General features: G+C 64.2%; 58 protein-coding genes and 1 riboswitch (1 of these 59 cut by a window edge). Of the genes, 26 read left to right on the plus strand and 32 right to left on the minus strand.

Annotation, left to right across the window (positions count from 1 at the left end; translation table 11 throughout):
• Positions 1 to 151 precede the first annotated feature (151 nt).
• Both MAFF_RS14765 and MAFF_RS14770 read right to left on the minus strand, forming a co-directional pair.
• A complete protein-coding gene (locus MAFF_RS14765; protein WP_010911715.1) occupies positions 152 to 790 on the minus strand; it encodes an NrsF family protein in 639 nt (212 codons plus the stop codon).
• 1 nt (position 791) lies between these two features.
• On the minus strand, positions 792 to 1343 hold the full coding sequence (locus MAFF_RS14770) for a sigma-70 family RNA polymerase sigma factor (RefSeq protein ID WP_010911716.1): 552 nt from the start codon (positions 1341 to 1343) through the stop codon (positions 792 to 794).
• Between the two features lie 318 nt (positions 1344 to 1661).
• Between MAFF_RS14770 and MAFF_RS14775 the strand changes: the two genes are divergently transcribed.
• From MAFF_RS14775 to MAFF_RS14785, 3 genes are all read left to right on the plus strand, one after another.
• Positions 1662 to 2669 carry an iron ABC transporter substrate-binding protein gene (locus MAFF_RS14775; protein ID WP_010911717.1) on the plus strand — a complete coding sequence of 336 codons (1008 nt, stop codon included), beginning with the start codon at positions 1662 to 1664 and terminating at the stop codon, positions 2667 to 2669.
• Positions 2670 to 2844: 175 nt separating this feature from the next.
• A complete protein-coding gene (locus MAFF_RS14780; RefSeq protein WP_044550942.1) occupies positions 2845 to 4425 on the plus strand; it encodes an ABC transporter permease in 1581 nt (526 codons plus the stop codon).
• A complete protein-coding gene (locus tag MAFF_RS14785) occupies positions 4422 to 5504 on the plus strand; it encodes an ABC transporter ATP-binding protein (protein ID WP_010911719.1) in 1083 nt (360 codons plus the stop codon). The genes MAFF_RS14780 and MAFF_RS14785 overlap by 4 nt, the downstream gene beginning before the upstream one ends.
• 105 nt (positions 5505 to 5609) lie before the next feature.
• On the opposite strand, the gene MAFF_RS14790 is transcribed toward MAFF_RS14785, so the two are convergent.
• From MAFF_RS14790 to MAFF_RS14805, 4 genes are all read right to left on the minus strand, one after another.
• Entirely contained in the window at positions 5610 to 6710 is a 1101-nt protein-coding gene (locus MAFF_RS14790; RefSeq protein WP_010911720.1) for a sn-glycerol-3-phosphate import ATP-binding protein UgpC, read from the minus strand.
• Between the two features lie 10 nt (positions 6711 to 6720).
• A complete protein-coding gene (locus tag MAFF_RS14795) occupies positions 6721 to 7635 on the minus strand; it encodes an ABC transporter permease subunit (RefSeq protein WP_010911721.1) in 915 nt (304 codons plus the stop codon).
• 7 nt (positions 7636 to 7642) lie between these two features.
• The gene (locus MAFF_RS14800) at positions 7643 to 8527 is read right to left on the minus strand and encodes a carbohydrate ABC transporter permease (protein WP_010911722.1); all 885 of its coding nucleotides are present in this window, start codon (positions 8525 to 8527) and stop codon (positions 7643 to 7645) included.
• 105 nt (positions 8528 to 8632) lie between these two features.
• A complete protein-coding gene (locus MAFF_RS14805) occupies positions 8633 to 9985 on the minus strand; it encodes an extracellular solute-binding protein (protein WP_010911723.1) in 1353 nt (450 codons plus the stop codon).
• A gap of 371 nt (positions 9986 to 10356) precedes the next feature.
• On the opposite strand from MAFF_RS14805, the gene MAFF_RS14810 reads away from it, so the two are divergent.
• Entirely contained in the window at positions 10357 to 12807 is a 2451-nt protein-coding gene (locus MAFF_RS14810; RefSeq protein WP_044548348.1) for a sensor domain-containing diguanylate cyclase, read from the plus strand.
• A gap of 4 nt (positions 12808 to 12811) precedes the next feature.
• On the opposite strand, the gene tlpA is transcribed toward MAFF_RS14810, so the two are convergent.
• A complete protein-coding gene (tlpA, locus tag MAFF_RS14815) occupies positions 12812 to 13492 on the minus strand; it encodes a thiol:disulfide interchange protein TlpA (RefSeq protein ID WP_044548349.1) in 681 nt (226 codons plus the stop codon).
• Positions 13493 to 13528: 36 nt separating this feature from the next.
• Here tlpA and argH point away from each other — a divergent pair, with 36 nt between their 5' ends.
• The 3 genes from argH to lysA all read left to right on the plus strand — a co-directional run bounded on the left by argH (position 13529) and on the right by lysA (position 16543).
• A complete protein-coding gene (gene argH / locus MAFF_RS14820; protein WP_010911726.1) occupies positions 13529 to 14929 on the plus strand; it encodes an argininosuccinate lyase in 1401 nt (466 codons plus the stop codon).
• Between the two features lie 71 nt (positions 14930 to 15000).
• Positions 15001 to 15207 (plus strand): hypothetical protein, encoded by a 207-nt coding sequence (locus tag MAFF_RS14825; protein WP_010911727.1) that lies wholly within the window; start codon positions 15001 to 15003, stop codon positions 15205 to 15207.
• Between the two features lie 67 nt (positions 15208 to 15274).
• Positions 15275 to 16543, plus strand: coding sequence for a diaminopimelate decarboxylase (gene lysA / locus MAFF_RS14830; protein ID WP_010911728.1), 1269 nt, complete (start codon positions 15275 to 15277; stop codon positions 16541 to 16543).
• A gap of 18 nt (positions 16544 to 16561) precedes the next feature.
• On the opposite strand, the gene MAFF_RS14835 is transcribed toward lysA, so the two are convergent.
• Entirely contained in the window at positions 16562 to 16864 is a 303-nt protein-coding gene (locus MAFF_RS14835; RefSeq protein WP_010911729.1) for an ArsR/SmtB family transcription factor, read from the minus strand.
• Positions 16865 to 16914: 50 nt separating this feature from the next.
• Here MAFF_RS14835 and MAFF_RS14840 point away from each other — a divergent pair, with 50 nt between their 5' ends.
• From MAFF_RS14840 to MAFF_RS14850, 3 genes are all read left to right on the plus strand, one after another.
• On the plus strand, positions 16915 to 17856 hold the full coding sequence (locus tag MAFF_RS14840; RefSeq protein WP_010911730.1) for a threonine/serine dehydratase: 942 nt from the start codon (positions 16915 to 16917) through the stop codon (positions 17854 to 17856).
• A 115-nt stretch (positions 17857 to 17971) separates the two neighbouring features.
• Positions 17972 to 20578 (plus strand): TIGR02302 family protein, encoded by a 2607-nt coding sequence (locus MAFF_RS14845; protein ID WP_010911731.1) that lies wholly within the window; start codon positions 17972 to 17974, stop codon positions 20576 to 20578.
• A 40-nt stretch (positions 20579 to 20618) separates the two neighbouring features.
• Entirely contained in the window at positions 20619 to 20990 is a 372-nt protein-coding gene (locus tag MAFF_RS14850) for a glyoxalase superfamily protein (protein WP_044548350.1), read from the plus strand.
• On the opposite strand, the gene MAFF_RS14855 is transcribed toward MAFF_RS14850, so the two are convergent.
• Positions 20987 to 21850 carry a LysR family transcriptional regulator gene (locus tag MAFF_RS14855; RefSeq protein ID WP_044550945.1) on the minus strand — a complete coding sequence of 288 codons (864 nt, stop codon included), beginning with the start codon at positions 21848 to 21850 and terminating at the stop codon, positions 20987 to 20989. The two genes, MAFF_RS14850 and MAFF_RS14855, sit on opposite strands and share 4 nt — an antisense overlap.
• A 224-nt stretch (positions 21851 to 22074) precedes the next feature.
• Between MAFF_RS14855 and MAFF_RS14860 the strand changes: the two genes are divergently transcribed.
• Entirely contained in the window at positions 22075 to 23022 is a 948-nt protein-coding gene (locus MAFF_RS14860) for a DMT family transporter (protein ID WP_010911734.1), read from the plus strand.
• Here MAFF_RS14860 and MAFF_RS14865 read toward each other — a convergent pair whose 3' ends face one another.
• The 3 genes from MAFF_RS14865 to MAFF_RS14875 form a co-directional block, all read right to left on the minus strand.
• A complete protein-coding gene (locus MAFF_RS14865; protein WP_010911735.1) occupies positions 23023 to 23394 on the minus strand; it encodes a response regulator in 372 nt (123 codons plus the stop codon). It abuts the gene before it with no gap.
• Positions 23395 to 23512: 118 nt separating this feature from the next.
• Positions 23513 to 24055, minus strand: a complete 543-nt coding sequence (hpt, locus tag MAFF_RS14870) for a hypoxanthine phosphoribosyltransferase (protein WP_010911737.1) — start codon at positions 24053 to 24055, stop codon at positions 23513 to 23515.
• A 186-nt stretch (positions 24056 to 24241) separates the two neighbouring features.
• Positions 24242 to 24886, minus strand: a complete 645-nt coding sequence (locus MAFF_RS14875; RefSeq protein WP_010911738.1) for a hypothetical protein — start codon at positions 24884 to 24886, stop codon at positions 24242 to 24244.
• Positions 24887 to 25075: 189 nt separating this feature from the next.
• On the opposite strand from MAFF_RS14875, the gene ftsE reads away from it, so the two are divergent.
• From ftsE to MAFF_RS14890, 3 genes are all read left to right on the plus strand, one after another.
• Positions 25076 to 25735 (plus strand): cell division ATP-binding protein FtsE, encoded by a 660-nt coding sequence (ftsE, locus tag MAFF_RS14880; RefSeq protein WP_010911739.1) that lies wholly within the window; start codon positions 25076 to 25078, stop codon positions 25733 to 25735.
• The gene (locus MAFF_RS14885) at positions 25728 to 26720 is read left to right on the plus strand and encodes a cell division protein FtsX (protein ID WP_010911740.1); all 993 of its coding nucleotides are present in this window, start codon (positions 25728 to 25730) and stop codon (positions 26718 to 26720) included. The genes ftsE and MAFF_RS14885 overlap by 8 nt, the downstream gene beginning before the upstream one ends.
• Positions 26721 to 26821: 101 nt before the next feature.
• Positions 26822 to 27547, plus strand: a complete 726-nt coding sequence (locus MAFF_RS14890) for a YdcF family protein (protein ID WP_010911741.1) — start codon at positions 26822 to 26824, stop codon at positions 27545 to 27547.
• Between the two features lie 15 nt (positions 27548 to 27562).
• Here MAFF_RS14890 and MAFF_RS14895 read toward each other — a convergent pair whose 3' ends face one another.
• Positions 27563 to 28195 (minus strand): pyridoxamine 5'-phosphate oxidase family protein, encoded by a 633-nt coding sequence (locus MAFF_RS14895; protein ID WP_010911742.1) that lies wholly within the window; start codon positions 28193 to 28195, stop codon positions 27563 to 27565.
• A gap of 86 nt (positions 28196 to 28281) precedes the next feature.
• Positions 28282 to 28752, minus strand: coding sequence for a DUF1348 family protein (locus MAFF_RS14900; protein WP_010911743.1), 471 nt, complete (start codon positions 28750 to 28752; stop codon positions 28282 to 28284).
• A 134-nt stretch (positions 28753 to 28886) separates the two neighbouring features.
• Here MAFF_RS14900 and MAFF_RS14905 point away from each other — a divergent pair, with 134 nt between their 5' ends.
• Positions 28887 to 29789 (plus strand): LysR family transcriptional regulator, encoded by a 903-nt coding sequence (locus tag MAFF_RS14905; RefSeq protein WP_010911744.1) that lies wholly within the window; start codon positions 28887 to 28889, stop codon positions 29787 to 29789.
• Between the two features lie 114 nt (positions 29790 to 29903).
• Positions 29904 to 30692, plus strand: coding sequence for a lysophospholipid acyltransferase family protein (locus MAFF_RS14910; protein WP_010911745.1), 789 nt, complete (start codon positions 29904 to 29906; stop codon positions 30690 to 30692).
• A gap of 18 nt (positions 30693 to 30710) precedes the next feature.
• Here the strand turns inward: MAFF_RS14910 and MAFF_RS14915 are convergent, their stop codons facing one another.
• The 3 genes from MAFF_RS14915 to MAFF_RS14925 form a co-directional block, all read right to left on the minus strand.
• Positions 30711 to 31337, minus strand: a complete 627-nt coding sequence (locus tag MAFF_RS14915; protein ID WP_010911746.1) for a LysE family translocator — start codon at positions 31335 to 31337, stop codon at positions 30711 to 30713.
• Positions 31338 to 31423: 86 nt separating this feature from the next.
• Entirely contained in the window at positions 31424 to 32371 is a 948-nt protein-coding gene (locus MAFF_RS14920) for an aldo/keto reductase (protein WP_010911747.1), read from the minus strand.
• A gap of 123 nt (positions 32372 to 32494) precedes the next feature.
• The gene (locus tag MAFF_RS14925) at positions 32495 to 33016 is read right to left on the minus strand and encodes a gamma-glutamylcyclotransferase (protein WP_080511863.1); all 522 of its coding nucleotides are present in this window, start codon (positions 33014 to 33016) and stop codon (positions 32495 to 32497) included.
• A 152-nt stretch (positions 33017 to 33168) separates the two neighbouring features.
• Here MAFF_RS14925 and MAFF_RS14930 point away from each other — a divergent pair, with 152 nt between their 5' ends.
• Complete coding sequence (locus MAFF_RS14930; RefSeq protein ID WP_044548351.1) at positions 33169 to 34167, plus strand: DUF2125 domain-containing protein; 999 nt, start codon at positions 33169 to 33171, stop codon at positions 34165 to 34167.
• A gap of 7 nt (positions 34168 to 34174) precedes the next feature.
• Positions 34175 to 35104: a sugar kinase gene (locus tag MAFF_RS14935; RefSeq protein WP_010911750.1), complete on the plus strand. Its 930-nt coding sequence runs from the start codon at positions 34175 to 34177 to the stop codon at positions 35102 to 35104.
• Here the strand turns inward: MAFF_RS14935 and MAFF_RS14940 are convergent.
• Positions 35101 to 36036 carry a prephenate/arogenate dehydrogenase family protein gene (locus MAFF_RS14940; RefSeq protein WP_010911751.1) on the minus strand — a complete coding sequence of 312 codons (936 nt, stop codon included), beginning with the start codon at positions 36034 to 36036 and terminating at the stop codon, positions 35101 to 35103. The two genes, MAFF_RS14935 and MAFF_RS14940, sit on opposite strands and share 4 nt — an antisense overlap.
• A 23-nt stretch (positions 36037 to 36059) precedes the next feature.
• Entirely contained in the window at positions 36060 to 37169 is a 1110-nt protein-coding gene (gene hisC, locus MAFF_RS14945) for a histidinol-phosphate transaminase (protein ID WP_010911752.1), read from the minus strand.
• A gap of 149 nt (positions 37170 to 37318) precedes the next feature.
• Positions 37319 to 37396: riboswitch (SAM riboswitch) on the plus strand.
• A 105-nt stretch (positions 37397 to 37501) separates the two neighbouring features.
• Here hisC and metX point away from each other — a divergent pair.
• Positions 37502 to 38671, plus strand: coding sequence for a homoserine O-acetyltransferase MetX (gene metX, locus MAFF_RS14950; RefSeq protein ID WP_010911753.1), 1170 nt, complete (start codon positions 37502 to 37504; stop codon positions 38669 to 38671).
• A gap of 58 nt (positions 38672 to 38729) precedes the next feature.
• Positions 38730 to 39347 carry a methionine biosynthesis protein MetW gene (metW, locus tag MAFF_RS14955; protein ID WP_010911754.1) on the plus strand — a complete coding sequence of 206 codons (618 nt, stop codon included), beginning with the start codon at positions 38730 to 38732 and terminating at the stop codon, positions 39345 to 39347.
• Between the two features lie 2 nt (positions 39348 to 39349).
• Here the strand turns inward: metW and MAFF_RS14960 are convergent, their stop codons facing one another.
• The 5 genes from MAFF_RS14960 to MAFF_RS14980 form a co-directional block, all read right to left on the minus strand.
• Positions 39350 to 39817 (minus strand): macro domain-containing protein, encoded by a 468-nt coding sequence (locus MAFF_RS14960; protein ID WP_010911755.1) that lies wholly within the window; start codon positions 39815 to 39817, stop codon positions 39350 to 39352.
• Positions 39817 to 40137 (minus strand): DUF1330 domain-containing protein, encoded by a 321-nt coding sequence (locus MAFF_RS14965; protein WP_044548352.1) that lies wholly within the window; start codon positions 40135 to 40137, stop codon positions 39817 to 39819. The genes MAFF_RS14960 and MAFF_RS14965 overlap by 1 nt, the downstream gene beginning before the upstream one ends.
• A gap of 139 nt (positions 40138 to 40276) precedes the next feature.
• Positions 40277 to 41080: a DUF1194 domain-containing protein gene (locus tag MAFF_RS14970; protein WP_044548353.1), complete on the minus strand. Its 804-nt coding sequence runs from the start codon at positions 41078 to 41080 to the stop codon at positions 40277 to 40279.
• Between the two features lie 87 nt (positions 41081 to 41167).
• Complete coding sequence (locus tag MAFF_RS14975; RefSeq protein ID WP_044548354.1) at positions 41168 to 42988, minus strand: ABC transporter ATP-binding protein/permease; 1821 nt, start codon at positions 42986 to 42988, stop codon at positions 41168 to 41170.
• A 128-nt stretch (positions 42989 to 43116) separates the two neighbouring features.
• Positions 43117 to 43905: a class I SAM-dependent methyltransferase gene (locus MAFF_RS14980; RefSeq protein WP_010911759.1), complete on the minus strand. Its 789-nt coding sequence runs from the start codon at positions 43903 to 43905 to the stop codon at positions 43117 to 43119.
• A 163-nt stretch (positions 43906 to 44068) separates the two neighbouring features.
• Here MAFF_RS14980 and gloB point away from each other — a divergent pair, with 163 nt between their 5' ends.
• A complete protein-coding gene (gloB, locus tag MAFF_RS14985; protein ID WP_010911760.1) occupies positions 44069 to 44836 on the plus strand; it encodes a hydroxyacylglutathione hydrolase in 768 nt (255 codons plus the stop codon).
• Between the two features lie 13 nt (positions 44837 to 44849).
• Complete coding sequence (locus tag MAFF_RS14990; RefSeq protein ID WP_010911761.1) at positions 44850 to 45302, plus strand: cupin domain-containing protein; 453 nt, start codon at positions 44850 to 44852, stop codon at positions 45300 to 45302.
• Here MAFF_RS14990 and MAFF_RS14995 read toward each other — a convergent pair.
• From MAFF_RS14995 to MAFF_RS15005, 3 genes are read right to left on the minus strand one after another with little or no spacing between them, the layout of a single operon-like run.
• Positions 45277 to 45951: a lysoplasmalogenase gene (locus MAFF_RS14995; protein ID WP_010911762.1), complete on the minus strand. Its 675-nt coding sequence runs from the start codon at positions 45949 to 45951 to the stop codon at positions 45277 to 45279. The genes MAFF_RS14990 and MAFF_RS14995 overlap by 26 nt on opposite strands.
• A complete protein-coding gene (locus MAFF_RS15000; RefSeq protein WP_010911763.1) occupies positions 45948 to 46862 on the minus strand; it encodes an aromatic amino acid exporter YddG in 915 nt (304 codons plus the stop codon). Before MAFF_RS15000 ends, MAFF_RS14995 begins: the two co-directional genes overlap by 4 nt.
• A gap of 42 nt (positions 46863 to 46904) precedes the next feature.
• Complete coding sequence (locus tag MAFF_RS15005) at positions 46905 to 47693, minus strand: DUF3108 domain-containing protein (protein WP_010911764.1); 789 nt, start codon at positions 47691 to 47693, stop codon at positions 46905 to 46907.
• A 258-nt stretch (positions 47694 to 47951) separates the two neighbouring features.
• Here MAFF_RS15005 and rpmB point away from each other — a divergent pair, with 258 nt between their 5' ends.
• From rpmB to MAFF_RS15020, 3 genes are all read left to right on the plus strand, one after another.
• Positions 47952 to 48248, plus strand: coding sequence for a 50S ribosomal protein L28 (rpmB, locus tag MAFF_RS15010; protein WP_010911765.1), 297 nt, complete (start codon positions 47952 to 47954; stop codon positions 48246 to 48248).
• Between the two features lie 157 nt (positions 48249 to 48405).
• Positions 48406 to 49086 carry a queuosine precursor transporter gene (locus MAFF_RS15015; RefSeq protein WP_010911766.1) on the plus strand — a complete coding sequence of 227 codons (681 nt, stop codon included), beginning with the start codon at positions 48406 to 48408 and terminating at the stop codon, positions 49084 to 49086.
• 4 nt (positions 49087 to 49090) lie between these two features.
• Complete coding sequence (locus tag MAFF_RS15020; protein ID WP_010911767.1) at positions 49091 to 49771, plus strand: spermidine synthase; 681 nt, start codon at positions 49091 to 49093, stop codon at positions 49769 to 49771.
• Between the two features lie 10 nt (positions 49772 to 49781).
• On the opposite strand, the gene MAFF_RS15025 is transcribed toward MAFF_RS15020, so the two are convergent.
• Positions 49782 to 50573 carry a dienelactone hydrolase family protein gene (locus MAFF_RS15025; protein WP_044548355.1) on the minus strand — a complete coding sequence of 264 codons (792 nt, stop codon included), beginning with the start codon at positions 50571 to 50573 and terminating at the stop codon, positions 49782 to 49784.
• A gap of 72 nt (positions 50574 to 50645) precedes the next feature.
• On the opposite strand from MAFF_RS15025, the gene MAFF_RS15030 reads away from it, so the two are divergent.
• Positions 50646 to 51581, plus strand: coding sequence for a LysR family transcriptional regulator (locus tag MAFF_RS15030; RefSeq protein WP_010911769.1), 936 nt, complete (start codon positions 50646 to 50648; stop codon positions 51579 to 51581).
• A 118-nt stretch (positions 51582 to 51699) separates the two neighbouring features.
• Here MAFF_RS15030 and MAFF_RS15035 read toward each other — a convergent pair whose 3' ends face one another.
• From MAFF_RS15035 to cobT, 4 genes are all read right to left on the minus strand, one after another.
• Positions 51700 to 52185: an SRPBCC family protein gene (locus MAFF_RS15035; protein WP_010911770.1), complete on the minus strand. Its 486-nt coding sequence runs from the start codon at positions 52183 to 52185 to the stop codon at positions 51700 to 51702.
• Positions 52182 to 52550, minus strand: a complete 369-nt coding sequence (locus tag MAFF_RS15040; protein WP_010911771.1) for an ArsR/SmtB family transcription factor — start codon at positions 52548 to 52550, stop codon at positions 52182 to 52184. The genes MAFF_RS15035 and MAFF_RS15040 overlap by 4 nt, the downstream gene beginning before the upstream one ends.
• A gap of 237 nt (positions 52551 to 52787) precedes the next feature.
• Positions 52788 to 53816, minus strand: a complete 1029-nt coding sequence (locus MAFF_RS15045; RefSeq protein ID WP_010911772.1) for an esterase-like activity of phytase family protein — start codon at positions 53814 to 53816, stop codon at positions 52788 to 52790.
• A protein-coding gene (gene cobT, locus MAFF_RS15050) for a cobaltochelatase subunit CobT (RefSeq protein WP_010911773.1) crosses the window boundary here: on the minus strand, positions 53813 to 53993 show its 3' portion. It continues 1718 nt past the right edge of the window; the window shows 181 of its 1899 coding nt (coding positions 1719–1899); the start codon falls outside the window, past its right edge — the gene reads right to left on this strand; its stop codon occupies positions 53813 to 53815. Before cobT ends, MAFF_RS15045 begins: the two co-directional genes overlap by 4 nt.

Genomic DNA, 53993 nt, shown 5'->3' on the forward strand with positions numbered 1-53993 from the left:
CCCCCGTGGGCAATCGCTTTTTCCCGTTAAAACCCTGAAGGATCGATTTTAAGGAAAGGTTGCGTGGGGGTGCTGCGATATGGTCAACCGGCAAACAATTGCCGGCATGATTAAGGATCGGTGTGCACGGGGTCTATTCGCAGGCCCCGCATTACCAGCGCACGAAAAACCGCCCGCCGAGCGCGCCGAGCACGGCGAGAACCGCGATCGCGATCGTGTACCAGGTGGCGACGAAAAGCGGCGAATCGTCGAAACAGTGTGCGGCATAGAAGGTTGCCGCCAGCCCGCCGGCGAGCAGCCCCGCCACCGCGCCGGCAAGCACCGGCCGCGTCGGCGCGCCATAGCGCAGCATCCACAGGAAGAGGGCCAGCGGGCCAATGCCGATCAGCGGGATGAAGCCCATGCAGATCATCATGTTGGAGCCAATCATCCTGGTGCCCCACAACGCCTCCGGCACCATGAAGAGCTCCAGAACCACCGCCACGACCACCAGCAGAGGGGCCGCGGCCATCCAGGCCACGGCTCTGGCCGTTGAGGCGCCAGGTGTCGACAGCGCCCGGATCAGGCCGAAGGCGGTGACGGCAAGCACGATGGTGAAAACGAATTTGGACAGGAAGCGCATCGTGTGCGCGGCCACCATGAAGTCGGGGCGCGGGCCGATCGTCAGCAGGAAAACGATTGCCGCGATGACAATGGCCCCGCCAGCCGCCAGCCACCAGGCCGAGCGCAGCGGCATCGCCTTGCTGCTTGCATCGGCGTCGAGCGCCTTGATGAGATCCTCGGTCCTCATGTCATTCCCGCCCAGCTCGCCCCTGTCCGAATCGCTTGGCTATGGCGGCTAGCCCGCGATGCAGCGACACACGCACCGCCGTCTCGCTGATACCGAACTTCGCCGCCGTCTCGCCGATCGAGCGGCCTTCCACGGATACCGCCGAAACCACCGAACGCTGCGCCGGCGGCAGCCCGTCCAGGGCCCTGTTGATGTCGCGCTCGCTGACGGTTTCGGTTTCCGGTTCGGCGAAGGTCTCGGCGATATCGTCGACATCGATTTCGATGCGCCGACCGCGCCGCCGGAACGCATCGATCAGCTTGAAGCGGGCAATCGCATAGATCCACGGCAGCACCGGCGCGTCCTGGCGCCAGGTATGCCGTTTCACATGAATGGCCAGCAAGGTTTCCTGCACGACATCCTCGGGATCGACTCCGCCCTGCACGATCTTGCGCCGGACAAAGCCACGCACCAGCGCGGCAATCCGGTGCAGAAAGTCGGCATAGGCCTTTTCATCTCCGGCGATCGCGGCCCGCAACAGCCGGGAAAGCTCGGCCTCGTCCTTGCCGCTCACAAGAGTTCACTCCCCCGATTTTCGTGCCTCGGCACTGATTTGTTACGTGGCCGGCGAAATAATGTCCAAGCCAAACTACGGGCAAATCACGAAAGTTTGCGGGTCTTGAAGGCGCAGCCCCGGACCGGACGACCTCCCCGGCCCTGCGAGTACGTCTCGTGGGAAACCGTTTGTCCGGGATGTCATCACATGGAATTGTCCCCTCACGCCGTTCTTTGTGCCTCAGCGACCGATTGAAGCAGGCAAATAATGTTGACTATTCGTGTCATGTATCGATAGGTGCTGCGCGCCAAGACCAACCAAAGCGAGGATGACGCCATGAAATACACCCTCTCCGCCCTTGTCGGCGCCACCGCACTTGCAATCGGCCTGGCCGTCGGTCCGGCAACGGCCGGGGATGCCGGCATCATCGTCTACAACGCCCAGCACGAAAGCCTGGCCAAGGAATGGGCCGAAGGGTTCACCAAGGAGACCGGCATCAAGGTCACGCTGCGCAACGGCGGCGACAGCGACTTTTCCAACCAGATTGTCGCCGAAGGAGCCGCCTCGCCCGCCGACGTGTTCCTCACCGAGAATTCACCGGCCATGGTGCTGGTCGAGAATGCCGGCCTGTTCGCGCCCGTCGATGCCGACACGCTGGCGCAGGTGCCGCAGGACTATCAGGCGACCAGCGGCAAATGGGTGGGCGTGGCCGCGCGCAGCACCGTCTTTGCCTACAACACGACCAAGCTCAAGGCCGACCAGTTGCCGAAGTCGCTGCTCGACCTCGCCGATCCGAGCTGGAAGGGCCGTTGGGCGGCCTCGCCCTCGGGCGCCGATTTCCAGGCCATCGTCAGCGCGTTGCTGCAGCTCAAGGGCGAGGCCGCCACGGCGGACTGGCTGAAGGCGATGAAGCAGAACTTTACCGCCTACAAGGGCAACAGCACGGTGATGAAGGCGGTCAACGCCGGCGAGATCGAAGGCGGCGTGATCTACCACTATTACTACTTCGGCGATCAGGCCAAGACCGGCGAGAACAGCAAGAACGTCGCGCTGCACTATTTCAAGAACCAGGATCCGGGAGCTTTCGTCTCGGTCTCGGGTGGCGGCGTGCTCGCCTCGAGCAAGCATCAGAAGGAAGCCCAGGCCTTCCTGAAATGGGTGACCGGCAAGGGCGGCCAGGCTGTTCTGAAGAACGGAAACTCCTTCGAATACGCGGTCGGCAAGGGTGCCGAGTCCAACCCGAAGCTGGTTCCGCTGGCCGACCTGCAGGCGCCGAAAGTCGACGCCACGACGCTGAACTCAAAGAAGGTCACCGACCTGATGACGGCAGCCGGCTTGCTTTAGTTGCCGTTCGTCCTAATAAGGACAAACCGACCGTGCTCCCGCGGGAATTCACCTTCCGCGGGAGCGTTTTGTTTTCGAGATGGCATTCGTCGATGACGACACGCTGCGTTCCTGACCTCCGACCGTGGTCCCTCGATTGCCGGCACCCTGCCGCAACCGTGGGGCGTCCGAGCTGATGCAGCCCGCCGTCAATCTCGCGCGCGCCGGCTTGCCGTCGAGGATGCGCCGAATGCCTCAGCGGCGGGCGGCACCCTGGCTTGTCACCGCCGCCGTCTTCGTCGCGCTGCTCGCTCTTTTGCCGCTCGCCTTCATCATCTGGATCGCGGTGCAGACCGGCTGGGAGACCGTGTCGGCGCTGGTCTTCCGGCCGCGTGTCGGGGAACTGCTGGTCAACACCACGCTGCTGGTGTTGCTCACCGTGCCGATCGGCATCGTGCTGTCGGTGGCGCTGGCCTGGCTAACCGAGCGCAGCGACCTGCCCGGCGCCAGGCTGTGGGCCTGGCTATGCGTGGCGCCGCTCGCCATCCCCGCTTTTGTGCACTCCTATGCCTGGGTCACCATGGTGCCCGGCCTGCACGGCCTGTGGGCCGGCGTGCTGGTGTCGGTGATCGCCTATTTCCCCTTCCTCTATCTGCCCATATCGGCGGCCCTGCGTCGCCTCGATCCTGCTCTCGAGGACGCAGCCGCCGCTCTTGGCCTTGGACCATGGCGCGTCTTCTGGCGTGTCGTGCTGCCGCAGCTCAGGCTCGCCATTTGCGGCGGCTCGCTGCTGGTCGGACTACATCTGCTGGCCGAATACGGCCTCTACGTCTTCATCCGCTTCGACACCTTCACCACCGCCATCGTCGATCAGTTCCAGTCGACCTTCAACGGACCGGCCGCCAACATGCTGGCCGGCGTGCTGGTGACCTGCTGCTTCGTGCTTCTGGGCCTCGAAGTGCTGATGCGCGGCGAGGAGCGTTATGCCCGTGTCGGCTCCGGCGCGGCGCGCTACCAGCAGCGCACAAACCTCGGCCGCGCCACCATGCCGAGCCTGGCCTTGCTGGTCGTCACCACGCTGCTGGCGCTTGGCGTGCCGTTCGTCACCATTGGCCGCTGGCTCATCGCCGGCGGCGCCGAGGTCTGGCGTCTCGACGAGATTGGCCTGGCGCTCGGCCAGACGCTGTTCCTGTCGCTTGCCGGGGCACTGCTTGCCACTGTCGCCGCCATGCCGATGGCCTGGATCTCGATCCGCGCGCCGGGGCCGCTGCAGCGCCTGCTGGAGGGTTGCAACTACATCGTCGGCTCGCTACCGGGTGTCGTCATCGCGCTGGCGCTGGTCACCATCACCGTGCGCATCGCGCTTCCGCTCTATCAGACGCTGTTCACCATCCTGGTCGCCTATGCCCTCATGTTCCTGCCGCGCGCCCTGGTCAGCCTGCGCGCCTCGATCGCCCAAGCGCCGGTCGAGCTCGAGCGCGCCGCGTCCAGCCTCGGCAGGCGCCCGCTCAACGCGCTGTGGTCGACGACCATCCGCCTGTCGGCGCCTGGTGCGGCGGCCGGCATGGCGCTGGTGGCGCTCGGCATCATGAACGAACTGACCGCGACCCAGATGCTGGCGCCGAACGGCACCCGCACGCTGGCGATGGCATTCTGGTCCTACAGCGGCGAGATCGACTACGCCTCGGCGGCCCCTTACGCCTTCATCATGGTAGCGATGTCGCTGCCGCTCACTTGGCTGCTCTATGTCCAGTCGAAACGGATGGCAGGACGATGAGCTTTCTCGAAATCAAAGGCCTGCACAAGCATTACGGCCCGGTCGCCGCACTGGCCGGCGTCGACCTCGATGTCGCCAGCGGCAGCCGGACCGCGATCGTCGGACCTTCCGGCTGCGGCAAGACGACCTTGCTGCGGCTGATCGCCGGCTTCGAGGCACCGGACCAGGGCCGCATCGTGCTCGACGGCGAGGTGCTGGCCAATGGCGGCGCCGCTGTCCCGGCGCATCGCCGCGGCATCGGTGTGGTGGCGCAGGACGGCGCCCTGTTCCCGCATCTGACCATCGGCGACAATATCGGTTTCGGCATGGGCCGCGGCGATGACAAACGCGCCGAGCGCATCGTCGAGTTGGCCTACATCGTCGGGCTGGACAAGGCGATCCTCAAGCGCCGCCCGCACGAACTTTCCGGCGGCCAGCAGCAGCGCGTGGCGCTCGCCCGCGCCATGGCGATGAAGCCGCGGCTGATGCTGCTCGACGAGCCGTTCTCGGCACTCGACACCGGCCTGCGCGCCTCGATGCGCAAGGCCGTGGCCGAACTTCTGGAGGCGGCCGGCATCACCACCATCCTGGTGACCCACGACCAGGCCGAAGCACTGTCCTTCGCTGCCCAGGTGGCGGTGATGCGCGACGGCAAATTCTCGCAGGTCGGCACGCCGCGCGATCTCTACCTCAAGCCGAAGGACAGGATGATCGCCGAATTCCTTGGCGACGCCATCATCCTGCCGGCGAGCATTTCGGGCGGCTTCGCCAACTCGCCGCTCGGCCGCATCGCCGTCGACACCAATGACAGCCGCGATGTCGCCCGCATCTTGCTGCGGCCGGAGCAGATCGGGCTGAAGCGCACGTCGCGCGAAGGCATGTCGGGCACCCCCGACATGTTGTTCGGCGAGGTGACGGAATCGGAATTCGCCGGCTCGACATGCACGATCGCGGTGCGGCTGCTGAACAACTTCGATCCACCCGACGCCGCCGCCATCGGCAACACGCCGCTGATCCTGCGCAAATCCGGCATGGACGCGCCGGCAGTCGGCGAGATCGTCCGGCTGACCGTGTCGGGAAAAGCGCATGTCTTCGTCTAGGCGACCTAAGGCCGGCGGCGGCCCCGCCCGGCGCGCAGTTCACGCTGTGATGCGTTCGCCGGTTTCGGCTGAATAGATCGGCCAGCGCTCGATGACGTTTGAAAGTCAGAGCGCCGGCTCGGGCACCGACGCCTTGAAGACATCAAGGCGGCTGCCCGCCTCCGACGAGAAGAAATGCATGTCGTCCGGCGAAATCTTCAGGCCGACCTGGCTGCCGGGCTCGGGATGGACAGCCTCCGACGTCATCACCGAAAACGGCGCGCCGTCGAGATCGACATAGATCACGCGCCCCGCCCCTAGTTCCTCGACCAGGTCGACCGTAGCATTCAACGCGCCGGCGATGCCGGGCGCCACCAGCCGGACGGCCTCGGGCCGGATGCCCATGGCGACCTTGGTGCCGACCGGCAGGCCGGTGCGTGCCATGGCCAGGCGCCGGCTGCCGCCGAGCAGCGAGAGCCCGTCGAGTTCGACCGTGCCTTCGAGAATGTTCATGGCCGGCGCGCCGACGAAGGTGGCGACGAAGCGGCTGGCCGGGCGGGTGTAGATCTCACCCGGCGTGCCGACCTGCTCAACGCGTCCGCCATTCATCACCACCAGCCGATCGGCCAGCGTCATCGCCTCGACCTGGTCGTGGGTGACGAAGACGGAGGTGGCGTTCAGCCGGCGATGCAGCTTGCGGATTTCCGAACGCATCTGCACGCGCAGCTTGGCGTCGAGATTGGACAGCGGCTCGTCGAACAGGAACACCTTTGGCTCGCGGATCATGGCGCGGCCCATGGCGACGCGCTGCCTCTGGCCGCCGGAAAGCGCCATCGGCTTGCGGTCGAGCAGATGTTCGAGCTCCAGCGTGCGGGCGACCGCCTGAATGCGCTGAGTACGCTCGGCCGAGGGAACGCCGGCGACCTTGAGCGAATAGCCGATGTTCTGCGCCACACTCATATGCGGATAGAGCGCATAGTTCTGGAACACCATGGCGCAGCCGCGCTCGCGCGGTTCGAGTTTGTTGACCACCGTGCCGTCGATCGAGATCTCGCCATCGGAAATCTCTTCCAGCCCGGCAATCATCCTAAGCAGCGTGGACTTGCCGCAGCCGGACGGTCCCAGGATGACGACGAATTCGCCCGAGGCGAAGTCGAGGTCGACGCCGTGCACGACCTGCGTCTTGGCGTAGTTCTTCTTGACGCCGCGTATTGTGATGGAGGCCATTTTTGTCTCCTTACTTCTCGGTGGCGATCAGGCCGCGCACGAACCAGCGCTGCATCAGCACCACGACGATCAGCGGCGGCAGCATGACGATCAGCGTGCCGGCCATGGCGATGTGCCATTCCGGAACGCCGCCGACATTGGGGATCAATTGTTTGAGCTCGGTCACCGCCATCGTATGCGACTGGTCCGTGGTGATGAGCAGTGGCCACAGATACTGGTTCCAGGCCCACAGGAACATGATGGTGCCGAGCGCCGCCATGTTGTTGCGCGACAGCGGCAGCAGGATATCGATGAAGAACCGCAGCGCCCCTGCGCCGTCCATGCGGGCGGCCTCGGTCAGTTCGTCCGGCACGGTCAGGAAGAACTGCCGGTAGAGGAACGTGCCGGTCGCGGTGGCGACCAGCGGCAGGATCAGTCCGCTATAGGAATTGAGCAGTCCGAGGCTGAGCTGGACCTGCACGCCCGAGACTTTCTCGATCAGCCAGGAAAGCCCGGTCAGGTCCAGGATCGCCTGATAGGGCTCGAGCACGTTGGCGACCACGGCGTAGGTCGGCACGATACGCACTTCGAGCGGCAGCATCAGCGTGATGAAGATCAGCCAGAAGATCAGCATGCGGCCGGGATAGCGGAAGTAGACGATCGAGAAGGCGGTGAGCGCCGAGATGATCACTTTGCCGGCGGCGACGCCTGTCGCCATGATGAAGCTGTTGAGCAGCTTGGGACCGAGATCGGCGGTCGTCCAGGCGGTCTTGATGTTGACCCAGAAGTCGCTGCCCGGCAGCAGCGACATCGGCACATCGTTGACATCCTTGAGGTTGTGCGACGCCGCGATCGCCACGACCACGAACGGCGCGATGCAAAAGACGAAGCCGATGAACAGGATCAGATGCGTGAAGAAATTGAGGAACGGGGTGCGCTCAACCATATCCATCTTACCTGTAGTGCACGCGCCGCTCGATGAAGCGGAACTGGAAGATGGTGAGCACGACGATGAGCAGCATCAGGATGATGCTCTGCGCGGCGGCGCCTGAATAATCGAGGCCTTTGAAGCCGTCGGAATAGATCTTGTAGACCATCAGATTGGTGGCGTTGGCCGGACCGCCAGCGGTCATGATGTCGACGATGCCGAAGGAGTCCTGAAAACTCTCGGTGATGTTGATGACCAGCAGGAAGAAGATGGTCGGCGTGATCAGCGGGAACTGTATGTCCCAGAAGCGCCTGATGACGCCGGAACCGTCCATGGCCGCCGCCTCGATCAGCGAACGCGGGATGGCCTGGAACGCTGCGAGGAAGAAGATGAAGTTGTAGCCGACATATTTCCACGAAAAGGCAACGATGATCGAAGCCATGGCGTCAGCGCCGTCGAGGCCGGGGTCCCAGAAGCCGGGCCAGACCCGGTTGACCACGGCCATGAAGCCGGCCTCCGGCGCCAGGATGAAGCGGAATGCCATCGCCAGCGCGGGTGCCGCGATGCCGTAGGGCCAGATCAGCACGACGCGGTAGAGCCGTGAGCCGGCGAGCTGCCGGTCGGTCAAGGCCGCGAGCACCAGTGCGATGAACATCGCAAGACCGGTGCTGATGCCTGCAAAGACAAGGCTGGCGGTGATCGAGTTCCAGTAGTCGGCGTTGGACAGGATGGAGCGGAAATTGTCGAGCCCGACCCAGATGTTGCCGCCGCCCCAGGGTTGCTGCAGCGTCAGCGACCAGTACACGGCCTGGCCGGCCGGCCAGTAGAAGAAAGTGAAGATCAGGAGGAGCTGCGGCACCGCGAAAAGGATGCCGATCGTCCATTTGCCGAAAGTGACGCGTTTTTCCATCGATCCGCCGATGCCATTGAACCGTCAGCCCGCTTTCTCAGCGGAAGACTAGATATGAAATGGCCGCCCGTCGAATCTCGGCGGGCGGCCTTGACGTTTCGGCGATCAGGGCAGGGTCTTGCCCGGATAGGTCTGCTGGAAGCGGTCGAGGATGGCATCGCCATTCTTGACCAGCGTGTCGAGGCCTTCCTGGACGCTGACCTTGTTGGCGAAGATCGCCTGCATCTGCGTGCCGAACTCGGCGCGGATCTGGGTGAAGTTGCCCAGCCGGACGCCGCGGGTGATTTCGGTCGGCTCGGACGCGGTCAGGCTGGCGATGGCGACTTCACGACCCTTGTAGGGCGCCTTGTCGTAGAAGCCCTGGCCCTTCATGTAGTCGAAACCCGACTTCGTCACCGGGATGTAGCCGGTGTTGGTCGACCAGAACAGCGCGGTCTTGGGATCGTGGATGAAGTTGAGGAAGGCGGCAGCGCCCTTGTATTCGGCATCCGACTTCCCGGAGAGCACCCACAGCGAGGCGCCGCCGACCAGCGAATTCTTACGCTCCGTGCCGGCATAGACCGGCAGTTCGGCGACATCCCACTTCATGCCTTCCTTCTGGGTCCTGCCGACCGTGCCGTGGTCGCCGACTGAGGTCAGGATGACTTGGCAGGTGCCTGAAGCGAAGGCCTGGACCATGTCCTGGCCGAGATCCTTGGATTTGATCTTGATCAGGCCGGCGTCATACCACTTCTTGAGATCGGTGACGTACTGGACGAACTTGGTCTTGTTGACTTCCAGACGCGCGTCGAGACCGTCATAACCATTGTTCTTGGTGGCGATCGGCTGGTTGTGGAGCGCCGAGAACTGCTCCATCAGCTGCCAGCTTTCGTTGGCAGAGATGTTGATGGCCATCGGGCACTCGTAGCCGGCGTCCTTCAACGCCTTGAGGTCGGCGCCGACATCTTCCCACGTCTTGGGCGCTTCGGTCTTGCCGATCTTGGCGAAGGCGTCCTTGTTCCAGTACATCAGCGGGGTCGAGGAATTGAACGGGAAGGACAGCATCTCGCCCTTCGACGTGGCGTAGTAGCGCGCAATGCCGGGGAAATAGTCGGCGTAGTCGATCTTGTAGCCGTTCTCTTCCATCAGCTTGTCGGCGGGCTTGTAGGCGCCCGACAGCATCATGGTGGCGGTGCCGACGTCATAGACCTGGACGACGGCCGGCTGCTTGCCGGCGCGGAAGGCCGCGATGGTGTTCTGCAGCGTGGCGTCGTAATTGCCCTGGCTGGTGCAGACGACTTCATAGTCCTTCTGCGAGGCGTTGAAGTTCTTGCACAGCGTGTCGACGACACGGGCAAGGTCGCCCGAAAGGCCGAACCAGAAGTCGAATTTTACTGGTTCTGCTGAAGCAGGCATCGCCAGCGCGGTGCTGAGCGCACCAGCGGCAAGGGCAGCAAAGCCCCGCTTGATCATGGTCATGGTTTTCCCTCTTGAGTGGCTGGTGACAAGGGTCTTGCGCAAGTCCTTGCCCGCTCTCTTAGAGAAGGTATGTGACAGTTCTGTTGTGGCTCTCCGGCCTTTACACAGCTGCTCGTTCCTCTCCCTCGGCGGCTTGGCCGGCATCGAACGCACCGGCGCCTCAGGTAGCTAGGGCGACTGTCGCGGACGTAAAGACCATATCGGCCGCCATGATTATCCGGCTAAGGGACGATGGAATGCAGGTGCGGCAGCGGGCGCACATGCGCCGGGAAAGCACGTTCTGGTTGCAGGCGACTTTATCGATCCTTCAACAGCCAAGCCTTAATCAGTCATATTTCGTTTTTTATTTCCAATGGGCTTGGGGATATAAGATGTTGACGGTCTACAATTGCATCGTGAACCAGCACGATCTGAGACTGGTCGCACTCGCCGCGCTGATCTGCGGAATTTCCTGCTTCTCCGCTGTCAGCCTGCTTCACCACATCAGCCGCTCGACGGACCGGAACCGGCTTGCCTGGCTGATGATCGCGGCCACGTCGACCGGCTTCGGCATCTGGGCAACGCATTTCATTGCCATGCTTGCGTTCACGCCCGGCATACCCAGCGCCTACGATCCGTGGCTCTCCGTGCTCTCGCTCGCCGCCTCGGTCGCGCTGACGGCGGCCGGCATGTGGATCGCCACCTTGCGCGACGAGTTCGAGCACCATCTCGTCGGCGGCGCCGTTCTGGGCGGCGGCATCGCGGCCATGCACTACACCGGCATGGCGGCATTCGAGGTGCAGGGCCGCATCGAATGGAACCTGTTGATGGTCGCCGTCTCCCTGCTGGCCGGCGTGACGCTCGGGGCGCTGGCGCTGCATGTGGTGCTGCGTCGCCCTTCCTTGACGGCGACGTCCGTCGGCGCCGTGCTGCTGACACTGGCGATCTGCACCTTGCATTTCATCGGCATGGGCGCCGTCTCGATCTTTCCAGATTCCTCGATCGCCATATCCGAATACACGATCGAGCCGACCTCGCAGGCCTTCGCGGCCGCGGCCGCCACGCTGGTGATCCTGGTGCTGTCGGCGTCGGCGCTGTGGATCGATTTGCGCTTCCGTCGCCAGAAGCTCGAGGTCGATCGTATGCACGGCCTGGCCAATGCCGCCGTGGAGGGCCTGATCGTCTGCGACGGCAACCGCATCGTCAGCGCCAATGACAGCATGGGCAAGCTGACCGGCACGCTTGCCGCGACGCTGAACGGCACGGAACTGCGCGAGCTCTTCGACGAACACACCGCAAACGACGCTGCCAGCCTAGCGGGCCAGCCATGGGAGGCAGAGTTGAGGAACCGCGACGGAACGCGGATTCCCGTCGAGCTGATCGCCCGAAGCATCGATTATTGCGGCAAGCCCCACAACGTCATCGCCGTCCGCGACATCCGCGAACGCAAGAAGGCGGAGGAGGAGATCCTTCGCCTCGCCCACTTCGATCCGCTGACGGGACTGGCCAACCGCCGCTCCTTTTCCAGCCGTCTCGACATGGAAATCGCATCCATGAACCGGATCGCCAATGGCGACACGGGCGTCAAAGGCCGGCACCTTGCCCTTCTGCTGTTCGACCTCGACCGTTTCAAGGAGGTGAACGACCTTTACGGGCATGGCGCCGGCGATGCGATGCTGCAGAAGGTGGCGACCTGCGCAGCCGGCGTTCTGCGTCACGGACAGATGCTCGCGCGCCTCGGCGGCGACGAATTCGCCATCATCGCCCCCAACCTGCCCGACCCGCAGGCGGCGGGCCGCATCGCCGGCTCGCTGCTCGCCGCCATGCGCGAGGAAAACCGGGTCGCGGCCGGCGGCGGCCTGGTCTCTGCAAGCATCGGCATCGCGATTTATCCGCTCGATGCAGAAGACCAGACCGGCCTGATCAGCCATGCCGACACCGCGCTCTACCGCGCCAAGACCGAAGGCAGGGACACGTATCGCTATTTCGAGGCCTCGATGGGCGCCGAGGCCCGCGACAAGCGCATTATGGAGCACGAATTGCGCCAGGCCGTCGTGCGTGGCGAGTTCTACCTCGTCTACCAGCCGCAGAAGGAGATCAGCAGCGGCAGGATGGTTGGCTTCGAAGCCTTGATCCGCTGGCGCCATCCCGAACGCGGCGACGTTTCCCCCGCGACATTCATCCCGGTGGCCGAGGAAAGCGGCGCCATTGGGCAGATCGGCGACTGGGTGCTCGACGCGGCCTGCGAGGAAGCCGCCCGCTGGAAAAATCCGCTGACGGTCGCCGTCAACGTCTCCGCGGTTCAGCTTCATAATCCCAATTTCAGCCGCAAGGTCCACGAGACGTTGCTAAGAACGGGCCTTGCGCCGACAAGGCTGGAACTCGAGATCACCGAAACCGCGCTGGTGAAGGACATGCCGCGCGCGCTGGCAACCCTGCGGCAGGTCAAGTCGCTTGGCGTGCGCGTGGCCATGGACGATTTCGGAACCGGCTATTCCTCGCTCTCCAACCTGCGCGCCTTCCCCTTCGACAAGATCAAGATCGACGCCTCCTTCATCAAGGCGGTCGACACCAACGGCCAGGTCGCGGCGATCGTGCGCGCCGTGCTGGGGCTGGGGCGCGGCCTTGGCCTGCCGGTTCTTGCCGAAGGTGTCGAGACGCTTGGCGAACTGAAGTTCCTGGACGCCGAGGCCTGCGAGATCGGCCAGGGCTACTATCTCGGCAAGCCGGCGCCCATCGAGGCGTTCGACGACCTGACCGGCCACGGCAAGCGCACCCCAGCCCGCGCCGACCATCGAGAGGGCAGCGTCGTATTGCTGAAGCCAAGCGTGCGCTCGGCCTGATCCCTCACGATCCGAGTGCCGTCTCGACCAGCCGCCTGGCGTCGCGCCCCGACCATTCAGCCGGGCCGTTCATATGCGCGATCAGACAGCCTTCGCTGTCGATCAGCATGGTGACGGGAAGGCCGAGCGCAAGGCCACGCGCCTTGAGGTCGTTGAACAGCGCCACCGTCGAATCCCTGAAATAGCCGAGCGCCTCGACGCCTGTCTCCTTGAGAAATTTCTTCGGCTTCACATCGTCGCCGGCGTCGACATTGACGGCGATGACCTGAAAGGCGTCGCTGCCCTTGTCCTTCTGCAGCGCATTGAGCGCCGGCATTTCAGCGCGGCACGGTGCGCACCATGTCGCCCAGAGATTGAGCAGCACCGTCTTGCCGGCATGGTCGGCGATCGTCATCGGCTTGCCGTCCGGGCCATTGAAGGCAAGGCTTTTCATCGACTGCGGCGGATCGGCGGGCAACAGGGCCGCAACCTCGCCGGTGGCGGCAGCCGCGATCTTCTTGGCGCGGCCGCTCTTGGCGGCGCAGGCGACGTCGTCCTTGCTGCCGCCGACCGCCACCCGGGCCGGTGCATTGTTGCCAGACCGGCTCTCGCTGACATATACCGCGACCGCGCCGGCCAGCGCTCCCGCCACCAAAGCGGCGAGGATCAGGCGCGGGGCCGGGAAAAATCTGTTTCCGTCTGCCATTTTCTCAAAACTGCTCCGAAGCACGGGTTTATAGCGATGAGCGACAAGAAGACCAGCAACCAGATGTGGGGCGGACGATTTGCCTCGGGTCCGGCCGCAATCATGGAAGCGATCAACGCGTCGATCTCGTTCGACCGCAAACTCTACGCGCAGGACATACGCGGCTCGATCGCCCATAGCGAGATGCTGGCGCAAACGGGCATTATTTCGACGGCCGATCAAGAAAAAATCGCTCACGGCCTGAACACGATCCTGAAAGAGATCGAGGCGGGCAGCTTCGAGTTTTCGACCAGGCTCGAAGACATCCACATGAATGTCGAGGCCCGCCTCGCCGACCTGATCGGCTCGGCCGCCGGCCGCCTGCACACCGCGCGCTCACGCAACGACCAGGTGGCGGTGGATCTGCGGCTCTGGGTCAAGGATGAGTGCTTCCGCGTCGCCGAGGCGTTGAAGGGCCTGATCACCGCGCTGCTGGCGCGGGCCGAGGAGCACGCGGCGACCGTGATGCCGGGCTTCACCCATATGCAGGCGGCGCAGCCGGTGACCTTCGGCCATCACTGCATGGCCTATGTCGAGATGTTTGCACGCGACCTGTCGCGCGTGCGCGACGCCATCGAGCGCATGGACGAGAGCCCGCTCGGCGCCGCCGCCCTTGCCGGCACCAGCTTCCCGATCGACCGCCACCGGACCGCCAAGGCGCTCGGCTTCCGCGAGCCGATGCGCAATTCGCTGGACAGCGTCTCCGATCGCGATTTCGCGCTGGACTTCCTCGCCATGGCGGCGATCTGCGCCACGCATCTGTCGCGGCTGGCCGAGGAGATCATCATCTGGTCGACGCCGCAATTCGGCTTCATCAGGCTGTCGGATAGTTTTTCCACCGGCTCCTCGATCATGCCGCAGAAGAAGAACCCTGACGCCGCCGAACTGGTGCGCGGCAAGACCGGCCGCGTCAACGGCCATCTGGTCGGCCTGCTGACGGTGATGAAGGGCATGCCTTTGACCTATGGCAAGGACATGCAGGAGGACAAGGAATCGGTGTTCGACGCCGCCGAGACGCTCGACCTGATGCTGGCGGCGATGACCGGCATGGTCTCGGACATGACGGTCAACGCGGCCGCGATGAAGAAGGCCGCCGGCTCCGGCCACGCGACCGCGACCGACCTCGCCGACTGGCTGGTGCGCACGCTCGGCCTGCCCTTCCGCGAGGCGCATCATGTCACCGGCCGCGCGGTGGCGCTGGCCGAGGAGAAGAAGGTGAGCCTGGAAAAGCTTTCGCTGGAGGACCTGCAGTCGATCAATCCCGGCATCACGGCGGACATATTTTCGGTGCTGGCGGTTCAGAACTCGGTCAAGAGCCGCACCAGTTTCGGCGGCACCGCGCCGTCGGAAGTGAGGAAGCAGATCCGCTATTGGAAAAAGCGGCTGGCCAAAGCCTGAGCCAGGGGTGCAATGCGCCGAGAACTCGGCTAAAAGCGGCGGCTGACAAAACGTTTCGGACGGATGGATCGATGACCGGAAGCAGGATTTTGGTGACGCTGGCGCTGCTGGCGGCGATGGCCGCCGTGACCGCCTGCGGCCGCAAGGCCGGTCTCGACACGCCCTATGAGGCGGCCATCCAGGCGCGCAAGGATGCCGAAAAGGCCAAACAGCCGCTGCCGCCGGAGCCGGAAAAACCGGTCAGGGACAAGAAGTTCATCCTCGACCCGCTGATCTAGAACCGATCAGGCCGGGTTTGGCCTCCAAGCCCGATCTCATCGTGCTCCAACTTCCGGAATCACTCTCGTGAACCATTTCGACTACCGCGACGGCGTGCTGCATGCCGAGGACGTGGCAATCCCTGATATCGCCGCTCAGGTCGGCACGCCGTTCTACTGCTATTCGACGGCCACGCTGACCAGGCACTACCGTGTGTTTGCACAGGCCTTTGCCGGCCTCGACGCGCTGGTCTGCTACGCCATGAAGGCCAACTCCAACCAGGCCGTGCTGCGCACCCTGGCCAGGCTCGGCGCCGGCGCCGACGTGGTCTCGGAAGGCGAGTTGCGCCGAGCGCTGGCGGCCGGCATCCCGGCCAGCAAGATCCTGTTTTCCGGCGTCGGCAAGACCGCCCGCGAAATTGACCTCGCGCTCGAAGCGGGCATCCTTTGCTTCAACGTCGAATCCGAGCCGGAGCTTGAACTGTTGTCGGCCCGCGCCGTGGCACTCGGCAAGGTGGCGCCGATCTCGCTACGCATCAATCCCGATGTCGACGCCAAGACCCACAAGAAGATCTCCACGGGCAAGGCCGAGAACAAGTTCGGCATTGCATGGCAGCGCGCGCGGCAGGTCTATGCCCGCGCGGCGACGCTTCCGGGCATCAAGGTCACCGGCATCGACACCCATATCGGCAGCCAGATCACCGAGCTGCAGCCCTTTGACGACGCCTTCGCCCTTTTGGTCGATCTGGTCGGCGCGCTGCGCGCCGATGGCCACGCCATCGAGCATGTCGATCTCGGCGGTGGCCTCGGTATTCCCTACCGCGTCGACAACAACCCGCCGCCCTTGCCCGACGCCTATGCCCAGATCGTCAGGAAGCATGTCACCAAGCTCGGTCTCAAGGTGATGTTCGAGCCAGGACGCCTGATCGTTGGCAATGCCGGCATCCTCGTCTCGGAAGTGATCTTCGTGAAGGAAGGCGACGCCAAGAATTTCCTGGTTGTCGACGCCGCCATGAACGATCTGATCCGGCCGACGCTTTACGACGCCTTCCACGACATCAGGCCCGTCGTGCAGCCGCCGGCCGACACGCCGCGCATGATGGTCGACGTGGTCGGCCAGGTCTGCGAGACCGGTGACTATCTCGGCCTCGACCGCGACCTGCCGAGGCTGAAGGCCGGCGATCTCGTTGCCGTTTCCACAGCCGGTGCCTACGGTGCCGTGCAGGCCGGCACCTACAACACCCGCCTGCTGGTGCCGGAGGTGCTGGTCGACGGCGACCGTTTCCACATCGTGCGCCCGCGCCTGACCTATGACGATCTGATCGGGCTGGATTCGGTGCCCGACTGGCTGGCATAGAAGCCGCCCGCCGGCAGCCTACAGCCGGTTCTGGAGGAGCGTTCTTGTCTCGGCAATCCCGTCTTCGTCGCGGCGGTAGAACGTCCATTGCTTGATGCGCTTGGCCCGCAGCAGGCCGGCCTGGGTGAGCACGCGCATATGCTCGGAGAGCGTCGCCTGCGTGATGCCGAGTTTCTCGGCTATCAGCAGCGCGCAAACGCCGTCCTCGACCAGATCGCCGTCTGCCTGGGCCGGGAAATGCGCGCGCGGATCCTTCAGCCAGTCGAGGATCTGCAGCCTGCGTTCGTTGGCGATCGCCTTGAAGACATCAACCTCTTGCATTTAGCCATTTTGCCAAGTTACTAATTACTGTCAATCCCGAGGAGATCGTCATGGCGCAGGGCAATACCGTCACACGCGAACGCATTGCCGCGATGGAACCGCGCATCCGGCCCTATATCAGGCACACGCCGGTGCTGCACGTCGACATGACCGACTTCGACCGGCCACCGCTGGCTCTCGACCTCAAACTCGAATGCCTGCAGCATTCCGGCTCGTTCAAGGCGCGCGGCGCCTTCACCAATCTTCTGGAAAGGCCGGTTCCCAAGGCCGGCGTTGTCGCCGCATCGGGCGGCAACCATGGCGCCGCCGTAGCCTATGCCGCCATGCGGCTCGGCCACAAGGCGACCATCTTCGTTCCCGAAGTGAGCCCACAGGCCAAGCTGGACCGCATTCGTTCCTATGGCGCCGACCTGGTCGTCGGAGGCGCCCGCTATGCCGAGGCGCTGGGCGCCAGCGAACGTTTCGCGCAGGAAACTGGCGCCTTGCAGATCCATGCCTTCAACCAGGAGGAAACGCTGGTCGGCCAGGGCACGCTCGGGCTCGAAATCGAGAACGACTTGCCTCAGATCGACACGCTGCTGGTCGCCGTCGGCGGTGGCGGCCTGATCGGCGGCATCGCCGCCTGGTATGCCGGCCGCATCCGCATCATCGCCATCGAGCCCGAAGGCGCGCCGACGCTTTATCGCGCCTTCGAGGCCGGCCATCCCGTCGACGCACCGGCGGAAGGCATCGCCGCCGATTCGCTGGCGCCGAAGCGCGTCGGCGAGATGATGTTCCCGATCGCGGAAGCCTTCGTCGAGCGCTCCATCCTGGTCAGTGACGACGACATCATCGCCGCGCAGAAGGCGTTGTGGAACCGGGTGCGCATCATCTCCGAACCGGGCGGGGCTGCGGCCTTCGCCGCGATCCTGTCCGGCCGCTACACGCCGGCACCCGGCGAACGCGTCGCCGTGCTGGTCTGTGGCGCCAACGCAAACCCCGCCAATTTCTGATTGCAACCATTCGGCGGGCTTCACATTTTCTGAGAGCGCCTCGCCTTTGCCGTGTTTGCTGGTATTCTTCGAGTCGTGAGGATCGGGCTATCCCGCCTGATTCCAGGAAGGGCCGATGACGCAACGACCCACCTCTAGCGATCGCGGTCTCGCCGGGCGCCTTGCGCTCAGCCGGCTGGCGACGCGGGTCTCGATGATGGTCGAGCGCGGCTGGCCGCTGCTGCTGCCGCTGATCCTTATCGCCTGCCTGTTCCTGAGCATCTCCTGGTTCGGCATTTTCTCCCGGTTGCCGGATGTCGCGCGCATCGGCCTTGTCGCCGCATTCGGCCTGGCAGGGCTGGCAGCGCTCTATCCGCTGCGTTTCTTCCGCCTGCCTGGTGCCGCCGAGGTCGACCGCCGCATCGAGGCCGCCAACGAACTGCTGCACAGCCCCGTGCTGGTGCAGGCCGACCGGCCAAGCGGCCGTGAAAGCAGTTTCTCGCAGGCGCTGTGGCGCGAACACCAGAAGCGCATGGCCGCCAGGCTCGACAGGCTTGGCGCCGACCTGCCGCGCACCCGGGTGCCGGAGCGCGATCCTTGGGGGCTGCGCGCCGTGGCGGCGCTGCTGCTCGTCACCGCCTTTGCCTTCTCCTTCGGGCCGACAGGCGGCAAGATAGCCGACGGCTTCAGCGCCCACGGCGCGCACGATGCCTTGCCGCCACGCATCGATGCCTGGGTGACGCCGCCCGCCTATACCGGCAAACCGCCGATCTTCCTGACCGCCGACGCCAACCAGGCGACGCCGACGTTTCATGTGCCTGAGGGCAGCGACGTCTCCTTGCGCGTCACCGGAGGCTCGGGCGAGGAAACGCTGGCCTATGCCGACAAGGATGGCAACGCGCGCGTCGTCAACCCTGCCGGACCGCAGGCGGCCAGCGCCAAGCCAGCCGCAAGCCCGGCGGCGCCGGCCCCCGCATCCCCGTCGAAGGTGCGCCAGTTCACCAGCAAACTGACCGGCGACGGCACGCTGACGCTGAAATCGGGCGAGGATCAACTCGGCCGATGGGCCTTCGCCGTGATCGCGGACAAACCGCCGCAGATCCGTTTCGTCGGCGAGCCCAAGCGCGCCGCCAACGGCGCATTCGAGCTCAACTACCAGATCGACGACGATTATGGCGCCGCCACCGCCAAGGCGGTCTTCACGCTGGCCGACCCGCTGGCACCGGGCGCGCATCCGCTCTACGGCCCACCCGAAATGCCGTTGGCGCTGCCGCGCCGCGGCGGCAAGTCCAATGCCGCCAAGACCACCAAGGACCTGACCGAGCATGTCTGGGCCGGCGGCAGCATCAAGCTGACGCTGGTCGCCACCGATGATGCCGGCCACACCGCGTCCAGCGAAACCAAGACGCTCGTGATGCCGGAGCGGCCTTTCGCCAACCCGCTGGCGAGGGCGGTGATCGAACAACGCCGCCTGCTGGCGCTCGACGCCAATGCCAAGCCTCACGTGCTCGACCTGATAGACGCCATCACGCTGCGGCCGGAAGACACGTTCGACAACATGTCCCACTATCTCGCCATCATGAGCGCGCGCAGCCGGCTGAAACTGGCCGGCAACGACGATCAGCTGCGCGGCGAGGTCGCCTATCTCTGGGAAATCGCGCTCGGCATCGAGGAGGGCAACCTGTCGGCCGCCGAAAAGCGGCTGCGCCAGGCGCAGCAGGCGCTGCAGGACGCCATCAAGAACGGCGCCAGCGACCAGGAAATCGAGAAGGCGATGAAGGAACTGCGCGAGGCGATGAACCAGTTCCTGCAGGAATTCGCCGAACGCGCCAAGCAGAACCCGAACGCGCCACAGATGCAGCAGAACGGCCAGGAACTGCGCCAGAGCGACATCGACCGGATGATGGACCAGATCGAGAACCTGGCGAAGTCGGGCGACCGCGACAAGGCGCAGCAATTGCTGTCGCAGCTGCAGGACATGATGAACAATCTCCAGGCCGGCCGCCAACAGCAAGGCGGCGAGCAGGACAGCCAGATGCGCCAGCAGATGGACAAGCTCGGCGAGATCCTGCGGCGCCAGCAGGAGATGATGAACGACACCTTCCGCATGGACCAAATGCAGCGCGGCGAGCGCCAGCGCGGACAGAACCGCGACGAGCAGCTTGGCCAAGGCGGCGGCGAGGACCAGGACAAGCCAGGCGTCGGCGAGGACCGCGATCCGCTCGCCAGGCAAAAGCCGATGACGCCGCAGGAATTCTCCGATGCGCTGAAGCAATTGCAGGAAGGCCAGGGCCAGCTGAAGAGCGATCTCGAGCAGCTGAAGAAGAACCTCGAAGGCATGGGCATGGAGCCCAATGAAGGATTTGGCGAGGCCGGCAAGTCGATGGGCAGCGCCGAGCAGGCGCTTGGCGAGGGCCAGGGCGACGAGGCCGTCGGCCACCAGGGCCGGGCGCTCGAGGCGCTGCGCAAGGGCGCCAAGGACATGATGAAGCAGATGCAAGCCATGCAGGGCGACCAGGGCGGCAGCCAGGAGGGCGGGCGTCAGCAGAATGCCGACCGTGACCCGCTCGGCCGGCCGCGCGCCAGCCAGGGTCCCGATTTCGGCGATTCGGTGAAGGTCCCCGACGAGATCGACGTCCAACGCGCCCGCCAGATCCTGGAGGCGATCCGCAAGCGGCTCGGCAACGCGCTCAGCCCCGATATCGAGCGCAGCTATCTCGAACGGCTGCTCGAGCTGAAGTAGGATCGCCCCCCGCCCACCCCCTCTCGAACGGTTCCAACACATGCCGAGGCTCGGTACTGTCACGCCCGTCCTGCGCATCTTCGATGTTGCCAAGGCGCATGAATTCTACGTCGGTTTTCTCGGTTTCGAAGTGCAGTTCGAACACCGCTTCGAAGACAACGCGCCGCTCTACACAGGCATTTACCGCGACGGCTGCGTCTTGCATCTGAGTGAACATCATGGCGACGGCACGCCGGGCTCTCACATCCGGATCGAGACGACCGACATTGCGGAGCTTCATCACGAGTTGACCGAAAGAAAGTACCGCTTTGCCAGGCCTGGGTTGGAGGAGACGCCTTGGAAGACGAAGGAGGTCACAGTCGACGATCCGTTCGGCAACCGCCTGACCTTCTATGAGGATGTGAGAGACTAACCTTGCCGGTTGACGAACGCCTCGCGGATCGCCTCCTGCATGCCGTCGATCGCCTCGCCTGACGCGTTCGGGTTGCGATGCATCACCACATTGGAGGCATCGATGTCACCGAACCCGTCGGCGGACGTCAGTTCGCGGCAGCCGTCCGGAATGTTGCTGCGCGAGATCGGCGCGATCGCCAGTCCTGAGGTGACCGCGAGCTTCAGACCACCGGTGGTGTCGCTGGTATAGGCGACGCGATAGGCAAGCCCGCGCTGCTCCAGAGACTTGATGGCGAAGTCCTTGCACCAACTGACCCGGTTGTAGAGCGCGATCGGCACCGGCCGTTCCTCGTGCATGTGGTGCAGGGTCGACGTCACCCAGACCGTCGGGTCGTGCATCAGCACTTCGCCGCCGGCCGGATCCTGCCATTCGAACACCACGCACAGATCGAGTTCGCCGGCGGCGAGTGCCGCCAGCTGCGCCTCCGAATGCGCGTAGCGCACGGTGACCTCGACCTTGGTGTGGCGTTTCGAAAACGCGCCGAGCGCGCGCGACAGGATGGCGTGGCCATATTCCTCAGGAATGCCGATGCGCACCGGCCCGCCGAGCGGCGGCGCCGCCATCGACGCCGCCGTTTCGTCGAGCAGCGAGACGATGCGGCGGGCGTTGACGATGAGTTCGCCGCCGCGCCGCGTCAGCGCGACGCCGCGCGAGCCGCGCTCGAACAGGCTGTCGCCGACCAGTTCCTCGAGCTTCTTCATCTGCATCGACACGGCCGACTGGGTGCGGCCGGCCTGCTCGGCCGCCCGGGTGAAATTGCCGGCCTCGGCTATGGCGACGAAGGTGCGCAGGAGATCGCTGTCGAGGGTCGGGCGCATGCTGTCCATCATAAGCAGATTTGATTGCAGGCATCATTCCAATTCGTTTGCAACATGTCAAACGCCGGACGATAGTTGCCTTACCCATTGGATATGCGGCTGCGAAATCGGCCGCGGACCAATCTAAGAGTCCTCACTCGTGCCCGCTGCCCGAAACGGTGGCGGGTTCTTTTTGATCTGGAGGCGGGCTGCTTCGGATCGGACGCGCAGGAGCCTTAACGCAGATGAAGAATAGGATGGTGCGCGGCATCCTGAGCCTGTGCCTGGGCGTGCTGGTGTTCTCGCTGCAGGACCCGCTCGTCAAGGCCGTGTCGAGCGGTTACCCGGTGACCGAGGTGATGGCGATCCGCTCAATCGTCGCCTTGCCGATCCTGATCATCCTCGTCCATGCCGATGTCGGGCTGCGGGCAATCCTGTCGAAGCGGTTCGGCCTGCTGACGATACGCGCCTTCATCCAGTTCACCTCCTACACGGTGTACTATCTGGCGATCGCCGCGCTGCCGCTGGCCGACGCGGTGGCGCTCTATTTCATGGCGCCGCTGTTCATCATGGCGCTGGCCGGACCCTATCTTGGCGAACGCGTCTCCTGGCGCACGCTGGCGACCGTGCTGATCGGACTGTTTGGCGTCATCGTGATGGTGCGCCCCGGCGCCGGCCTGTTCGACTGGGCGGCACTGCTGTCGCTCGGCTCGGCGGCGCTCTACGGCTTCTCGCAATTGATGGCGCGCAAGATCGGCGATACCGAATCGTCCACGGTCATGGCTTTCTATCAGAACGGCGCCTATCTCGTCGGCGCCGCCGTGGTTGCCGGCACGTTCCATCTGGCCGGCATAAATCACGCCGTCCACCCCAGCATCGAATTCCTGGTGCGGCCTTGGATATGGCCGACTCTGCCGGATTTCCTCAAGATGGCCGCCTGCGGTTTTGTCGCCTCCGCCGGCATGATCCTTCTGTCGCAGGGCTACAGGCTGGCGCCAGCCAATCGGGTCGCTACCTTCGAATACACAGGCATTCTATGGTCGCCGCTCTGGGGATTCCTGTTCTTCGCCGAGGTGCCGCGGTCGACGACCGTGATTGGCGCGGCGCTTATCATCGGCGCCGGCCTGCTCGCGCTCAACACAGCACGGCGCAGGAGCGCAGCGCCCGTGCTTGCCGCCGCCGATCCGGTCTGATCAGGCGAAGCAGATCAGCGCCCGTTCGACGCGTGAGCGGATTTCGGCCAGCGTGAACGGCTTCTGCACGACATCGAGGATGATGCCGTTCAACTCCTCGGCACGCTCGCGCTGGTCGGCATAACCGGTCATCAGCATGATCTTCATCGCCGGGAAAAGGGCGGCCGCCGCGATCGCCATCTCGATGCCGTCCATCTCGGGCATGCGGATGTCGGAGACGACGAGATCGTAGCCGCCATGCGCGGCGCGGATCAGCGCCAGGCCCTGGGCGCCATCGGCGGCGATATCGATTGCGTGGCCGGCACGTTCGAGCGCGCGGGCTGCGAGGGTGCGGACGGATTCATCGTCCTCGACGATCAGAAGCTTTGCCATGGCCGGCAATTTGGCCGCGAAAAGTTGACTTTTCCTGAAAGCACCCAGCCCCTGACCGGGCTATTTTTCCGGCGCCGTTAAGGGCTTTTTCAGAACTTGTCGGCGCAAGGCCGTGGCCTCACGCATCGCCTTTCACGACACCCACGAACGGCAATTCGCGGAAGGCGTGCGCGACGTCCATGCCGTAACCGACGACGAAATAATCGGGGCAGTCGAAGCCGACATAGTCGGCGACCAGCGCCGTCTGGCGGCGCATGCGCTTGTCGAGCAGCACGGCGATGGAACAGCTTTTCGCGCCGCGCGACAGCATCAGGTCGCGGGTGAAGGTCAGTGTCTTACCCGACTCCAGAATGTCGTCGATCAGCAGCACGTCACGGCCGGCGACCTCATTGTCGATGTCGCGCAGCACCCTCACCTCGCCGCTGGTGGTGCCGGCGCCATAGCTGGAAATGAAGATGAACTCGACCTCGGGCGACAGGCCGACATCATGCATGGCGCGAATCAGGTCGGCGGCGAAGATGAACGAGCCCTTCAGCACCGAAATCACCAGCAGATCGTGATAGTCGTGCCCGGCGATCTCCTTGGCGAGCTCGAGATTGCGCCGCGCGATTGCCGACGCTGAAAACAGGACTTCGATGTCCTTGTCGCGTACGATTGGCATTTTTTCGCCCCCTCAAGTTTTTTTTACCCAAACGCCTTCACACCGAGCGTGTGTTGAGATTCAGGTCAGGCCGAGCCGAAAACGGTGGTTTCCGAGAACCGGAGCGGAGCGTACTTAAGTACGTGAGCACCCGAAGCGCAGGGAACCGCCGTTTGCAGGCCGGCCTCACCTGAATATCGACACACGCTATTCGGCGAAAGTAACCAAAACGGTCCTTACGCCGTTCTTAGGCACGTCGAGCCGGCTGGCAAAGCCGAATCTTTCGCCCGATGCCAGCGAATGGCCGGATGTCCCCAACGTATAGCGGGTTGTGCGTCCGTCATTGCCGGTCACGCGGATTTCGAGCGGTGGCATCGTCGCCGGCCCCGTCCCGTCATTGGCCGCCTCGCCATCGACGAACAGCACCGGATTGGCGCCCGACGCGTCGACGCGCGAGGTGACGCCCGAGATGGTCAGCGCCGACGCTTGCGCGCCGGACAGGAACGGTGCCTGGCGCACCAGCGCATGGCCGCCGGAGACCCAGAAGGCAGCCAAAGCAGCACCGATGCCGGCGATCCAGAAGATCGGCCCGCCGCGGACAGCCGGCGGCCGTTCCGCCGGCGCTTCAGGCTTGCGCAGCATGTCCATGCCCTCGATGGACGGTGTGACAATCAGGCGCGGCGGCGGTGAAACGCTTTCCACGGTGGGGACAAGGCGCGGCATCACTTCATAGTCGGCATCAACGATATCAGCCGCCGGGCCGCGCACGATCCGCTCCGCCGCGACAATTGCCGGGGGATCGGTCATGATTTCGCCGGAAACCGGGCGCGCGGTTCGTTCGTCAGCCATCATGGCCCCGTTATTGCGCGTGTTCGCTTTTCGTTTCTTTTGCGTAAACAAAAATGGTTAACGCTTCCCCACCGGAGCCCTCGTGACGCGCCGAAACAACCCAGGAATTAACCGCCGGTTAACCATGCCGGCGGATGGTCTTTTCGCAGAACAAGCAGGCTTAGCACTGCCAGAAATTTCAGGTCGTCGAAATTGATTCGCTTCGAAAATGTCGGCCTCCGCTATGGCATGGGTCCGGAAATCCTCCGCGACATCTCCCTGCACATCCCGGAGCGCTCCTTTCAGTTCCTGAGCGGACCTTCGGGCGCCGGCAAGACGACGTTGCTGCGCCTTCTGTTCATGTCGCTGAAGCCGACGCGCGGGCTGATCACCATTTTCGGCAAGGACCGTTCGCGCATTTCGCGCACCGAACTGCCGCATTTGCGGCGCCGCATCGGCGTGGTGTTCCAGGATTTTCGCCTGCTCGACCACATGACCACCTACGAGAATGTCGCGCTGCCACTGCGCGTGCGCGGGCGCGAGGAAGCGAGCTACCGCACCGATGTCACCGAACTGCTGAAATGGGTGGGGCTGGGCGAGCGCATGCATGTGCTGCCGCCGGTGCTATCGGGCGGCGAGAAGCAGCGCGCCGCCATCGCGCGCGCGCTGATCGAGCAGCCCGAGATCCTGCTCGCCGACGAGCCCACCGGCAATGTCGATCCGCCGCTGGCGCGACGGCTGCTGCGGCTCTTCATCGAGCTCAATCGACTCGGCACCGCCGTGGTGATCGCCACCCACGACCTCGGCCTGATGGAACAGGTCGACGCGCGCCGCATGATCCTGGCCGGCGGAAGGCTGGACATCTATGACTGATCTGTCCGCCGAACACCTCGAAGAGCATGAGCAGGAAGCCGAGGCGGCCGAGGCAAGGCCGCGCGCCCAGCGCCGCATGGCGCCGATCGTGCCGGCGCAGAACATCGCCGGCCGGGCGCTCGTCCTGGTCATCGCCATCATGACCTTCCTGTCCTGCTTGACGTTCGGCGCGGTGACGCTGGTGCGCGACACCGCCTCGGTCTGGGAGAACCAGATCTCGCGCGAGGCGACGATCCAGATCAAACCGGCCGACGGCCTCGACATGGAGGCCGCCCTTGCCCAGGCCTCGCAGATCGCCGGCGAATTTCCAGGCGTCAAGTCGACAAGGATCATCGACCGCGATGCGACCGCGAGGCTGCTGGAGCCATGGCTTGGTTCGGGCCTCAACATCGACGAGTTGCCGGTGCCGCGCCTGATCATCGTCACCATCGATGAGAACAGCCCGCCCGACTTCGCCGCCATGCGCGCGGCGATCACGCCGAAACTGCCGAGTGCATCGCTCGACGATCACCGCACCTGGGTCGACCGGCTGGTGGCCATGGCCCGCACCACGGTGACCATCGGCATTGCCGTGCTGGCGCTGATGCTGTCGGCGACGGTGCTGACCGTGGTGTTCGCGACCCGCGGCGCCATGGCCGGCAACGGCCATATCATCGAGGTGCTGCATTTCGTCGGTGCCGAGGCGGCCTTCATCGCGCGCGAATTCCGCCGGCATTTCCTGGTCACCGGCATGAAGGGCGCGGCCGCCGGCGGTGCTGCCGCGGTGCTGGTCTTCATCGTCTTTTCCTGGTGGTCGTCACGCAACATGGCGACGCCGCAGGCCGATCAGGCGACTGCCCTCTTCGGCAATTTCGCCATCGGCTCGGCGGGCTATCTCGGCGTCGTCCTCATGGTGCTGGTGATCGGCGCGCTGACGGCGGCAACCTCGCATGCCACCGTCGTCGCCTATCTCAGCGACATCGATGTTCGCCAACCCGACGCATGAAAGGGAACTGGGGATGGAGGCTGGCTGATCACGGATGAAGAAACGGCGTAACGCAAAGTGCGTCTTTTACCTACCCAAGGCCGCATTTCAGGATTAACCATATGGTTATGGACGTGCGGGATTCGACCGGGACGGTTGGACAGATGCCAGTGGTGGTTGCGCGTCTGCGCGACCATAGCGGGATTAGCCGTTTAAAGACCGCACTGCGAATATCCGCACTCTCCCTCCTCATCCTTGCAGTCTTGTTTGCCGGCGGCTTCGGCTGGTTCGCCAACAAGGTCGCGCATCTTACCACGCCCGCCAATCCGGAGAAGGCCGATGCCATCATCGTGCTGACCGGCGGCCAGTCGCGCCTCGATGCGGCGATGGATCTGCTGGCGTCCGGCAAGGGCGAGCGGCTGTTGATCAGCGGCGTGCATCCATCCGCCAGCCGGCGCCAGCTCCAGGCCGCGACCGGCGGCGACAAGAACCTGTTTTCCTGCTGCGTCGACATCGACCGCGCCGCGTTGGATACGATCGGCAATGCCGAGGAAAGTGCCAAATGGGTCGAAAGCCATGCCTATGGCACGGTGATCTTGGTCACCAACAATTACCACATGCCGCGCAGCCTGCTGGAAATGGGCCGCCTGCTGCATGGCGCCAAGCTGGAACCCTATCCGGTGGTCAATTCCAATCTCGACAATGGCGGCTGGCTGACCAAGCCGCGGGCGCTGCGCGTGCTGTTCACCGAATACACCAAATATCTGCTGGCGCTGGCGCGCGGCATCGTGCCGGTGAAACCGACACCGGACGGCATTGCGCTGGCCGAGACCGCGGCCGGCGGCTGAGCCCCCGGCACCCCATCATTCCTTGTCTGCCCCCTTCGACGCGGCCTTCAGGCGGCTGACCTCTTGCTCGAGCTGTTGAATGCGCCTGTCCCGCTCGCCAAGCGCTGCCGCCACATCAGCCGCCTCGAAGCGCTGCGGGATGTGTTGCGGGCAATTCGCATCCCAGGCCGAGATCGTGAACAGGATGACCTGCTCGGGCCGCACCTTGTAATCCTGCGGCATCAGCTTCGCCATCAGCTCGGCATCGTTCTCGACGACGCGCGCCGTGCCCCAGATCTTGATGCGCTGGCGCAGCATGTAATCGATCAGGAACAGGAAGGCGCGTGGATTGTCCGCCAGATTGCCCTGCGTGATGAACTGCCTGTTGCCGGAAAAATCCGCAAAGCCGATCGTCTTTTCGTCCAGCACCTTGAGGAAGCCGGCCGGGCCGCCGCGATGCTGGATGTAGGGCTGGCCATCGCCATTGGCCGTCGACAGGAAGACGCTGGTCTGCATCGCGATGAAGGCGGCAAGGTCCGGCGTGACGACAGCCTGCCAGCCACCACGTTCCTCGACGCGGGCGTAGGACTGGCGCGAGCCCTTGCGCGCCTGGATCGCCTTGACTGTCGGCGTGAAGGCGACATCGCTGGTGAAAGCATGCGCATTCATCGAAACCTCCTTGCTGGACGGCGCTAGAGCAATTCCAGGAAAAGTGTAAAGCGGTTTTCCGTCCGGAATTGCGTTAAAACAAAGAGCTAAAGCCCGAGCGCCGAGAGCGACGGATGGTCGTCCGGGCGGCGGCCAAGCGGCCAATGATATTTGCGGTCAGCCGCGCTGATCGGCAGGTCGTTGATGCTGGCGATGCGCAGGCGCATCAGCCCGTGCTCGTCGAATTCCCAGTTCTCATTGCCATAGCTGCGGAACCAGGAGCCGCTGTCGTCGTGCCATTCATAGGCGAAGCGCACGGCGATGCGGTTGCCGTGGAAGGCCCAGACCTCCTTGATCAACCGGTAATCGAGCTCGCGGCTCCATTTGCGCGTCAGGAAAGCCTGGATGGCATCGCGGCCCTGCAGGAATTCGGCGCGGTTGCGCCAGTGGCTGTCGGTCGTATAGGCGAGTGCCACCCGTGCCGGATCGCGCGAATTCCATGCATCCTCGGCCATGCGGGCCTTTTGCGCCGCGGTCTCGGCGGTAAACGGCGGAAGCGGTGGGCGGCTTTCGGACATAAGAACTCCATTGCGTGGCTATGCTGCGGGCGTGGCTATGCTGCGGACATGCCATGCCGGACATATAACCCCTTCCATTCCTGAAATGCAGATGGCATATCTGCAATCATTCCTTCCATTTTCTGGAAGAAGTGATGGATCGTCTCGAAGCCATGTCACTCTTTGTCGCGGCGGTGGAGGCCGGCAGCCTTTCCGCCGCGGCCCGCCGTTTCGGCATTCCGCTGGCGACCGTCAGCCGCAAGGTTTCCGATCTCGAACGCCATCTCAACACCCGGCTCCTGAACCGTTCGACGCGGCGGCTGACGCCGACCGATGCAGGCGAGGCCTATCTTGCTGCCTGCCGCCGCATCCTCGATGACGTTGGCGAGGCTGAACGCGCCGCGGCAGGCGAATACAGCGCTCCGACCGGTGAACTGGCCATTACCGCGCCGGTCGTCTTCGGCCGCCTCCATGTGTTGCCGGTCGTCACCGGCTTTCTTTCGGCCTATCCCGACGTGGATATCCGCCTGACCCTGGCGGACCGCATTACCCAACTGGTCGAGGACCATTTCGACCTCGCGCTGCGCATCGGCCAGTTGCCGGATTCGAGCCTGGTCGCCATTGGCGTCGGCTCGATCCGCCGCGTCGTCTGCGCCAGCCCGGCCTATCTGGCCGAACACGGCACGCTCACGATCCCGGAAGATCTAGGCACCCACGATTGCATCACCTTCGAGGGACTTTCCTCCGCCGCCCCGTGGAGCTTCACCAGAGGCAAGACGGACATCACGGTCCAGGTCCGCTCGCGCCTGCAGGTCAACACCGCCGAGGCGGCGATCGATGCCGCGATTGCCGGCGTCGGGCTGACGAAAGTGCTTTCCTATCAGGTCGATGCGGCCGTGCGGTCCGGCATGCTGCGCATCGTGCTGCAAGAGTTCGAGCCGGAACCGTGGCCGGTGAGCCTGGTGCATGCGGGCCACGGCCTGCTGCCGGTCAAGCTGCGCGCCTTTCTCGACTTTGCCGCACCGCGTCTGAAGGAGCGGCTGGCGCGATTGGAGTAGCGTGCCTGTCCTGGCGGAAGCCGCGCTTCAGCATCGGCCGGAACACTGCCGCGCCATTTCCTTTTTCCCCGCGCTTGGTGTAACCAACGCACACTTCCTCACCGGACCTCCCCCATGCTCTATGTCAGATCGCTGGCGTTCAATTTCGTCTTCTACGTCAATCTGATCGTCCAGATGATCCTCTGGACCCCCTATTATTTCCTGTCGCCCCGCCACCGCGCCTGGTTCGTGCCGAAATTCTGGTCGCGCAGCTGCATGTGGCTCTACGACAAGATCGCCGGCACGAAGAACGACATCACCGGACAGGAAAACCTGCCCGAAGGCTCCTTCATCCTGGCGCCCAAGCACCAGTCGTTCTGGGATGCGATCGCCTTCTTCCCCTTCCTCCAGGACCCGCTCTACATCCTCAAGCGCGAACTAACCTGGATCCCGTTCTTCGGCTGGTACATCATGAAGATGCGCATGATCCCGGTCGATCGCGGCAGCCGCTCCAAGGCCTTGAAGGCGGTGGTCGCGGCGACCAAGGAAGAGATGGCGCGCAACCCGCGCCAGTTGATCATCTATCCCGAGGGCACGCGCCGGGCGCCGGGCGACGAGCCGGCCTACAAATACGGCATCGTCGAAATCTACACGCAGCTTGGCGTTCCCGTGGTTCCGGTTGCCCATGTCGCCGGCCTCTATTGGCCGCGCCGCAAGTTCCTGCGCTATCCCGGCACCATCAAGGCGCGCTTCCTGCCGCCGATCCCACCGGGCCTCGGCAAGGACGAGTTCATGGCGCGGCTGATCGGCGAGACGGAAGCCGCTTGCGACCAGCTCCTCATTGAGGCATCGCGCGCGCCCAACCCGCCCGCCTTGCCGCCGACGGCGTTGAAGCGGCTGCGGGAGCTCGGCGCGAAGGTCTGAAGACCTCTAGCCAAGCAATCAGCCGTAGACAGCCAGCACGGTGGTCAGCACCAGGGTCGCGGCGAAGACCATGTTGATGATCCGCGAAGCAACAGGCCTGCGCAGGAAGCGCGCGAACGCCGCGCCGGCAAGCAGCCACACGGCATGGATGACAACGATCATCGCCGCGAGCACCGTCAGCTTCAGCCATAGGCCGAGTTCCGCACCGCCCTGGCTCGAAGAGGCGCCGGCGAACACGGCGGCGATCGCCACATAGGCTTTCGGGTTGGCGACCGCCAGCAGAAACCCGGCCAGCCAGGTCGGGCGCGCAGCCTCGGCCGTGCGCGCCGCCAGCGGCGGCGCCGTGGCGATCCCGAAGGCGAGATAGAGGATGTAGGCCGCCGACGCGACAACCAGCACCGGCGCCAGTTTCGGTATCGAGCCAAGCACCGCCATAGTCCCGGTCGCCACGACCAGCAGCACGGCGATTGTGCCGACGACGATTCCCAAGGTGTAGCGCACAGAATCGCGCAGACCGAAGGCGGCGCCAACAGCGGTGACGCTTATCGTAGCCGGCCCTGGACTGCCCATGACCACCGTGGCGGCCAGCACCAAGGCGAGTAGCGGTCGCCAAAGCTGCGGCTGCGAAAGAAGCGGCTCCGTCATCGCACCCTCTGTCTTGCCAATAGCGAAGGACGCTATGGCAAGACGGGAGCGTGGTCTTGGACGTTCGTGCGTAGAGCGGCCGAACCTCAGTCGCTCGCTTTGTCGAGTTCGGCCATGTCGGCGGCGGTCAATTTCAACGACGCCGCCTTGATCAGGCTGTCCATCTGGCTGGGCTTGGTGGCGCTGGCGATCGGTGCGGTGACGCCTGGCCGCGCGATCGCCCAGGCAAGAGCGACTTCCGCCTGTTTCGCCGAATGCTTGGCGGATACGACATCAAGAGCGGCCAGAATGCGCATGCCACGCGCGTTCAGATAGCTGCTGACGCCCTCGCCGCGTTGGCTTTGGCCAAGATCGGCCTCGCTGCGGTATTTGCCGCTTAGGAAACCCTTGGCCAGGCTGAAATAGGTGATGACGCCGATATCCTCGGCCACGCACAGATCGCGCAACGGCCCGTCGAAGGAGGAGCGGTCATAGAGATTGTATTCCGGCTGCAGCACCTCGTAGCGCGGCAGGCTGCGCAGGCTCGCCACATCGAGCGCGGCGCGCAACTGGCCGGCGTCGAGGTTCGAGCAGCCGATATGGCGGACCTTGCCCTTGGCAAGCAGCTTCTCATAGGCGCCCAGCGTCTCCTCATAGGGCGTGGCCGGGTCCGGCCAGTGCGACAGATAGAGGTCGATGACATCGGTCCGCAGCCGCTTCAGCGAGGCCTCGACAGCCTTTTCGATATAGGCGGCGGAGAGGTCCTTGTGCCCCTGCCCCATATCCGAGCCGACCTTGGTGATCACCACGACCTTGTCCCGGTTGCCACGGTCCTTCATCCAGTTGCCGATGATGGTTTCGGATTCGCCGCCCTTGTTGCCGGGCACCCAGCGTGAATAGGCGTCGGCCGTATCGATGGCGTTCAGTCCGCCCGCGACGAAGCGGTCGAGCAGGTCGAAAGAGGTTTTCTCGTCGGCGGTCCAGCCGAAGACGTTGCCGCCCAGAACCAGCGGCGCGATGGAAAGGTCGGTGCGACCGAGACGGCGTTTTTGCAAGATGGTTCTCCGTGATGATTGGGATGGGGCGCATGCAGCCCGTTGGCTAGGTTCGGAGCCTAAGCTAGGTCTTGCCGCGTCGAGGTCAAAGGCCTGGCCGCCTATTTCAGCAGAGCCAGTGCTTCACGATGGCGCTATCCCCCGTGCCACATCCTCCAGCCAATGGTCGCGGATGCCCAATGCTTCCAGATGCTTCAACGTGCTGAACACATAGTCCTCATTGTTGCCGGATTGGCCGACGGCGCCGCGCACCACCGCCGCCGCATGCGCCGCGTCTAGCGCGCCGGCATATTGCTCATGCTTGCGATCGACGATGTAGGCCACGGCTTCGACCGTGCCGCCGCCATCGAGGCGAACCTTGAGCGCGCGTTCGAGATAGACGCTGGTGACAAGCTCGCGTTCACGCAGATAGGCGATCACCTCGTCGCGCAATTCTCCAGGCACGCGGAAAGCCAGGCCGACGCAGGAGCCGCCATGGTCGAGGCCAAGCACCAGCCCCGGCCGCTCACGCGTGCCACGGTGCACGAAGGAATAGACACAGAGCGAGCGGCGATAGCCATGCAAATGGGCGCGCCGCGTCTCGACATGTGCGAAACCCGGCCGCCAGATCAGCGAACCGTAGCCAAACACCCAAAAATCGCCCATATCGCCGTGCCTGATTGCAAAAAGAATGGCCACACCGCACCGGAAACCGGTGTTTTTTCCGTCCGTCCCCGGCTACCTATCCGTCAATGTCTACCTGGTTGTTGGAATCGAAGGTTCGTCCACCAACACCGTGGGTTAATGAGAGCCAAAGCATGACGTCAAGTGACGAACGCCAACCAAAGTCCCGCCGCGGCCTGTTCTGGCTTGTGGCGTTCATCGTTGTGTTGTTCGCCGTCTACAGCGGCGGCTGGTTCTATCTGGCCAACAGGGTCAGGGCCGAGGCCGACAAGGCGGTCGCCACGCTCAACAAGAGCGGCATCAATGCCGGCTGCGCCAATCTCCAGGTCAGCGGCTATCCCCTGAGCTTTACCGTCTCTTGCGACAATCTGGCGTATGAGGACGATGCCAAGAACATCGCGGCCTCGGCCGGCTCCTTCAATGCCGTCGCGCAGATCATCCAGCCCTTGTCGCCGGTCGCCGATCTGCGCGGGCCGCTCAGGACCTCCGTCCCCGGCATGGTGCCGCTGTGGATCGACTGGGACAATCTGCAGGCCAAGGTCAAACTGTCATGGCCGCTGCCGCAGCGCGTTGCGCTGCAGGCGGAGGGCCTGTCGGGCCAGACCGATCCGGCCGACGACACCGACCCGGTGGAACTGTTCAGCGCCGGCAGGGCAGCCGGCCAGTTGCAGCCGAACGGTCAGGACGTCGACTATGTCGGCAGCTTCACCGATCTGGAGATCGACCCGGATGCGATCGGCGGCCGCGTGCTGCCGGCGCTCGATGCCAGCGGCGACGCCACGCTGAAGAATGGTGTCGCGCTGATCGGTACGCAGGTGAAGAGCCTTCGGGGCCAAAAGGTCGAGATCCGCAACCTCGATTTGTCGTCAGGCACGGCGCGGGTCACCGTTTCCGGGCCGCTGTCGGTCGACACCGAAGGCCTGGTCGACGCCGATCTGATGATCAGGATAAAGGATCCGAAGGCCGTGGCATCCATCCTTGCCGGTGCCATACCCGAGCAGAAGAATGCGATCGAACAGGGTTTTGCCGCGCTCGCCATGCTCGGCAGCGAACCGTCGATGCCGCTGAAAGTGGTCAAAGGCAAGGCCTCGCTCGGCTTCATCCCGCTCGGCAAGATCAAGCCGGTACAATAGCGCGCCCATGGCAAGCCCCCCGAGGCTCCTCAGCGTCGGCGCGCTGACGCTGGATACCATCCTGCGTGTCGAGACGCTGCCCACGCACCAGGGCAAGTTCATCGCCGCAGACGGTGTCCAGATCGCCTCGGGCATGGCCACCAGTGCTGCCTGCGCCGCGCATCGCCTCGGCGCCGAGGTGTCGCTGTGGGCCAGCGCCGGCGATGACCTCATTGGCGAACAGCTGATTGCCGGAATCGAGGCCGAGGGTGTCGATTGCAGCTATGTCCGCCGAGTCAGCGGCGCCCGCTCGGCATTGGCTTCGATCCTGGTCGACGCCCATGGCGAGCGCATCATCGTGCCTTTCTACGACAGCCTGGCGCAGGCCGATCCCGAAACCTTGCCTTTCGCCGACATCACGGCATTCGATGCCGTGCTGGTGGACGTGCGCTGGCCTGACGCCGCGGCCCTTGCCCTCAAGGCGGCGCGCGCGGCCGGGCGGCCGGCAATCCTCGATGCCGACACGGCCTCGCTGGCGGTGCTGGAGCGGCTGTTGCCGCTGGCTTCGCACATCGTCGCCTCCGAGCCGGCGGTCCGCATCATATGCGGCCAGGCGCTGGATCTGGCGAGCGCTTGCACCGACATGGCCTCCCGCACCGACGCATTCGTCGCGGTCACCGGCGGCGCAGCAGGCATCTGGTGGTTCGATCGCAAAGCGGGATCATCCCGTCATGTCGCGGCGCCGAGGATCAAAGCGGTCGACACGCTCGCCGCCGGCGACGTCTTTCACGGCGCCTTTGCCGTCGGACTGGCGGAGGCCATGCCGGTCGAGCAGGCCTTGCGCTTTGCAAGTGCCGCCGCCGCGCTCAAATGCCTGCGCTTCGGCGGCAGGCTCGGCGCGCCGGACCGGGCCGAGACGCTGGCGATGGTCACGGCGACCTGGCCCGAAACAGCCTAGTTCTTCGACGGGTGTTCGACCGCCTGGCGGCCGAAATCGGGCACGTCGATATCCTGGCCGGCCTCGATGATCGAGCGGCGCACGGCGCGGGTGCGGGTGAACAGGTCGAACAATTTGTCGCCGTCGCCCCAGCGGATCGCTCGCTGCAGGAACGCCAGATCTTCCGAGAACCGCGCCAGCATTTCGAGAATGGCGTCCTTGTTGTGCAGGCAGACATCCCGCCACATGGTCGGATCGGAGGCGGCCAGACGCGTGAAGTCGCGAAAGCCGGAGGCGGAATATTTGATGACTTCCGTCTTGGTCACCGATTCCAGATCGTCGGCGGTGCCGACGATGTTGTAGGCGATGATGTGCGGCAGATGCGAGACGATGGCGAGCGTCATGTCGTGATGCTGCGGATCCATCGTGTCGATGTTGGCGCCGCAACGGCGCCAGAATTCCGACAGCCTCTCAAGTGCCTCCGGATCGGTGCCCGGTAACGGCGTGAAGATACACCAGCGATTGTCGAACAGATCGGCGAAACCGGCATCCGGTCCGGATTTTTCCGTGCCCGCCAGCGGATGGCCGGGAATGAAATGAACGCCATCAGGCACGTGCGGCTGCATCTGCGCGATGACGGAGGCCTTGGTCGAGCCGACATCGGTGAGGATCGCACCTTTCTTCAGCGCCGGTGCGATCTCCTCGGCCACCGCACCGGACGAGCCGACCGGCACGGAGACGATGACCAGATCGGCATCGCGGACCGCTTCCTTCGCATCGGTCGTGTAGGAATCGCCCAGCCCAAGCTCCTCCGCCCGCTTCAGCGTCGTGGCGCTGCGGGTCGAGATGGCAACGTGGCCAGCAAGCCCCTCGCGTCGGATGACGCGGGCCAGCGACGAGCCGATCAGGCCGATGCCGACCAGCGCGATCTTTTCAAACATCGGTGATGTCATGGTGTTCCTGCTTTTCGGGCGCTCTAGCTTTTCAGGAATGTCGTGAGCGCGGCGACGACGCCGCGATTGGCCTCTTCCGTGCCGACGGTCATGCGCAGCGCGTTGGGAAAGCCGTAGCCGGAAACGCGCCGCAATATATAGCCGCGCGCGGTCAGATAGTCGTCCGCCGCAGCCGCCGAATGCTTCTGATCATCGGGAAAGTGAATGAGCAGGAAATTGCCGACGCTGGGCGTCACCCGCAACCCGAGCCCGGTCATCTCTTGGCTCAGCCAGGTCAGCCAGGTCTCGTTGTGCGTCACGCTGCGCTCGACATGGGCGCGGTCGCGGATTGCCGCGATGCCGGCCTCGATCGCCGTCGCGTTGACGTTGAAGGGACCGCGCACGCGGTTGATGGCGTCGACGATGTGCATGGGCGCATACATCCAGCCGATCCGCGCGCCACCAAGGCCGATCTTGGAGAAGGTGCGGGTCATGACCACATTCTCTGCACTGCGGACCAGTTCGATGCCGGCTTCATAGTCATTGCGGCGGACATATTCGGCATAGGCCGCGTCGAGCACCAGCAGCACATGCCTGGGCAGGCCGGCATGCAGGCGGCGCACCTCCTGGAACGGCACATAGGTGCCGGTCGGATTGTTGGGATTGGCGAGGAACACGATTTTCGTGCGCGGCGTGACGGCCGCCAGCATCGCATCGATGTCGGCGCGCTCGTCGGTCTCCTTGACGGCGATCGGCGCAGCCCCGGCCGACTGGATGTAGATTTTGTAGACCATGAAGGCGTGTTCGGTGAAAATCGCCTCGTCGCCGGGTGCCAGATAGGTCTGCGCCAGCAGCCCGAGGATCTCGTCGGAGCCGTTGGAGCAGATGATGTTCTGCGCGGTGAGGCCATGCACTTCCGCGATCGCCTCGCGCAGCCGTCTGGCGGTGCCGTCGGGATAGATGTCGAGCCTGGCGGCGACTTCACGCGCGGCCTCGATCGCCTTCGGTGAAGGGCCAAGCGGATTCTCGTTGGACGACAGTTTGTAGACCTTGGCGACACCGGCGGGTGCGGCGCTCTTGCCCGGCACATAGGCGTCGATGTCCATGATGCCCGCGCGCGGGGTTGGACGTGCCTGATCCGGTGTCTGGTTCATTTTTCTCAAAATCCGTCGAAAATGCCTCGATCCGGAGGCCGCAGCGGAAATACAAGCCGTGGCCGATAATGTCGAGAGGTGGCAGTGGTGCCAGCAGCCGGCCCAGACGTCGGCATTGACGGCAGGGCGGGCGAGTTCTAGAAGGGCAGCAACAGTTCCGTGGTGATTTGGCCGGTCGGCTTGCAGCCACGTTAAACAATTCGCTAAAGGGCCGTTTGCGTGACGTAACCGGCTTTGCGAAGGCAATGCCGGTTTTTTATTGTCCGCGGCCGGCCGGACGGACGCATCGACGGCGATTTTTCGCCTGATATGATGCAGCAGGTGAGACAAGAATGGCCGCTCTGCGCGCAGGAAAGACCAACAACGAGGCCGACCAGCCGTCGAGCCCGGTGTTGCGCTTCGGGGCGGACAAGCCGCTCAAGCTCGACGCCGGCACGCTTTTGTCGCCGTTCCAGATCGCCTATCAGACCTACGGCACGCTGAACGATGCCCGCTCCAATGCCATCCTCGTCTGCCATGCGCTGACCGGCGACCAGCATGTCGCCAACACCAATCCGGTGACCGGCAAGCCGGGATGGTGGGAAGTGCTGATCGGCCCCGGCAGGATCATCGACACCAACCGTTTCTTCGTCATCTGCTCCAACGTCATCGGCGGTTGTCTGGGCTCCACCGGCCCGGCCTCGACCAACCCCGCCACCGGCAAGCCCTACGGGCTCGACCTGCCGGTCATCACCATCCGCGATATGGTGCGCGCGCAGCAGATGCTGATCGATCATTTCGGCATCGAGAAACTGTTCTGCGTGCTCGGCGGCTCGATGGGCGGAATGCAGGTGCTGGAATGGGCGTCGAGCTACCCCGAGCGCGTCTTTTCGGCACTGCCGATCGCCACCGGCGCGCGCCATTCCTCGCAGAACATCGCCTTCCACGAGGTCGGCCGGCAGGCTGTCATGGCCGATCCGGACTGGCACGGCGGCAAATATTTCGAAAACGGCAAACGCCCGGAAAAGGGCCTGGCGGTAGCGCGCATGGCCGCCCACATAACCTATCTGTCGGAAGCCGCCCTGCACCGGAAATTCGGCCGCAATCTGCAGGATCGCGAGGCGCTGACCTTCGGCTTCGACGCCGACTTCCAGATCGAAAGCTATCTGCGCCACCAAGGCATGACCTTCGTCGACCGCTTCGACGCCAATTCCTATCTCTACATGACGCGGTCGATGGACTATTTCGACCTCGCCGCCGATCATGGCGGGCGGCTGGCGGATGCCTTTGCCGGCACCAAAACCCGCTTCTGCCTGGTGTCCTTCACCTCGGATTGGTTGTTTCCGACCGAAGAGAGCCGCTCGATCGTGCACGCGCTCAACGCCGCCGGCGCGTCCGTGTCCTTCGTCGAAATCGAGACCGACCGCGGCCACGATGCCTTCCTGCTCGACGAGCCGGAACTGTTCGCCGCCATCAACGGCTTCATCGGCTCCGCGGCGCGGGCGAGAGGGCTAAGCGCATGACCCCGGAAAGTTGCAGACTTTCGGGATCGGGATCATGCGCCGCGAAGGACACGACATCATGAGCGTCAACGGCAGCCAGCGCGTCGACCTCGAGGTCGTCGCCAACCTCATCCCACCGCAGTCCCGCGTGCTCGACGTCGGTTCGGGCGACGGATCGCTGCTTGAATTGCTGCAGGACACCAAGCAGGTCGACGGCCGCGGGCTTGAGCTGTCGCAGCGCGGCGTCAACGAATGCGTGGCACGCGGCCTCTCCGTCATCCAGGGCGATGCCGACAAGGATCTCGAATTCTATCCCGACAAGGGCTTTGACTTCGTCGTCCTGTCGCAGACCTTGCAGGCCACCCGCAACCCGAAGCTGGTGCTCGACGAACTGCTCCGCATCGGCAACCGGGCGATCGTCTCCTTCCCCAATTTCGGCCATTGGCGGGTGCGTCTGTCGCTGTTCGTCAAGGGCCGCATGCCGGTGACCCAGGACCTGCCCTATTCCTGGTACGACACCCCCAACATCCACTTCTGCACCATCCGCGATTTCGTCAATTTGTGCGAAGAACTCGGCGCGACGGTGGAAAAGGCGACCGCGCTCGACGCCGCCGGCCAGAAGATCGGCCTGTCCATGCCCTGGTGGTTCTGGAACTTCTTTGGCCAGCAGGCGGTGTTCCTGCTGAAACGGAACTGACGTTACGGCGTGTATTCGACCAGCCTGTGGTTCTCTTCCGCAAGCTCCTCATCGATGATCGAAGCAATCGTTGCCCAATCGCCTCCCGCCAAACCCGCGCCAATCCTGGGATAGCCGATACTCCGGCCGGCGAATCCAGCCTTGACCGCCTTCATGACACTGCGGATGGCGCCATAGTCAGCCTTCATGCCCTGGCCCTGCCAATGGAACTGGGTGTAGCCATTGATGACGTGGAAATTTCGATCTTCGCGCCGGATCTCGGCAACCGAGATAGTACCCAGCTTGGAGCGGTCGCCTTTCACGGTCGCGATATCCGCAGCGTAGGCCTCTGGAAACCGCTGCTTGATGGAAAGGGCAATGCCCTTGCCCATCTGGCATTGGCAATTGCAGCCATGCACGATCGCGTCGAACTCTCCGTCGAGCGCAAGTTGCAACAGATCGCCACGAATCGTCCGCATGGGCAGCTCCATCAGCCAAGCACATCGGTAGCCTTGTGCGGATGCTCGACGCCGTCAACGATGATTACGTCAGAGTCCGAATTATCGGTGCGCAGTGAAAGGATCGCCTGATAGGCGGGCGAATCATACCACTCGCGCACATGCCGCCGGTCGGGAAATTCGATGACGATGAGGTTGCCCGGCCAGTCGTTCTCGATCACCTCAACATCGCCGCCATGGACCAGGAAACGGCCGCCGAAAGGCTCCAGCGTGGCATCGATCTTGTGCAGGTACTCGACGATCTGCGGACCCATCGTGACTTGGCGCATATGGGCGATTGCGTAAGCGGTCATGACGTAACTCCCTTTGCATCGAGACCTACCAACCGGCCTCGCAAGGGCAATCTGCCGGAACACCTGACGCAAAGCGATTACGCCCGAGGTAATGGAATCGGCGCCTTCGACGGCCGGCCGCAAGCGCTCTTGCGCAAGTTCACCGGTCGAGTTCCGGAAAGTACGGATCTGACAGGAACCGCCTGTCGCGTTCGCCTTGCAGGCAGTCGATCGGTGCGTCCGCGTCGACCGGGATGATGCTGGCCTTGCCCTGAATGCCGCTCACCTCGAGGATCAGCTTGCGCCGGATGGCGGTGGAAAATTCGGCGGCCGTATGGATCGGCAACACGAAGGAACCGGGTCCGCCGATCACGCACTGCGCGTAGTACTGGTCAAGATGCTTGAAGGTGGGCGATGGGTTGATCAGGATCGGCAGGCCGTTGATGACGATGCCTTTTGCGGTTGCCGCATCGCGCATCGCGGTGACCGGCGGCCCGATATTGTTGGGGCCATCGCCCGATATATCGATGACGCTGCGCTCACCAGCGAAATTCGTCCTGCCGAACAGCCCTGTGCCGAAGGCAATTGCCGTGGAAATCGAGGTACCGCGAAAACTCCGGAACGGGCGCGCCGCCACCTTGTCGGCAAAGCTGTTGGCGCTTTGCGCGCTGTCGATGATCTGCCAATCGATGACCGCGTCGTCGCGCACCGTGCCGGCCCATTCGAAATAGGCAATCGCGATGCGGCCCGCATTGCCGGACCGGACGGCCTGGATGAAGTCGGGATGGCGCAGAGCTTCGACATAGCCGGCGCGTTGCAGGGCGAATTCCTTCTCGTCCATCGACAGGGATATATCGACCGCCAACACCAACTCGACGTCGACAGCTGGCGCACCCGATGGCGAGGCAACGGGCGTTGGCTGGACACAGGCAAGACAGGCAAGCAGGCGCAGAGCATCAAGCATCGCCACCGCCAAATTTTGTTTCTCGCGGAAATCTTCCTTCGCGATCGCGGCGAAATAAAGCTTGCTGGGCTATGTGGAAAAGCAGTCCTATTTCTTGCGGCGGACGGCGACCGGCGGCGGATCGATGGCGCCGGCTCTGACGCGGGCTGGTTTCAGCGGCTGGGCACCGGTATCCTTGACGATCGTCAGGCCGCGCGGAAAGAACTGGTTATTGTGCTGGCCGCGCCCGATGTTGATGATCGTGGCGCCCTTCAGATGCTTTTCCAGCATCGCCAGCACCCGCCGCAGCGAGGGACCGTCGAACGCATCCATGGCTTCGTCGATGATCACCCATTTCGGCTGCCGCAAGGCGAGCCTGGCCACGCCCAGCAAGCGCTGTTCGTCATCGCCCAGTTCATGGTCCCAGCGCCCCACGCGGTCGAGCGAGAACGACAGCCGTTGAAGGCCAATTTCGGCCAGCACCGCCACAATCTCGGCGTCACTCGCGGGCGCATGCCCGTTGGCGTGATTGAGCACCTCGCGCAACGTGCCGGCCGGCAAATACGGCACGCGTGGCACGAAGATGAGGGTTTCTCCGGCCGGCAGGCCGATCTTTCCGCTGCCCCAGGGCCAAAGCCCGGCAATGGCGCGGAAGAACAGCGTCTTGCCGGCACCGGGTTCGCCGGTGATCATCACGCGATCGCCGGCGCGGATTTCGACATGCTGGTCCGAGAGTTTTGTGCAGCCCTCCGGCGAGGCGACCTGAAGCTTCTCGAACGTCAGGCTGCCATTGGCATTTTGATCGAAGGTGATACGCCTTTCGGTGTCGTGCAGCACATCGGTTTCGTCGAGCGCGATGCGGAAGTCGGCGACGCGCATCAGCGTGGCGCGCCAGTCGGCGATGCTGCCGATGTTGTTGATGAACCAGCGCAACGACGAATGGACCTGGTTGAAGGCGCCGACCGCCATCATCAGCCCGCCAAAGCTGATATCGCCCGAGAAATAGACGGGCGAGGCAACCAGGATCGGCGCCACGACAGTGATCCAGCCATAGGTATCGGTCACCCACGACAGGTTGATCTGCGCGGTATAGATGCGCCGCATGGCGCCCAGCACCGTGCCGAGGTCGAGTTCGAGCCGCTGCTTGGCGTCGGCCTCACCATGGTACAGCGCGATGGCATCGACATTCTCGTTGACGCGCACCATCGAGGAGCGCAGCTCCGCCTCCCGTGTGTAGCGGTCGCTGTTCAGCTTGATGAGCGGCCGCCCGACCAGCCAGCTCAGCCAGGAGGCGGTCCCGGCATAGAGGAACGCCGCCCAGACCATGTAGCCCGGTATGGCCAGCGACCAGCCGTTGATGTGGAAGACGAAGCCTGAAGACAGTTCCCACAGCACGCCGACGAAGGACACGAGCAGGATCAGCGACTGCAGCAATCCGACACCAAGGTCCGTCGACAGGTCGGAGAGATGCGCCGCATCCTGCTGCATGCGCTGGTCGGGGTTGACGCCGATGGCGCCGGCATTGGCCAGCCGGAAGGCGCGTGCCGGCCGCATCCACTGGTCGATCAGGTCGAGCGTCAGCGCCTCGCGCAACTTCAGCCGGATCATCTGGTTGAGCCAGGTCTGACCGATGTTGAGCACCAGCAGCCCGCCGGCGATAATCGCGAAGACGAGGAGCTGGTGCACGAAGGCCGCCATGTCGCGGCGCGCCAACGCATCGTAGAAGGGCTGGTTCCAGCGGTTGAGCAGGACCTGGCCGATCGACGTCGCGATGATGACGGCCATGATGCCGACCGACGTCCACAGCAGCCATTTGCGAACCGGCGACACCACCAGCGCCCGCCTGATCGTCGCAACCTGATCACGCAGGCTGCTGGCCTCGACGGCGACCGGCTGAATGGTGGCCTGATTGTCAAGTTGATCAGCCATGTCAGGGTCCTTGCGTTCAGGTGCGATGCTGAGACCGGATGATGACGGCATCCGCATATCAGGCAGGTTGCGAGTTCACCACGACAGATAGGTCGAGGAGGGACGCGCCGCGCGCGTTTCTAGCACGATCACGAAGGTTTCACCTGACGAGCCGGCGCCAATGGGCCTCCGGCCTCGGCCCGGCGGCCGAGCCGCGTCGCGCCGTGTGGCGACAGCACCGGCACGAAGACGCGGCGGGAGGCACGCTGGGCGACCGGCACGCCCTGATAGAGCCGCTTCTGCGCCTCGACGACGATGACGCCGGAAAAGATCGGCCACAGCCGCCGGCCGGCGCGCTCCAGCACATTGTGGAAACGCATCATGAAGCGCCGCCGCGATGGCGGGAAGAACAGCGCATCCGACCAGGCGGCAGGCGTGAAATTCGCCTCGCGCAGCAGTTCCGTCAGCTGGCCACGCGAGAACGGCCGGCCATTGCCGAACGGTGTATGCTCGAACCGCGCCCAGACACCGCGCCGGTTGGGCACGACGATGACAACGCGCCCGGCGGGCGACAACACCCGCCAGATCTCGTTGAGCGTCTCGCGTGGGTTTTCGACATGTTCGAGCGAGTGGACGAGCAGCATGCGGTCGATGCAGGAATCGACAAGCGGCAGTTCCTCGTCGAAGACCAAAGCTGTCGCCGTCGGCCCGGTTGCCGGCCAGACCACCGCGCCCTGCGTTGCCGGCATGAAGGCAAAGACCCGCTCGGCATCGGAGCCGAAACGCTCCAGCCAGGGCAAGGTATAGCCAAGCCCGACCAGCCGTTCATTGGGGACAGCCGCCCATATCGACGACAGCGCCATGGTGATCGAACGCTCGGCGAACCGGCCAAGCGTTGTCGAATAGAAGGAGCGAAGGTCGACGATGTCGGAATGCATGTCAGGGATGTAGCCGTGATATCGGCCGGTTTCAACAAAGGGCCCTGAGGCGGCTGGCACATTGCGATGACATTTGTCCTCCCCGGGAATGACATTCGGTCACCCCGTAGATGACATCCGCCCTCCGGCGCCCTATGTCTGCGGCGACAAAAGGAGAGACGCGATGGCGGTCGAAATCGAACAATTCATGTGCCGGAGCGACAATTTCGGCGTGCTGGTGCATGACCCCAAGAGCGGGCAGACCGCGATCATCGACGCACCCGAGGAAGCGCCCATCCTGGCCGCGATCAAGCGCACCGGCTGGACGCCGACGATGATCCTGACCACGCATCATCATATGGACCACGTCGAGGCCAATCTGGCGCTGAAGGAGCGCTTCAAGCTGCGCATCGTCGGCCCGGAGGCGGAAAAGGCCAAGATCCCCGGCATCGACGAAACCGTCGAGGAGGGCTCCGTCCTTCATCTCGGCGATGAGCGCATCGAGGTGATCGCCACCCCCGGCCATACCGCCGGTCATGTCTCCTATCATCTGCCGGCATCGAAGGTGGCCTTCACCGCCGACACGCTGTTCGCGCTGGGCTGTGGGCGGCTGTTCGAATGCAAGCCGCCGGTGATGTATGAATCGCTGCGGAAACTCGCAGCCCTTCCCGCCGCGACGACAATCTATTGCGGCCATGAATACACGCTTGCCAACGCCCGTTTCGCGCTGACCGTCGACCCGACCAATTCGGCATTGAAGGAGCGCGCCACCAGGATCGAGGCGCTGCGGGTCGACAACAAGCCGACACTGCCGACGACGATCGGCGAGGAACTGTCGACCAATCCCTTCCTGCGCTGGCACGATCCGGCGATCCGCAAGCATCTTGGCATGGAAAAGGCCGGGGATGCCGAGGTGTTCGCCGAAATTCGCAAGCGCAAGGACAATTTCTGAGCACCTTCGACCGATGACCAGTTCAGCAGAAATCATCGCGACACTCGGACTGAAGCCGCATCCGGAAGGCGGCTGGTACGCGGAGACCTTTCGCGACGGGGCCGGCGGAGCGCGTGGCCATTCGACCGCCATCTATTTCCTGCTGGAACAGCACCAGCTTTCGGCCTGGCATCGGGTCAAGGACGCAGCCGAGGTCTGGCATTTCCATGCCGGCGCGCCGCTGGCATTGTCGATGTGGGAAGAAGGCGGTGCAACGGGTAGCCAGGTGATCGAGCAGGTGCTCGGCATCGGGCTCGCGGCCGGCGAACGGCCGCAGATTGTCGTGCCGGCGGGCTGGTGGCAATCGGCGCGCAGCCTGGGCGAATGGACGCTGGTCGGCTGTACCGTCGCGCCAGGCTTTGATTTTGCCGCCTTCGAACTGGCCGAGCCGGGCTGGCAGCCTAACCCAGCAGGAAACCCAGTGTGATCGCGAGCTGGGCGGCGTAGTACAGCACCCAGACGGCGAAACGCATCCAGGCGCGATGCGGCGAGATGGCCGCCACCAGAAATTTCTCGGTGGCCAGCAGCCCGTCCGATGCCATGAACAGCACCGCGCCGCCGATGACCCAGGCGCTGCTGGTGGTCAGCGCAGCCATGCCCATCGCCAAGATCGCCACGACATAACAGGCGATCGGCACACGCAGGCCGGGGCCGACGCGGCGCCAGAGCGCCGCCAGCATGACGATGACGAACACCGCCAGTGCCAGCGCGATCGCCCCGCGCCAGGATTCGGCGCCAAGCAGTCCCAACCCGCCGCCACTGCGCAGGAACAGCGCGATGTAGACGATGTGGGCGACAAGGAAGCTGGCGAGCCCACCGAGAAACGCCTTTTCGCCGTCGCGCGACAGGAAGGCATCGCCCACCGCGCTGAGCGCCAGGGCCGCGACCAGCAACAGCGGGCCGCCCTGCAGCGCCGAAAGCACGGCGAGCATCGCGACCGCAAGCGTCTTTGCCGCGGAGCGGGCAAGGCTCGGCGGCATGCCCAGCGTGAAGGCGTAGATCACCGCCGCCACCAGCGAGAAGATCAGCGTCGCATTGGCATTGGCGTCGATGCCGCCGGCAAACGGCATCATCATGCCCCGGCTCCGCTTTCGGATGCCTTGGCTCCGCTCTCAGCTTCGGCCGGCTTGCGCAGGAAAAGCGACTTCGCCGCCAGGGCCGCTCCACCGGTGATGAGCACGCAGGCGGCGAGGATGCGCAGCGACGGCTCAGCGACACCGGCCCCAATCAGCACCAGCGTCGAGAGCAGCGGCGCCGCGTAGCTTGCCGCGCCCAGCACCTGGATGTTGCCGCGCTTGACGCCGATGTCCCAGGCATAGAAGGCCGCACCCACCGGCATCAAACCAAGCCCGAGTACGGCCAGCCACTGGCCGGCGCCATTTGGCAACACTGTCTGTTCCAGCGCCAGATGGCAGACGAGCGACAGCACGGCGGTCGCCGCGCAGAACCAGGTGACGATGCTGGTCGGCACCGAGGGAAAGCGACGCGACAGCAGCGAATAGGACGACCAGAGCAGGGCGCAGACGGCAGCCATGGCATAGCCGAAGGCGTAGCGCGCATCGAAGGCCAGCCCACCGCCCTTGGTGACGATCAGCACGGTGCCGGCCAGACCGAGCAAGGCGCCGACGACATGGTTCCACGCCAGCTTTTCGCCCGGCATCAGCGCCGAGCCGAGCACGATCAGCAGCGGCCAAAGATAGGCGATCAGGCTGGCCTCGACCGCCGGCGCGTTGCGCAGCGCGGTGAAATAGAAAAAGTGGTAGCCGAACAGGCCGGCGATACCGATCAGCCAGACCTGCGGCGGTATCTTCTGGCTCTTGTCGGCGGCCGGCATGAACAGCCGCGCGACAAGCCCGACACCGGTGCCGATCGAGAAGGTGATCGCCGACAAAAGGAACGGCGGCACTTTGCCGGACGCATCGGTGAGCAGCGCCAGGAGCGCCCACATGGCGACCGCTGAAAAACCGATCAGTGTTGCGCGCGCCATGTCCCCTCCCGTGGCGCGCCCTGTTCTGTTTCCAGGGCGGCCCTATTGTACCGCTTCGAACCGTCTCGCGCTTATGGTCAGCGGACCGATCTGGGTCCCTACCGTGGCGTGGATCGGCGCATATACGCCGGTTTGGCCGAGCGGCGCAAACGTCACCATCATCCGGCTTTTGTTCTTGAGATAGTTGAGCGCCTTGCGGCCCTTGCGGTAGCCCGCCACCGGCTCGAACCCCATCCGGCAGGTGATGGTATCGCCCTTGTACCCCGGCACCGTGATCGTGCCTTTCGAAGCATAGGTCAGCGTCAGGTCGGCGCGCATCTCGCCATCATAGAATTTCACCGTACGGCCGCAGACCTGGTCGAGGCTGTCGGCATGGATGACGGTCGCGGCCATCGGATCGAGCACCGATGCCAGGTCGCCGGCACCGATCGGCACCCAGTCGTTGGGGTCGCGCTTGCCCGGCGCCGGGATGACCTGTGTCGAGGTGACGGCGCCATTGGCAAAGCGAATATCGATCGCGGACACCTTCTTGCCGGAGGTGTAATCGGCGCGGAACGCCTGGGGCACCATTTTCTTGCCGGAAATCGTGCCCTTGGACGAGATCGTGCCCCGCGTGTCGTCGAACAATTTGGCCAGTCCGGCGGCGCTGACAGTACCATCGATCGCATAGGCGCCGTTCTCGTAATGGCTGGAGAAGGTCGATCTTGCGATCGAGAGACCAAGGAATGACACCGTGTATTCGCCTTTGAAGGACTGCGGCGAGGCAGCCGACGCGGCGGACGGCAAGGCGACAGCAAGCACGGCAACAAGTGCGTGAGGCAAACGAGGCATGCGGGATCGGATCCTTGATTTTCGGCCGGAGGTGGGCGACTCCGGTCTGGCGTGTCCCTATGAGACTGCTTATAGGATGAAATCCGGCCTTAATATGAAATGCCGGGCGCTTCCGTGGCGAAGCCGGAGCTTGACGCACCGCTGAAATGCAACTATGGAACGCCAACTTTTTCCATAAGGCCGCCTGACCAGAACCGCGCGCCACCCGGCGTGGGCTTGAATGTTTGGCAGGTCCCGAGAGAATTGAAGGTTAGAACTATGTCCCGCACCTGCGAACTCACTGCCAAGGCAGTCCAGACCGGCAACAATGTGAGCCACGCCAACAACAAGACCAAGCGTCGCTTCCTGCCGAATCTCGTCAATGTGACGCTGATTTCGGAAGCGCTGAACCAGAATGTGCGCCTGCGCATTTCGGCCAACGCGCTGCGTTCGGTGGAACATCGCGGCGGCCTCGACGCTTTCCTGGCCAAGGCCGACGTCAAGGAACTGTCGCAGCGCGCGCGCCTGCTGAAGAAGCAGATCGCCAAGAAGCTGGCCGAACAGGTCGCTGCCTGACATCGGACAAAGGCGGGGGACCGCCCGGGCCAACCTCTTGTTGGTCTGGAGCATCGGATGGATCCGCAAGGGTTCGACAATCCGGTGCTCGACTACGAAGCGAGCACCGGCCCGATAGGCATGATGCTCCGCTGGTTCCATTACCCAGGATAAAAAAATGACTTCCTTCTCGCGATATCTGCCCTTCGTGGCCGCCATGGCGCTTGTCGTCGTGGCATCGAACATCCTCGTGCAGTTCCCGATGCAGGGCCAGATCGGCGGTCTGTCGCTGGCCGACCTGCTCACCTGGGGCGCTTTCACCTATCCCTTCTCCTTCCTGGTCACCGACCTTGCCAACCGCCGCTATGGCCCTGCCGTGGCGCGCCGGATCGTCTTTGTCGGCTTCATGACGGCGGTGGTCTGCTCGATCCTCGTCCCGCCCTTCCTGTTCCGCCATGGCCTGATCGAATTCGAGACCGCGGCCGACCGGCTGGTGCGCATAGCTGCCGCTTCAGGCGCGGCGTTCCTGTCCGCCCAACTGCTCGACGTCACCGTGTTCAACCGGCTGCGCCGGCAGAGCTGGTGGCGGGCGCCGATCCTCGGCACGCTGGTCGGATCGATCTTCGACACCATGGTGTTCTTCACCGTCGCCTTCTCCGCCGCTTTCGCCTTCGCCGGCCCAAATGACAGCTTTGCGCTCGAAACGGCACCGCTGATGGGTGTCTTCCACATCGAGGCCATGCGCTGGGTTTCCTGGGCGCTGGGCGATCTCTCGGTGAAGCTGATCATCGCGGTGGTCGCGCTCATCCCCTACCGGCTGCTCGCCGCCCGCTGGAGCCAGCCGGCGCTGGCCGTCTAAAACCATGATCCCCTGGGTCCATCTCGATTCGGCAAAGACCGGGGATGGAGCCCAGGAACTTCGCCTCAAGCGGCGCGGCAGCGAGTTCTCGATCATGCTCGGCACCAACGAGCTGATGAACAGCCGCCTCAGCGGCTCCGAGCAAGCGCTGGCCAAACTGTCCTGCCAAAGGATTGCGGGCCATCGCCAGCCGAGGATTCTGATCGGCGGCCTCGGCATGGGTTTTACATTGCGCGCCGCCCTGGCCGAACTCGGCAAGGATGCCGGCATCGTCGTCGCGGAACTGGTGCCGGCGGTCGTCGTCTGGGCACGCGGCCCGATGGCGGAGGTGTTCGGCGGCTGTCTCGACGACCCCCGCGTCGCCATCCAGGAGACCGATGTCGGGCAATTGATCCGATCCGGGTCTGCGGCCTGGGACGCCATCCTGCTCGACGTCGACAACGGCCCCGAAGGCATCGTCCACAAGGGCAATGACGCCCTCTACAGCCTCGCAGGCCTCGGCGCCGCACGCACCGCCCTCAAGCCGGGTGGCGTGCTGGCGGTGTGGTCGCAAGGACCGGACAGCGGCTTCACGCGGCGGCTGAAGCAGGCAGGCTTTGCCGTCGAGGAGGTCAACACGCGCGCCAACGGCAAGCGCGGCGCGCGTCATGTCATCTGGATCGCCACCGCCGCGGGCAGGTTTTAGAGCCTCGATATTAGCCCTTCAAGGACAGCAGAAACGACTCTGTCGCTGCGTCGGCTTCCCCGGCATAGCGGGCGTCATAGCCCAGCCAGCCGTCGCCGCCGGAGGGAAGGTTGGGATTGGTGAAGGCATGCCTGGCGCCGGCATAGAGGGTCAAGGCGCAGTCGCAACCCTTGGCCTCAAGCCAGGCCAGAACCTTCGTAACCCGCGCCACATCGGCCACCATGTCGCGCGTTCCATGATGAAACCTGATGGGCGTCTCGATCGCGGCATAGTCGCCGGCCGGCTGGCCAAGCGCCCCGGACAGGATGACGGCTCCACGAACCAGCGGCGCGTCCGTGAGCATCTCCAGGACGCAGAAACCGCCGAGCGAGAAGCCGACGGCGGCAAGGAAAGGCGCCTGTGGAACGACGTCGCGAAACGCGCGGACGCCGGCTTGCAAGCGGCGCGACGCGGTGCGCGGATTGTCCCGCAGGAATTGGCTGGCTTGTGTCGCCTGGGCGTCGGAAGTGATGCGCACGCCCGCACCATAGACATCCGCTACCATCACGGCGAAGCCCAGGCTTGCGAACCGGCGCGCCTCGGCCAGCGTATAGTCATAGATGCCATACCAGTCGGGAACATAGACAAGGCTGCCGCGCACCGCGCCGTCGGGCATGACTATTCGGCCAGAGAAATCGGTTCCATCGTCGCGATAGACCAGGGGCTGACCGGGTGTTGCCGACAGACCGCTCGCGGTCTCCGACATCAGGATGCCTCCTGAGGCCGCCAGGGCGGTTTTGAGCACGATACGGCGATTCAGCATGATGACGACACTCCGATTGACAGGTTGGCCCGCACCATATTTTGTTTCCAGAAAACGATAAAGTGAGGCCTCATGAACAACACTGTAGCCAAGAAGGAAACGATATCGCTGGCCGACCTAGCCCTCTTTCTCGAGGTCGCGCGCCAGGGCTCGCTGACCAGGGCTGCCTTGCAAGCGGGTACGACTAAGAGCGCCGTGTCGAAGGCTATCCGGCGGCTGGAGTTGCGGCTGGGATGCGTCTTGCTTGAGCGCACCACGCGACGTCTTATCGTCACACCTGCCGGCGAGCTGTTATGCCAGCGCGGGCAGGCCCTGCTGGGCGACGTCGATGACCTGGCGCAAGCCCTGGAGGCGCAGGCCGACGGGCTCGCGGGCCCCTTGTGCATTTGCGCGCCGCCCGAACTCGGCGCCTGGCTTCTGCAGACGTGTTTTGCACCGTTCCTGGAGTTGCATCCCCGTATCCGTCTCGCTCTTCGCCTCGACTATGCCTATCAGGATCTGTTCGATCCCCACCTCGACCTTACGTTCCGTGTCGGGGCAATCGTCGACGACGCCATGGTCGCGCGCCGCGTCGGCCAATTCCGGCGGGTGCTCGTCGCGAACCGGGCCATCGCCGATAGCCTGGCCGGCAAGGACCTGGCAACCGTGGCCAGGACTTTGCCCATGCTGGCTTTCGGCGATGGGGAAAGCGAGCTTGCCTTGTCGCGCGAGGCCGAAATCGCCACAATCACGGTTCGCTCGGACCGGTTCAGCGCCAACACCTATCCTGCCTTGCTCGAAGCTGCCACGCAGGGCCTGGGCATCGCCGTCCTGCCCGATTTCTTCGTGCAGCGGCATGTCGAATCCGGCTCCGTCGTCCGGCTCTTTGCCGATTGGCAGTCCACGGACATACCAATCTATGTCATCCATCGCCGCGCCAGCCGTCGATCGCGGCGAGCCGAAGCCTTGCTGTCCTTTATTGGGCCGGAACTGGTGGGCCTGTCAGAATTGGCCGCTCCACTGAAGTGAGACATTCACGACGGAGATCATCGGCATCCTGCGCGAGGCCGAAAAGCGGGCCGCCTCGCCACCAACGGCTCACGTCCTTGATCGGAAGCCGGGGCAGCGAAACGGCCGCAGGCGGCTTTTACTTCCACTTCTGGAGTTCCGCGGCCAGGGCCTCCAGCAGCCCGCGGGTCCCCTCCTCCCGCCCCTTGGCGGAATCCACACCATCGAAGAAGGCGCCCTGTTCGGTATAGGTTAGCCTTGTGCCATCGCCCGAGGGTGTCAGTTCCACCGTGGTCAGCGATGCCGACATCGGCTGCGGCCCGATTGCCATCCGATAGGAAAACACGATGCGCTGATCGGGAACGATGTCCTGGAACTGGGCGTCGAGCCTGACCTCCGGGCCGCCGCCATAGCTGAAGCGCGACACCTCGCCACCACCGACGCGGAAATCGAAGCTGAATTCGGCGACGGTAAAACCGTCGCCGTCGACCCGCCAACGCCGCACCGTCGCCTTGTCCGCGAAAGCATGGAAGACGCGATCTGGCGATTGCGGGTACGTGCGCTCGATGGTGAATGTGGAGTGGATGACGGAATGCTCGTCCTTCACGGGGGCGATCTGGTTCATGTCTGCTCGTCCTTTTCCTGATCTTGAACTTTCGGGGATGGTTGGTCCGTCTCGGCAAGAATCTCGCCGAGTCGGTCGAGGTGGCGTTCCGCCGGAATGCGGCGTTCCGCAATCCAGTCGGCGAGCGGAGCGAGCCCGCCCGGTTCGATCCGGCAGGTGCGCACCCGCCCGATCTTTTCGCTGCGGATCAGCCCGCAGGCCTCGAGCACCTGCAGATGCTGTAGGACGGCGGCGAAGGTCATGCCGAAAGGCTCCGCCAGCTGGCTGACGGTGGCCGGTCCGCGGCTCAACCGTTCCAGGATCTGGCGACGCGTGGGCTCGACAAGAGCGCGAAGGATGCTGTCGATCTCGGAATAGTTAAGCATGGACTTGAGTATTGCGTCGGAGGCGGCAATTGTCAAGTCTGGACTAAAGTGTTTTGAGGAGGGCAAATCGACTGATGGGCGGTCGACCCCCACCAAGCGGGCAATCAAGTGGAGCAATCAAGTGGAGTTGATGAACAGTCGACCCCCCACTCCGTCGAGCTTCGCTCGCCACCTCTCTCCCGATCGACGGGGTAGAGGAAGGACGCGAGCGCGCCGGCCGGCTCCTGGGGCTATCACTCAATCCTGGTGCAGGATGAATTCCAGGTAGAGATTGCGCTGCAGGATCGAATGGTTGTCGTCGGAGATCAGCGACACCATCACCGCGCCGTCATCGCGCATCCAGACGTCGAGACCTTCCATATTGTCGATTTGGTAGCCCATGTCGGTGTCCAGCAACACCGGCCCGTCGGCGACGGCGCCCTTCTCGACACTCTCGCCATGGATGCGCCGCAGCCGCATCTTCAGGCCGCCTGCCATGGTGAAACTGCGCTCCAGCAGCAAAAGGTCGCCATCCGGCAGGAAGGCGCCATCGGTGATGTCGAAATCGCCGTTGCGCTTGACGGTGAAGACGCCCTTGTGCGGCCCTTCGATGATGGCGGCATAGATGTTGCCGGCCTTGTCGAGGCTTTTCTCCGACACCACGACCAGACCGCCCGCGTGCTGGCCATTGGGATTGGCATGGGTGACGGTCTCGAAGCCGCGGTTCTGGCGCAGCTCGCGCGCCGGTACCAGGAAATCCAGCTGCCGGTACGGCGCCTTCATGTTCTGCGGGTCGATCCTGAACTGGGAAACGCGGTGGTTGCGCTCGAAGCCGACAGTGGCGATACCATCCTTGACCGCGAGGCCTTCGGCATCGACCTCCCATTTCTCGTCGATCGGCTGGCCGCCCTGGTCGACCATCTGCTGCATGCGGAAGTTCTGGATGCCCACGGGCCGCCTGTCGGTGTCGCGGGCCACTGTGCCGAAGAACCAGTAGCCGGTGTCGGCCACGCCGATGAAATCGCTGCCCGCTTTGAGAAAGCGGAAGGCCGACAGCGCGCCGAAATCACGCGATTTCGAGGTCATTTCCAGCCCGCCGACGAATTCGAGCGAACCGAACTGCTTGTCGGTCCGGCCAATGCGGAATTCGGTGATCGGGCGGGACGAAACCTCGACGGGTTCAACCGCAGCCGACCCGGCCGAACTGGCTGGCGCGGACGCCACGCCGGCGAACAGGGCGATGGCGGCGAAGAGCGTTTGCCGAAACCCGCCGCGTGAAAAGATCATCCGGCGCGCCGCATGCCGCCGCGCCGCGTGTCGCGTGCGCTTTCCTCGGCAAACAGCGAGGCCAGTTGCTCGGTCATGGCGCCGGCCAGTTCCTCGGCATCGACGATGGTGACGGCGCGGCGATAATAGCGCGTGACGTCATGGCCGATGCCGATGGCCAGCAATTCCACCGGCGAG

Origin of the sequence: Mesorhizobium japonicum MAFF 303099, from assembly GCF_000009625.1 — a bacterium.
Classification (GTDB): domain Bacteria; phylum Pseudomonadota; class Alphaproteobacteria; order Rhizobiales; family Rhizobiaceae; genus Mesorhizobium; species Mesorhizobium japonicum.

What these genes read in the sequence shown, in the direction of transcription:
- MAFF_RS14850 (WP_044548350.1), top strand. Translation starts at nt 20,619, where the DNA reads ATGCCGAGGCTCGGTACTGTCACGCCCGTCCTGCGCATCTTCGATGTT.
- MAFF_RS15045 (WP_010911772.1), bottom strand. Translation starts at nt 53,816, where the DNA reads ATGATCTTTTCACGCGGCGGGTTTCGGCAAACGCTCTTCGCCGCCATC.
- tlpA (WP_044548349.1), bottom strand. Translation starts at nt 13,492, where the DNA reads ATGGCAGACGGAAACAGATTTTTCCCGGCCCCGCGCCTGATCCTCGCC.
- MAFF_RS14780 (WP_044550942.1), top strand. Translation starts at nt 2,845, where the DNA reads ATGCAGCCCGCCGTCAATCTCGCGCGCGCCGGCTTGCCGTCGAGGATG.
- MAFF_RS14925 (WP_080511863.1), bottom strand. Translation starts at nt 33,016, where the DNA reads ATGGGCGATTTTTGGGTGTTTGGCTACGGTTCGCTGATCTGGCGGCCG.
- MAFF_RS15030 (WP_010911769.1), top strand. Translation starts at nt 50,646, where the DNA reads ATGAACAACACTGTAGCCAAGAAGGAAACGATATCGCTGGCCGACCTA.
- MAFF_RS14960 (WP_010911755.1), bottom strand. Translation starts at nt 39,817, where the DNA reads ATGGAGCTGCCCATGCGGACGATTCGTGGCGATCTGTTGCAACTTGCG.
- MAFF_RS14855 (WP_044550945.1), bottom strand. Translation starts at nt 21,850, where the DNA reads ATGCGCCCGACCCTCGACAGCGATCTCCTGCGCACCTTCGTCGCCATA.
- MAFF_RS14995 (WP_010911762.1), bottom strand. Translation starts at nt 45,951, where the DNA reads ATGATGATGCCGTTTGCCGGCGGCATCGACGCCAATGCCAATGCGACG.
- MAFF_RS14860 (WP_010911734.1), top strand. Translation starts at nt 22,075, where the DNA reads ATGAAGAATAGGATGGTGCGCGGCATCCTGAGCCTGTGCCTGGGCGTG.
- MAFF_RS15040 (WP_010911771.1), bottom strand. Translation starts at nt 52,550, where the DNA reads ATGCTTAACTATTCCGAGATCGACAGCATCCTTCGCGCTCTTGTCGAG.
- MAFF_RS14865 (WP_010911735.1), bottom strand. Translation starts at nt 23,394, where the DNA reads ATGGCAAAGCTTCTGATCGTCGAGGACGATGAATCCGTCCGCACCCTC.
- MAFF_RS15035 (WP_010911770.1), bottom strand. Translation starts at nt 52,185, where the DNA reads ATGAACCAGATCGCCCCCGTGAAGGACGAGCATTCCGTCATCCACTCC.
- MAFF_RS14990 (WP_010911761.1), top strand. Translation starts at nt 44,850, where the DNA reads ATGACCAGTTCAGCAGAAATCATCGCGACACTCGGACTGAAGCCGCAT.
- gloB (WP_010911760.1), top strand. Translation starts at nt 44,069, where the DNA reads ATGGCGGTCGAAATCGAACAATTCATGTGCCGGAGCGACAATTTCGGC.
- MAFF_RS15005 (WP_010911764.1), bottom strand. Translation starts at nt 47,693, where the DNA reads ATGCCTCGTTTGCCTCACGCACTTGTTGCCGTGCTTGCTGTCGCCTTG.
- MAFF_RS15000 (WP_010911763.1), bottom strand. Translation starts at nt 46,862, where the DNA reads ATGGCGCGCGCAACACTGATCGGTTTTTCAGCGGTCGCCATGTGGGCG.
- MAFF_RS14975 (WP_044548354.1), bottom strand. Translation starts at nt 42,988, where the DNA reads ATGGCTGATCAACTTGACAATCAGGCCACCATTCAGCCGGTCGCCGTC.
- MAFF_RS14935 (WP_010911750.1), top strand. Translation starts at nt 34,175, where the DNA reads ATGGCAAGCCCCCCGAGGCTCCTCAGCGTCGGCGCGCTGACGCTGGAT.
- MAFF_RS14910 (WP_010911745.1), top strand. Translation starts at nt 29,904, where the DNA reads ATGCTCTATGTCAGATCGCTGGCGTTCAATTTCGTCTTCTACGTCAAT.
- rpmB (WP_010911765.1), top strand. Translation starts at nt 47,952, where the DNA reads ATGTCCCGCACCTGCGAACTCACTGCCAAGGCAGTCCAGACCGGCAAC.
- MAFF_RS14915 (WP_010911746.1), bottom strand. Translation starts at nt 31,337, where the DNA reads ATGACGGAGCCGCTTCTTTCGCAGCCGCAGCTTTGGCGACCGCTACTC.
- MAFF_RS14890 (WP_010911741.1), top strand. Translation starts at nt 26,822, where the DNA reads ATGGTTATGGACGTGCGGGATTCGACCGGGACGGTTGGACAGATGCCA.
- MAFF_RS14840 (WP_010911730.1), top strand. Translation starts at nt 16,915, where the DNA reads ATGGCGCAGGGCAATACCGTCACACGCGAACGCATTGCCGCGATGGAA.
- MAFF_RS14800 (WP_010911722.1), bottom strand. Translation starts at nt 8,527, where the DNA reads ATGGAAAAACGCGTCACTTTCGGCAAATGGACGATCGGCATCCTTTTC.
- MAFF_RS14970 (WP_044548353.1), bottom strand. Translation starts at nt 41,080, where the DNA reads ATGCTTGATGCTCTGCGCCTGCTTGCCTGTCTTGCCTGTGTCCAGCCA.
- metW (WP_010911754.1), top strand. Translation starts at nt 38,730, where the DNA reads ATGAGCGTCAACGGCAGCCAGCGCGTCGACCTCGAGGTCGTCGCCAAC.
- MAFF_RS14885 (WP_010911740.1), top strand. Translation starts at nt 25,728, where the DNA reads ATGACTGATCTGTCCGCCGAACACCTCGAAGAGCATGAGCAGGAAGCC.
- MAFF_RS14845 (WP_010911731.1), top strand. Translation starts at nt 17,972, where the DNA reads ATGACGCAACGACCCACCTCTAGCGATCGCGGTCTCGCCGGGCGCCTT.
- MAFF_RS14775 (WP_010911717.1), top strand. Translation starts at nt 1,662, where the DNA reads ATGAAATACACCCTCTCCGCCCTTGTCGGCGCCACCGCACTTGCAATC.
- MAFF_RS14835 (WP_010911729.1), bottom strand. Translation starts at nt 16,864, where the DNA reads ATGCAAGAGGTTGATGTCTTCAAGGCGATCGCCAACGAACGCAGGCTG.
- metX (WP_010911753.1), top strand. Translation starts at nt 37,502, where the DNA reads ATGGCCGCTCTGCGCGCAGGAAAGACCAACAACGAGGCCGACCAGCCG.
- hpt (WP_010911737.1), bottom strand. Translation starts at nt 24,055, where the DNA reads ATGCCAATCGTACGCGACAAGGACATCGAAGTCCTGTTTTCAGCGTCG.
- argH (WP_010911726.1), top strand. Translation starts at nt 13,529, where the DNA reads ATGAGCGACAAGAAGACCAGCAACCAGATGTGGGGCGGACGATTTGCC.
- MAFF_RS15015 (WP_010911766.1), top strand. Translation starts at nt 48,406, where the DNA reads ATGACTTCCTTCTCGCGATATCTGCCCTTCGTGGCCGCCATGGCGCTT.
- MAFF_RS14875 (WP_010911738.1), bottom strand. Translation starts at nt 24,886, where the DNA reads ATGATGGCTGACGAACGAACCGCGCGCCCGGTTTCCGGCGAAATCATG.
- MAFF_RS14765 (WP_010911715.1), bottom strand. Translation starts at nt 790, where the DNA reads ATGAGGACCGAGGATCTCATCAAGGCGCTCGACGCCGATGCAAGCAGC.
- MAFF_RS15020 (WP_010911767.1), top strand. Translation starts at nt 49,091, where the DNA reads ATGATCCCCTGGGTCCATCTCGATTCGGCAAAGACCGGGGATGGAGCC.
- MAFF_RS14905 (WP_010911744.1), top strand. Translation starts at nt 28,887, where the DNA reads ATGGATCGTCTCGAAGCCATGTCACTCTTTGTCGCGGCGGTGGAGGCC.
- MAFF_RS14790 (WP_010911720.1), bottom strand. Translation starts at nt 6,710, where the DNA reads ATGGCCTCCATCACAATACGCGGCGTCAAGAAGAACTACGCCAAGACG.
- MAFF_RS14795 (WP_010911721.1), bottom strand. Translation starts at nt 7,635, where the DNA reads ATGGTTGAGCGCACCCCGTTCCTCAATTTCTTCACGCATCTGATCCTG.
- MAFF_RS14785 (WP_010911719.1), top strand. Translation starts at nt 4,422, where the DNA reads ATGAGCTTTCTCGAAATCAAAGGCCTGCACAAGCATTACGGCCCGGTC.
- MAFF_RS14930 (WP_044548351.1), top strand. Translation starts at nt 33,169, where the DNA reads ATGACGTCAAGTGACGAACGCCAACCAAAGTCCCGCCGCGGCCTGTTC.
- MAFF_RS14825 (WP_010911727.1), top strand. Translation starts at nt 15,001, where the DNA reads ATGACCGGAAGCAGGATTTTGGTGACGCTGGCGCTGCTGGCGGCGATG.
- MAFF_RS14810 (WP_044548348.1), top strand. Translation starts at nt 10,357, where the DNA reads ATGTTGACGGTCTACAATTGCATCGTGAACCAGCACGATCTGAGACTG.
- MAFF_RS14805 (WP_010911723.1), bottom strand. Translation starts at nt 9,985, where the DNA reads ATGACCATGATCAAGCGGGGCTTTGCTGCCCTTGCCGCTGGTGCGCTC.
- MAFF_RS14895 (WP_010911742.1), bottom strand. Translation starts at nt 28,195, where the DNA reads ATGAATGCGCATGCTTTCACCAGCGATGTCGCCTTCACGCCGACAGTC.
- MAFF_RS14965 (WP_044548352.1), bottom strand. Translation starts at nt 40,137, where the DNA reads ATGACCGCTTACGCAATCGCCCATATGCGCCAAGTCACGATGGGTCCG.
- MAFF_RS14900 (WP_010911743.1), bottom strand. Translation starts at nt 28,752, where the DNA reads ATGTCCGAAAGCCGCCCACCGCTTCCGCCGTTTACCGCCGAGACCGCG.
- MAFF_RS14980 (WP_010911759.1), bottom strand. Translation starts at nt 43,905, where the DNA reads ATGCATTCCGACATCGTCGACCTTCGCTCCTTCTATTCGACAACGCTT.
- hisC (WP_010911752.1), bottom strand. Translation starts at nt 37,169, where the DNA reads ATGAACCAGACACCGGATCAGGCACGTCCAACCCCGCGCGCGGGCATC.
- MAFF_RS14940 (WP_010911751.1), bottom strand. Translation starts at nt 36,036, where the DNA reads ATGACATCACCGATGTTTGAAAAGATCGCGCTGGTCGGCATCGGCCTG.
- MAFF_RS15025 (WP_044548355.1), bottom strand. Translation starts at nt 50,573, where the DNA reads ATGCTGAATCGCCGTATCGTGCTCAAAACCGCCCTGGCGGCCTCAGGA.